This window comes from Flavobacterium sp. UMI-01 (assembly GCF_019656315.1).
Lineage (GTDB): Bacteria > Bacteroidota > Bacteroidia > Flavobacteriales > Flavobacteriaceae > Flavobacterium.
Genome location: NZ_BPLU01000010.1, coordinates 1 through 51545, shown reverse-complemented (window position 1 = coordinate 51545; position 51545 = coordinate 1). Strand labels below are relative to the sequence as shown.

The 51545-nt window shown below is 34.6% G+C and carries 38 protein-coding genes, 1 rRNA gene and 1 pseudogene; 27 read left to right on the top strand and 13 right to left on the bottom strand.

Annotated elements, in window-relative coordinates:
- Window positions 1-822: 822 nt before the first annotated feature.
- Complete coding sequence (locus tag K5R64_RS06860) at window positions 823-1497, bottom strand: DUF4294 domain-containing protein (RefSeq protein ID WP_220762115.1); 675 nt, start codon at window positions 1495-1497, stop codon at window positions 823-825.
- 84 nt (window positions 1498-1581) lie between these two features.
- Here K5R64_RS06860 and K5R64_RS06855 point away from each other — a divergent pair, with 84 nt between their 5' ends.
- The 4 genes from K5R64_RS06855 (at window position 1582) to K5R64_RS06840 (ending at window position 5876) form a co-directional block, all read left to right on the top strand.
- Window positions 1582-2670: a M42 family metallopeptidase gene (locus K5R64_RS06855; protein WP_220762113.1), complete on the top strand. Its 1089-nt coding sequence runs from the start codon at window positions 1582-1584 to the stop codon at window positions 2668-2670.
- 469 nt (window positions 2671-3139) lie between these two features.
- Window positions 3140-3877, top strand: a complete 738-nt coding sequence (locus K5R64_RS06850; protein ID WP_220762112.1) for a (Fe-S)-binding protein — start codon at window positions 3140-3142, stop codon at window positions 3875-3877.
- Between the two features lie 34 nt (window positions 3878-3911).
- Entirely contained in the window at window positions 3912-5285 is a 1374-nt protein-coding gene (locus K5R64_RS06845) for a lactate utilization protein B (RefSeq protein WP_220762111.1), read from the top strand.
- A 3-nt stretch (window positions 5286-5288) separates the two neighbouring features.
- Window positions 5289-5876, top strand: a complete 588-nt coding sequence (locus tag K5R64_RS06840; RefSeq protein WP_220762110.1) for an LUD domain-containing protein — start codon at window positions 5289-5291, stop codon at window positions 5874-5876.
- 292 nt (window positions 5877-6168) lie between these two features.
- Here K5R64_RS06840 and K5R64_RS06835 read toward each other — a convergent pair whose 3' ends face one another.
- The 4 genes from K5R64_RS06835 to K5R64_RS06820 all read right to left on the bottom strand — a co-directional run bounded on the left by K5R64_RS06835 (window position 6169) and on the right by K5R64_RS06820 (window position 13523).
- On the bottom strand, window positions 6169-7767 hold the full coding sequence (locus tag K5R64_RS06835) for a RagB/SusD family nutrient uptake outer membrane protein (RefSeq protein ID WP_220762109.1): 1599 nt from the start codon (window positions 7765-7767) through the stop codon (window positions 6169-6171).
- Window positions 7768-7837: 70 nt separating this feature from the next.
- On the bottom strand, window positions 7838-11011 hold the full coding sequence (locus K5R64_RS06830; protein ID WP_220762108.1) for a TonB-dependent receptor: 3174 nt from the start codon (window positions 11009-11011) through the stop codon (window positions 7838-7840).
- Window positions 11012-11560: 549 nt separating this feature from the next.
- On the bottom strand, window positions 11561-13141 hold the full coding sequence (locus tag K5R64_RS06825) for an NADP-dependent glyceraldehyde-3-phosphate dehydrogenase (protein ID WP_220762107.1): 1581 nt from the start codon (window positions 13139-13141) through the stop codon (window positions 11561-11563).
- A gap of 76 nt (window positions 13142-13217) precedes the next feature.
- Window positions 13218-13523 (bottom strand): rhodanese-like domain-containing protein, encoded by a 306-nt coding sequence (locus K5R64_RS06820; protein WP_220762106.1) that lies wholly within the window; start codon window positions 13521-13523, stop codon window positions 13218-13220.
- 277 nt (window positions 13524-13800) lie between these two features.
- Between K5R64_RS06820 and K5R64_RS06815 the strand changes: the two genes are divergently transcribed.
- Window positions 13801-14430 carry a Crp/Fnr family transcriptional regulator gene (locus K5R64_RS06815; RefSeq protein WP_220762105.1) on the top strand — a complete coding sequence of 210 codons (630 nt, stop codon included), beginning with the start codon at window positions 13801-13803 and terminating at the stop codon, window positions 14428-14430.
- 271 nt (window positions 14431-14701) lie between these two features.
- The gene (locus tag K5R64_RS06810) at window positions 14702-15487 is read left to right on the top strand and encodes a sulfite exporter TauE/SafE family protein (protein WP_220762103.1); all 786 of its coding nucleotides are present in this window, start codon (window positions 14702-14704) and stop codon (window positions 15485-15487) included.
- 84 nt (window positions 15488-15571) lie between these two features.
- On the opposite strand, the gene cydB is transcribed toward K5R64_RS06810, so the two are convergent.
- Both cydB and K5R64_RS06800 read right to left on the bottom strand, forming a co-directional pair.
- Window positions 15572-16648, bottom strand: coding sequence for a cytochrome d ubiquinol oxidase subunit II (gene cydB / locus K5R64_RS06805; protein WP_220762102.1), 1077 nt, complete (start codon window positions 16646-16648; stop codon window positions 15572-15574).
- 94 nt (window positions 16649-16742) lie between these two features.
- Entirely contained in the window at window positions 16743-18074 is a 1332-nt protein-coding gene (locus K5R64_RS06800) for a cytochrome ubiquinol oxidase subunit I (protein WP_220762101.1), read from the bottom strand.
- A gap of 183 nt (window positions 18075-18257) precedes the next feature.
- Between K5R64_RS06800 and K5R64_RS06795 the strand changes: the two genes are divergently transcribed.
- The 3 genes from K5R64_RS06795 to trxA are packed head-to-tail and all read left to right on the top strand — an operon-like array spanning window position 18258 to window position 20469.
- Window positions 18258-19679, top strand: a complete 1422-nt coding sequence (locus K5R64_RS06795) for a rhodanese-like domain-containing protein (RefSeq protein WP_220762100.1) — start codon at window positions 18258-18260, stop codon at window positions 19677-19679.
- Window positions 19680-19721: 42 nt separating this feature from the next.
- Window positions 19722-20111 carry a DUF202 domain-containing protein gene (locus tag K5R64_RS06790; protein ID WP_255580318.1) on the top strand — a complete coding sequence of 130 codons (390 nt, stop codon included), beginning with the start codon at window positions 19722-19724 and terminating at the stop codon, window positions 20109-20111.
- A gap of 52 nt (window positions 20112-20163) precedes the next feature.
- On the top strand, window positions 20164-20469 hold the full coding sequence (trxA, locus tag K5R64_RS06785; protein WP_220762099.1) for a thioredoxin: 306 nt from the start codon (window positions 20164-20166) through the stop codon (window positions 20467-20469).
- Here trxA and K5R64_RS06780 read toward each other — a convergent pair whose 3' ends face one another.
- Window positions 20470-24963, bottom strand: coding sequence for a PAS domain S-box protein (locus K5R64_RS06780; RefSeq protein WP_220762098.1), 4494 nt, complete (start codon window positions 24961-24963; stop codon window positions 20470-20472).
- A gap of 209 nt (window positions 24964-25172) precedes the next feature.
- Between K5R64_RS06780 and K5R64_RS06775 the strand changes: the two genes are divergently transcribed.
- The 15 genes from K5R64_RS06775 (at window position 25173) to K5R64_RS06705 (ending at window position 41750) form a co-directional block, all read left to right on the top strand.
- Window positions 25173-25628, top strand: a complete 456-nt coding sequence (locus K5R64_RS06775; RefSeq protein WP_220762097.1) for a MarR family winged helix-turn-helix transcriptional regulator — start codon at window positions 25173-25175, stop codon at window positions 25626-25628.
- A 12-nt stretch (window positions 25629-25640) separates the two neighbouring features.
- Complete coding sequence (locus tag K5R64_RS06770) at window positions 25641-26273, top strand: NAD(P)H-dependent oxidoreductase (protein ID WP_220762095.1); 633 nt, start codon at window positions 25641-25643, stop codon at window positions 26271-26273.
- A 29-nt stretch (window positions 26274-26302) separates the two neighbouring features.
- Window positions 26303-26866: a YceI family protein gene (locus K5R64_RS06765; protein ID WP_220762093.1), complete on the top strand. Its 564-nt coding sequence runs from the start codon at window positions 26303-26305 to the stop codon at window positions 26864-26866.
- A 219-nt stretch (window positions 26867-27085) separates the two neighbouring features.
- Window positions 27086-27652, top strand: coding sequence for a YceI family protein (locus K5R64_RS06760; protein ID WP_220762092.1), 567 nt, complete (start codon window positions 27086-27088; stop codon window positions 27650-27652).
- Window positions 27653-27934: 282 nt separating this feature from the next.
- A complete protein-coding gene (locus tag K5R64_RS06755) occupies window positions 27935-29335 on the top strand; it encodes an anthranilate synthase component I family protein (RefSeq protein ID WP_220762091.1) in 1401 nt (466 codons plus the stop codon).
- A gap of 73 nt (window positions 29336-29408) precedes the next feature.
- Window positions 29409-29975, top strand: coding sequence for an aminodeoxychorismate/anthranilate synthase component II (locus K5R64_RS06750; RefSeq protein ID WP_220762090.1), 567 nt, complete (start codon window positions 29409-29411; stop codon window positions 29973-29975).
- Between the two features lie 83 nt (window positions 29976-30058).
- Window positions 30059-31051, top strand: a complete 993-nt coding sequence (trpD, locus tag K5R64_RS06745; protein ID WP_220762089.1) for an anthranilate phosphoribosyltransferase — start codon at window positions 30059-30061, stop codon at window positions 31049-31051.
- A 99-nt stretch (window positions 31052-31150) separates the two neighbouring features.
- Window positions 31151-31930 (top strand): indole-3-glycerol phosphate synthase TrpC, encoded by a 780-nt coding sequence (gene trpC, locus K5R64_RS06740; protein ID WP_220762088.1) that lies wholly within the window; start codon window positions 31151-31153, stop codon window positions 31928-31930.
- 88 nt (window positions 31931-32018) lie between these two features.
- Window positions 32019-32642, top strand: a complete 624-nt coding sequence (locus tag K5R64_RS06735) for a phosphoribosylanthranilate isomerase (RefSeq protein WP_220762087.1) — start codon at window positions 32019-32021, stop codon at window positions 32640-32642.
- A 14-nt stretch (window positions 32643-32656) separates the two neighbouring features.
- Entirely contained in the window at window positions 32657-33841 is a 1185-nt protein-coding gene (gene trpB, locus K5R64_RS06730) for a tryptophan synthase subunit beta (RefSeq protein WP_220762086.1), read from the top strand.
- A gap of 74 nt (window positions 33842-33915) precedes the next feature.
- Window positions 33916-34236 (top strand): gamma-glutamylcyclotransferase family protein, encoded by a 321-nt coding sequence (locus K5R64_RS06725; protein WP_220762085.1) that lies wholly within the window; start codon window positions 33916-33918, stop codon window positions 34234-34236.
- Window positions 34237-34290: 54 nt separating this feature from the next.
- Complete coding sequence (trpA, locus tag K5R64_RS06720) at window positions 34291-35052, top strand: tryptophan synthase subunit alpha (protein WP_220762084.1); 762 nt, start codon at window positions 34291-34293, stop codon at window positions 35050-35052.
- A 397-nt stretch (window positions 35053-35449) separates the two neighbouring features.
- Window positions 35450-36178, top strand: a complete 729-nt coding sequence (locus K5R64_RS06715) for a TIGR00730 family Rossman fold protein (RefSeq protein ID WP_220762082.1) — start codon at window positions 35450-35452, stop codon at window positions 36176-36178.
- 151 nt (window positions 36179-36329) lie between these two features.
- Entirely contained in the window at window positions 36330-39149 is a 2820-nt protein-coding gene (locus K5R64_RS06710; RefSeq protein WP_308443155.1) for an aminopeptidase, read from the top strand.
- A 192-nt stretch (window positions 39150-39341) separates the two neighbouring features.
- Window positions 39342-41750 carry a thiamine pyrophosphate-dependent enzyme gene (locus K5R64_RS06705; protein ID WP_220762080.1) on the top strand — a complete coding sequence of 803 codons (2409 nt, stop codon included), beginning with the start codon at window positions 39342-39344 and terminating at the stop codon, window positions 41748-41750.
- A gap of 185 nt (window positions 41751-41935) precedes the next feature.
- Here the strand turns inward: K5R64_RS06705 and ccsA are convergent, their stop codons facing one another.
- On the bottom strand, window positions 41936-45136 hold the full coding sequence (gene ccsA / locus K5R64_RS06700) for a cytochrome c biogenesis protein (RefSeq protein ID WP_220762078.1): 3201 nt from the start codon (window positions 45134-45136) through the stop codon (window positions 41936-41938).
- A 354-nt stretch (window positions 45137-45490) separates the two neighbouring features.
- A complete protein-coding gene (locus K5R64_RS06695) occupies window positions 45491-45655 on the bottom strand; it encodes a hypothetical protein (RefSeq protein ID WP_220762076.1) in 165 nt (54 codons plus the stop codon).
- 177 nt (window positions 45656-45832) lie between these two features.
- Here K5R64_RS06695 and fumC point away from each other — a divergent pair, with 177 nt between their 5' ends.
- Window positions 45833-47218 (top strand): class II fumarate hydratase, encoded by a 1386-nt coding sequence (gene fumC / locus K5R64_RS06690; RefSeq protein WP_220762074.1) that lies wholly within the window; start codon window positions 45833-45835, stop codon window positions 47216-47218.
- A gap of 287 nt (window positions 47219-47505) precedes the next feature.
- On the opposite strand, the gene K5R64_RS06685 is transcribed toward fumC, so the two are convergent.
- Together K5R64_RS06685 and glyA are read right to left on the bottom strand one after the other, a co-directional pair.
- On the bottom strand, window positions 47506-48099 hold the full coding sequence (locus tag K5R64_RS06685; RefSeq protein WP_220762073.1) for a tRNA-(ms[2]io[6]A)-hydroxylase: 594 nt from the start codon (window positions 48097-48099) through the stop codon (window positions 47506-47508).
- A gap of 156 nt (window positions 48100-48255) precedes the next feature.
- Window positions 48256-49530, bottom strand: coding sequence for a serine hydroxymethyltransferase (glyA, locus tag K5R64_RS06680; protein WP_220762072.1), 1275 nt, complete (start codon window positions 49528-49530; stop codon window positions 48256-48258).
- Between the two features lie 105 nt (window positions 49531-49635).
- On the opposite strand from glyA, the gene fahA reads away from it, so the two are divergent.
- Window positions 49636-50922 carry a fumarylacetoacetase gene (gene fahA / locus K5R64_RS06675; RefSeq protein WP_220762071.1) on the top strand — a complete coding sequence of 429 codons (1287 nt, stop codon included), beginning with the start codon at window positions 49636-49638 and terminating at the stop codon, window positions 50920-50922.
- A gap of 101 nt (window positions 50923-51023) precedes the next feature.
- A pseudogene (locus K5R64_RS06670) lies at window positions 51024-51128 on the top strand (transposase); the annotation flags it as partial.
- A 114-nt stretch (window positions 51129-51242) separates the two neighbouring features.
- Here the strand turns inward: K5R64_RS06670 and rrf are convergent.
- Window positions 51243-51351 (bottom strand): 5S ribosomal RNA (rrf, locus tag K5R64_RS06665).
- Between the last annotated feature and the right edge of the window lie 194 nt (window positions 51352-51545).

Below are 51545 nucleotides of genomic sequence, written 5' to 3'. Positions count from 1 at the left end.
TTCTTCTCGAATCTCTCGATTCTATTACTCTTATTCTTTTGTCCCGATAAATCGGGACGGCTGTCAATTCAATATGTCTAGGAACGTGTTCTTATTGTTTAAACTGATTTTATTTCAGTCTCTTTTCCTCTTCTATTCTCACAGGTTAACCGTGTTTCTCGAAGCGGGTGCAAAAGTACAACTTCTTTTTAATCTCACAAGAAAAATTTAAAGTTTTTTTTATTCTTCTTTCAAAAAACTAAAAACCATTTCTCCTGTCAGTATTTCAAATAACTTGCGCTAATTGCGGGGTGCAAATGTAAAACGTAAATTCTTTTCTCACAAGCTTTTTTTGATATTTTTTTTCAGAGATTTAACCCCCTTCTCTATCCTTATTGCTTGCCAGTATATCAGTGAACGTCTTGCTGATTGCGGGTGCAAAAGTAACACCTTTATTCGTTTTTACAATACCTTTTGCTATTTTTATTTCTGCCTTTTTTTTAACAACCTGAAAATATGTTTCTTACATTTTTGTCTTTTTTGAAATTGTAGGAGTTTGGAGAGTATAAAAGCGAAATCTATGCAGCCAACTAATAGTTTTTGATGGTTTATCCACTAAGACAGCTTAAAAATATAGCAATTAAGAGCCCTATAATAAACACATAATAACTCGTTCTCACGGTTCAACCCAACAAATTCTTGAACAAATAATAACCAACAAGAACTACACCTTATGTATTATAAGCACAAAATGCCAAAATACACACTCCTAACACTCCGTTTAAAACACATAATATAATTAGGAAGAAAAAGTAAAATCTCAATCATCGAGAAGAGCTGTTGCTATTTTTCTTTTTGAGCTTTTGCTAACCAATGTTCGCTCAAATCATCAATATCGACAGCTTTAGCTGGTGGTTGATATTGCAACCTACCCGAATTAAAAGCTCTAAACAATATTGTTTCGATAAGAAAATCTTCGTTCACATCGTACGGCTGGTATTTTGACTTTAAGTCAATATCAAACATACTCGCAGCTGTATTTGACCAAAAAGCTTTCCAACCACTCTTTAATTCTTTTACCAACTCATAGGTTGTTGCCCCAGTTTGACGGTGAATGAGTTTTACCAAAATGCGACCCTGGCTGCGGGATAACTTTTTTAACCTCGCTTCAAATTCGTTGGTCAAATAATCTTCTACAATTTTAAAATATTTTTTCTTTTCTCTCGCATTAGAAAGCCTATCCATTCCTTTATTTAATGACACTAAGCGATCAGCTGCTAATTTAGCATACGGATACGTTACCAAAACTCTATTTTGTAAAATCAAAAACTGCTTTCTGTCAATTTCGTTTAATTTTTGTTTAGAAATTATAATTTCTTCTAATTGAATCGTGTCTTTCTCTATATCATAAGACTCGTCTATTTCAGAAACTCTAATTTTTGGATTAGAAGGAATGATTTGCGCAACACCATTCGATGATAAAAGAAAGCAACCTATTAGTGTAATAAAAAACTTCATTGAGATACAATTTACTAGGTAAAATTATACATTAAATATACAATTCTAGTACCAAATTTATAAATTAGCCAAAAAATATTATTTATGAGTACAGAATCTATATTAAAACCAACATCCTTAGCATTTTTAGAGCACTATTTAAACAACGCATCTCCAACGGGGTATGAAGCTGAAGGTCAAAAAATTTGGATGAATTATCTAAAACCTTATGTTGATACATTTATAACCGACACTTATGGAACCGCAGTAGGCGTAATTAATCCTGATGCTCCTTATAAGGTAGTCATTGAAGGTCATGCCGATGAAATTGCATGGTATGTGAATTATATTACGGAAGACGGATTGATTTACGTCATTCGAAATGGAGGTTCAGACCATCAAATAGCCCCTTCAAAAAGGGTCAATATTCATACTAAAAAAGGGATTGTCAAAGGGGTTTTTGGTTGGCCAGCTATCCATACCCGCAGTAGAGGCAAAGAAGAAGTAGCCAAAACAGACAATATTTTTATTGATTTAGGATGCGAAACCAAAGAAGAAGTAGAAAAACTTGGCGTACACGTAGGTTGCGTGATTACTTATCCAGATGAGTTCATGATTTTAAATGAAAACAAATTTGTTTGTCGCGCCATAGACAATCGCATGGGTGGTTTTATGATTGCCGAAGTTGCTAGATTATTACACGAAAACCAAATTAAGCTTCCTTTTGGTTTATACATAACTAATGCCGTACAAGAAGAAGTAGGCTTACGTGGTGCCGAAATGATTACACAAACCATCAAACCAAACGTAGCCATAATTACTGATGTATGCCACGATTCTACGACCCCCATGATTGAAAAGAAAATTGAAGGTGAAACAAAAATCGGAAAGGGACCTGTAATCACTTATGCTCCTGCTGTACAAAACAATTTAAGAGATTTAATCGTGGACACGGCTGAAGAAAAAAATATTCCCTTCCAACGCCTAGCTTCATCAAGAGTAACAGGAACTGACACCGATGCTTTTGCATATAGCAATGGCGGAGTGGCTTCAGCTTTAATTTCGCTTCCCTTGCGTTATATGCATACCACAGTTGAAATGGTTCATCGAGAGGATGTAGAAAACGTTATTAAATTGATTTACGAAACGATTTTAAAATTAGAAAACAACGAAACTTTTTCTTATTTCAAATAAATCATTCGATATAAATTTGTTCAAGGTTGCGTTAGAAAAAAACCTTGAACAAATTTACCTATTATACTTCCTACTACTATTACACATTCTTTACCTTCCACAGCCACTCCTTTTTCATTAAAGCTTAAATTTAACTCTTAAAAAATAGCTTTGTCTATTCATAAATACCCACTGGTCTTTATTTTTTTGTAAAAATCACATCCAAGTTAGCACAACGCACCCTTAGTAGCGCCATCAAATTTGTATTTTTTCATTTCCAAAAACAATAAAAAAAACTTCCCCTTAACTATAAATAGCTCTTATATCCTTATTTACATCAAAAACAGCAAATATAATATCACCTTTAATCAAATATTAGGAAGTTTTGCGTTGCTATTCCCACTAATATTGTAATCTGTTTTATTCCTTGATTAGGACATTATAACCTCGAATTTTAGGAATACTATAATATTATACAAATCAAAAGAATATGAAAGTAGGTTTATTTATCCCTTGTTATATCAATCAATTATACCCTCAAGTAGGAAAAGCAACAATTGAAGTTTTAGAAAAATTAAATGTAGAAGTCGTTTATCCATCAGGACAAACATGTTGCGGACAACCTATGGCTAATTCAGGCTACGAATACGAATCTGTGGGTGCATGCAATAATTTTGTAAACAACTTTAAGGATTTTGATTATATCGTTACTCCCTCTGGAAGCTGTGCATATCATGTTAAAAAGCATTATAACATCATACCACAAACAGAAGAAGTAATTAAAGTACGCCAAAATGTATATGAACTATGCGACTTTATAGTAAATGTCTTAAAAATTAAAAATCTAGGTGCATCGTTCCCCTACAAAGTAGGTATCCATAAAAGCTGTCATGGATTAAGAGGATTACGATTAGGCTCATGTTCTGAAGTTGTAGGAGCCTCTTTTTCTTCTTTGGAAGATTTACTAAAAGAAGTTAAAGGAACTGAGATAATGTCCTTAAGAAGAAGTGATGAATGTTGTGGTTTTGGGGGAACATTTGCTGTTACAGAAGAAGCCGTATCTGTAAAAATGGGTAAAGATAAAATTCAAGATCACCTAGAAAATGGTGTTGAAGTGATTACAGCAACTGACACATCTTGTTTAATGCACTTAGAGGGACTAATCACTCGCAACAAGCAACCTCTAAAAGTTTTGCATATCGCCGAAATTTTAAACAGCTCTTTATAATTATTTCTTATAACGACTACCAAAAATTAAAAATATGAGTCATTCAAAATTAGCTTCAATATTTAACAAAGACGAAAAACGTGTCGATTGGCACGATAAAGCCTTATGGTTTGTTCGTCATAAAAGAGATAAATCTGTACACAGTGTGAAAGGATGGGAAGAGTTACGCAACCTAGGTCATGGCATCAAGTCTCACATGCTTTCCAACTTAGACCATTACCTACTCCAATTTGAAGAAAACGCTAAAAAAAATGGTGTTGAAGTACATTGGGCGGCAGATGCTGCTGAACATAATCGCATCATTCATCAAATTATAAAAGACAATAAGGGTACCAAAGTAGTCAAAAGTAAATCCATGTTGACTGAAGAATGCCATCTTAATCCGTATTTAGAAGCCGATGGAATTGAAGTTATTGACACCGATTTAGGTGAGCGAATTGTACAATTAGCCCAAGAGCCACCTAGCCATATTGTATTGCCAGCTATTCATAAAAACAAACATGAAGTTGACAAATTATTTCAAGAACATTTAGGTACACAGCCATGTGATGGTGACCCTCAATATTTGACTAACGAGGCTCGAAAACATTTACGCGAAAAATTTATCGAAGCTGATATTGCCATCACTGGAGTAAATTTTGCAGTTGCCGAAACCGGAGCTTTAGTGGTTTGTACCAATGAAGGAAATGCAGACATGGGGGTACACCTCGCTCCAGTACACATTGCTTGTATGGGATTTGAGAAACTTATCCCTAAGGAGGAACATTTGGGTGTCTTTTTACGATTATTGGCTCGCAGTGCAACAGGTCAACCCATCACAACTTATTCATCACAATTTAAAAAACCTCGAAAAGGAACCAAAATGCACATTGTAATTGTGGACAATGGAAGAAGCGAACAATTGAGTCGTTCAGATTTTAGAGCTTCTTTACACTGTATTCGTTGTGGTGCTTGTATGAATACTTGTCCAATATATAGACGTAGTGGAGGTCATAGTTATAATGCTACTATTCCAGGACCTATAGGTTCAATTTTGTCACCCGGACTCGATCTAAAGAAACACAGTACACTTCCCTTTGCCTCAACTCTTTGCGGTTCATGCTCCGATGTATGTCCTGTGAAGATTGATATACATTCTCAGTTGTATAAATGGCGCCAAATCATCACTAAAGAAACCCCACAACCTTTCGTAAAAAAACAAGCAATGAAAGCGATGGGTAGCTTATTTGCTAACCCTAAAAAATTTGAAAAAGTAGGCATTATAGCACGATGGTCTTTACGAAATTTACCTAAATCCGTCATCAACTCTAAACCTAATGCTTGGGGCAAAGCTCGAGATTTACCACTTGGTCCTGAACAAAGTTTTGACGAATGGTATTTAGAAAGAGAAAAAAATAAAAAAAAGTAACTCATGAACAGCAGAGAAAAAATATTAGCTAAAATTGCTGCCAACAAACCTGAATTAATTGAGCTTCCAAATATCAATATTTCATTGTTTGAAGAAGAAATAAATCTTATTCAAGAATTCACAAAAAAAGTTGAAGTAGTAGGAGGTCAAGTGTATCATGCTACATCCAATCAAGATGTTGTCAATCAAATTCTCGCAATGATTCCAAATACTCCAAATAATTATTCAACCTTGGAAGGAATTGAGAATTTTAATACTATTGATTTGCAAAATATTAATAGACCACAAGATTTAGAAGACCTAGATATTTTAATTCTAGAAAGTGATCTTGCGGTAGCAGAAAATGGCGCTGTATGGATTGAGGATGACAAACTCCCTATTAGAGTTCTTCCTTTTATTACCAACCATTTGGTACTTGTAATATCTAAAAACAATTTAGTTCCCTTTATGCATCATGCCTATCAAAAAATCACTAAAAAACCTACTGGTTTTGGTGTTTTCATTGCAGGCCCATCCAAAACAGCCGACATTGAACAGTCTCTCGTAATTGGTGCCCACGGTGCATTAAGCCTTTCCGTTTTTATTAAATAAGGCACTCGTTAAAAACAATTGACAAAAATGCTTTGAAGTTTTAAAAGATACCATATTCTAGAAAGTTTATTGAAATTCGTTTCAATAAACTTTTTTTTATTCAACACTAACGATATAGAAAACCTGAACCTACGTCAAACAAAAAAGCAAATTTACCCCCGAATTTTTCGCCTTAAAAAAGTATCAACTATTTTACCAATTATACCATAAAAAAAACACCCAATAACTCTTGTGATTAACAAGTGGCATTGGGTGTCAAAAAAAAAAAAATTAAATTATATCAATCTAAAAATTAATAGCCCTCATTTTGAGGTATTTTATTTTTAGTATTTGTAACAATTTCAATATTAGGAATTGGTAATAATTTGAATTTTGGGTCTGCAGTATGAGCTTGTAATTGTAATAACGTAAAAGGATTGTCGTACTGAGCATAAAATGCAGTCATTAAACTGAAATGATTATCCATTACTCCTTTAGCGGTGATGGTTGTCATTGTAGTATTGAAACGTAATAAGTCAAACCAACGTTGATTTTCTAATGCAAATTCCCATCTTCTTTCATTAGCAACTGCTGATTCATAAGCTGCAGTTGAAGCAAGATTAGTCAATGTATAGGCAGTTAACCCTGCTCTAGTGTGTACTCTATTCAAATAGTCCAAAGTAGTAGTATTAGCAGTACCTACTGCTTCACAATACATCAACAATACATCACTAAATCTCAATACTGGCCAGTCCAATTCAGAATCATTAGCAACTCCAACAGTTGTAATATGCTTAGAAGCCCAATAAGTCCATGTAGTAGATACAGAAGTCGGAGTAGGTTTATAAACTTTAATATTGTAATTTCTTCTCACATCAGACGCACTGTAAGAATTGTACAATTCTTCAGTTGGATTATTATACGCCCCTCTTGTCCCTGCTGGAACAGGTAATCCTGTTTGAGTGGTAACCGCATTTGTGTTACTTGAGAATAAATTTGCTAAAGAACTTCCATATCCTAGACCACCTGATTTAAAACGAATCGCAAATAATATTTCAGCATTTAATTCATTTGTAGAAGCAAATACATTAGCATATGCTCCCGTACCAGTCAATATTGAATAACCACTATTAGCAATAACATCAGTCAACAATGGCAATGCATCTGATTTTTGTCCACGAGTAAGGTAAACCTTAGCCAATAAAGCTTTTGCTGCCCAAGCAGTAGCTCTTCCTTTATTTGCTGCAGTAGTTCCTGCAAACGTTGTTGATATACAATTTGCAGAAGCATTTTTCAAATCTGCAATAATAAATTTATAGATATCATCAACACTTGCTCTTGATAAATTTAGAGCTTCTTCTGAAGTGATAGGCCTATCTAACAAATATACTCCTCCATATAGCCTAACTAAATTAAAATAATGATAAGCTCTCATAAAAGAAGCTTCACCCGCAGTTGTTTTTCTAATCGCATCTGAAACAGCTACAGAACCATTGTAATCAATAGTTCCAGTAGATGCATTATAAGACGTTTTCAATCCCTGCAAAAGGGCATTTATACTACGAATACTAGTATAAGTTGTCGCCCAATAACTTTCAATAAATAAATCAAAAGAAGGAGCTTGAAAGATATCATTACTATATACTTGCAAATTTTGAGCGTTAGTTGTACCTGTGTTGTTCATAAAAGTATTATCACTTCTTATTTCTGACAACATCCATTCGAAGGCTATAGGTGCTCTCAACGTATTGTAACATCCATTTACAGCCAAACTTAATTCCGTTTCATCTCTATAAAAATTTTCACTACTGATTTGATTGAAGTTTTCAACATCAATATAATCTGAACAACTTGATAGAGATAAAATTGAAAATAAAATTAACAACTTATTTTTATTGATAATATTTTTCATATTTATGTTTTTTAAAATTTTTTAATTTCACAAAACCTATTTTATTTTAGATTTATGTAAATCTTATTTATTATAATCCTACTTCAATTCCTGCAAGAATTGTTCTTTGAATTGGATAAGCACCTCTCTGATATCCATCATGTAGCGCATCAGATTGTGAAGTTCTTGCTTCAATATTTATACCTCTATAACTTTTATTTGCCAAAAAGAATAAATTTTGACCAGATAAAAAGAATCTAAAATTAGCTAAACCTAACTTATTTAATGTCTCTTTTCCTAAATTATAACCTAATGAAACTTCTCTCAAAGTCATATAAGTAGCATCTTCAATCGCATTATCAGTAAATAACCAGTTAAAACCGTTAGTGGTATAAGGCGTTTTACCATCCCCTGGATTACTTGGACTAACCCATCTATTGGCCATGTAATTTAAATTTCTTTCTTTCGCTTCATTGTAGTTAACATCACCATTAATTAATTGTCCCCCTTTAACTCCCTGTAATGTAAAATTTAAATCAAAGTTTTTATAATTCAATTTATTTGTTAATCCCCAAGTAAAATCTGGATACGGATTACCTAAAATTGTTCTATCATTAGTATCGATTTTCTTGTCACCATTTATATCCACAATTTTCAAACCACCTTCTTTCAAACCATTTGTTAAAGTAGTTGTATATCCTGAAGCTGCTATTTGCTCTTGACTAATCCAAACACCGTCTGTTTTATAACCATAATAACTTACTAATGGCTGACCTATAATTGCATAATTATTTAAACCGTTTCTACCATCAATCGTAGATGAAATTATTTGTGAATTAGAACCTAAATTTTTAATCTTATTTTTAACATGTGAAATATTAAAATCAGTACTCCAGCTAAAATCTTTTGTTTTGATGTTTACTGTTGATAATTCTAATTCTATACCTTTATTATTTAGACTTCCAGCGTTAACAATAGTAGAACTAGAACCTGTGATTAACATACTTGCTTGATTTAATAATAACTTTTCTGTTTCAGAATTATATACATCAACACTCATACTGATTCTATTTCTAAACATAGACAAATCCAACCCTAAATTCGTTTGAAAAGTTCTTTCCCAAGTGATGTCTTTATTAAAGTTAACCAGGTTTGTATTAGCTAATCCACCTTGAACATTTCCTGTTCCTGAACCACTCAAATAATTGGCACTATTAAAAGTGTTTTCATATAAAAAAGGACTAATATTGTTATTTCCAGTAGCACCATAACTTGCTCTAAAAGCTAATCTATTAATTGCTTCAACATTATTTAAGAAGTTTTCTTTTGAAAGTACCCAACCTAATGAAACCGCTGGAAATCCTCCCCATTTATTTCCATCAGCAAATTTTGAACTACCATCAGTTCTATAACTCGCCATTACTAAATATTTATCCTTATAGGCGTAATTAACCCTACCTAAAACAGAAATTAAACCCGTAGTAATATCAGACTGAATTGGTTGAGCAATCGTAGTAGCAAAATTTAAATTTTGGACAAAATCACTAGGGAAATTTGTTCCCGCTGTCACTAAGAATTTTTCTCTAGTTGATTGCAACGTAAAACCAGCTAAACCTGTAAAATCATGATTTCCAATTGACTTTTTATAATTCAAAGTATTTTCAGTCAAAAAGTCAAAATAATTAGTAGTAGTATAAGTTGCATAATTTGGATTACCAAATCTTGAAGCATTAGCTGCTCCAGATTGTAATCTTTCTGAATTTTTATAATATATATTTTGGGTAGTTCTTAAATCTAATCCTTTTGCGATTTCAAAACTTAAACCTACACTTCCTTGAAAACGAAATTGATTATTATTATCATCTTGCATTAATAATGCACGCATTGGGTTCGTATTGGATGTTGTAAATGGAATTGCATTAGCAGCTGTTGTATAAGCTACTCCGTTTGGATCAATACCACTATAAACTAGATTAGCAAAGTCATCATCTTCTGCAAAATCACCAACTTTAATATTTCTACTTGGTTGTTGTCCATTAATGAAATTTGCTGTTGCTTGAGTATGATATACTGGAAGGAAACTAGGAAATCTTGTGAAATCAATAAAATTAACAGCTGGTCTCTCTGTTTTTGTATTCGAAGGATTTAAGTTAATGTTTAATTTAATTTTATCTGTCAAAGCGGCGTCATATTTCACTCTAAAGTTTAACTTTTGGAATTCACTCTTTAACATTAATCCTTGGTCATATTGATAACCTGTAGAAATAAAAAACTTACTTTTTTTACTACCCCCAGACACATTAAATTGCACATCTTGATAATAAGCCGTTCTTAAAGCTTCATCTTGATAATCCGTTGCATTTCCTCCTAATAAATCTTTTTCAATAGAATACTGCGCTTGCCATTTACTTAATGAAGATAATGTTGACCCATAAGCTGATGTCCATAATGGATCAGCTACTCTTAATGCTTGTTCAGCATACAATCTCTCAACATAAGCTTGAGAGGTCATGATATCATAGGTTTCATAAGCTTGCTTAACTCCTGAAGTATTTCTGAAAGTAAATTTTGTTTTTCCTTCTTTACCGCTTTTAGTCGTCACCAAGATTACACCATTTGCACCTCGAGAACCATAAATAGCAGCCGATGCAGCATCTTTTAATACCTCAACAGACTCTACATCCGCATTATTCAATGCTCCAAATCCATCAGGCATTGGTTGTCCATCCACTACTAATAAAGGACCTGTTCCTGAACCAATAGAACTCACACCTCTAATATTTACTTGTGTATCAGCACCGGCTTCTGAGGAAATATTTTGAATTCTAACTCCAGCAATTTTACCTTGTAAAGCATTATCTAATCTCGATACTGGTGCTGTTTCAATTTTTTCACTCTTAACTTTAGCTACTGACCCAGTGACGCTTGATCGCTTTTGGGTACCATAACCTACTACAACAATTTCATTTAATTGATTATTTGCTTCCGCTAAGGTTACGTTTATTGTTGTGTTCTTTCCTACTACAACACTTTTAGTTTCAAACCCTAAGTAAGAAAATTTTAGGACTGATTTAGCACTATTTGCTAAAATCACATATTTCCCATCAAAATCAGTAATCACACTATTACCATCTACAGTAACAGTAGCATTAGGTATTGTCTGACCGGTATTATCAAGTACTTTTCCTGACACCTTAATCTTGTCAGTTTGTGCATTGATAATCGATGAGAAAACTAAGAGAAACATTAAAATACTTCTTTTCATAATTTAATCCGTTTGTTAATTAATTTGTTTTTTTGAATTTGAAAGTTGAAAAAGTCTTTCCCTTTTAATACTATATCGATTGAAACACTCAAAAATAAATTATCGCTTTCTTATTTAAAAAATTAAACAACCAATTTGGTTAACCAATCAACAAAACAAACTTAATTTTTTTTTAACCAATAAAAAAAAGAAAGTGTACAAAAAAATGAAAAATGAAAATAAAAACACAAAACATTATTTTTAATTAAAAAAATTAAAATATTAGTAACAAAAAACCAATTTTAACAATAAAAAATCAAGAAACAACCCTTAAAATTTAACTCAATTTTCACGGAAAATACTTAAAAAAAAAGAATTTACTTACTAAAAAAACACAGCTATCCAAATAAAAAGCTAAAAACAGCCAATCTGGTAAACCAGTTGAAAAAAATAGCTATTACAGTTTAAGAATTAGACGCCAATAAAGTATCTCATCTACTCCTTCTTATAACAAAAAAAGCCTTCTTAAAAATTTAAGAAGGCCTTCTATTTTTACTAGAACTTACGTCTTTATAAAATGTAATCCGTATTAATGAAGTTAGATTCTTTACTATTCAACAATTCTTGCAAAATGGCATTGTTATACTCATTGTCTTTTGACGCAACAAAAGTTCTAATTGAAAACGAACGTAACGCATCGTGAATACTCAATGTACCAACTGCTGAGTCTTTACGACCAGTAAATGGAAAAACATCAGGCCCTCTCTGACATGAAGAATTTAAATTTACTCTACTCACTAAATTCACTAATGAATCAATTAGTGGTGCAATTGTCTTAACATTTTGCCCAAACAAACTCACTTGCTGACCATAATTAGACTCTGCCATATCCTGAAGAGGCTCTTGAATGTCTTTGAATGTCAAAATTGGCACAACAGGACCAAATTGCTCTTCTTTATACACTCTCATTTCTTTATTAACAGGATATAAAACTGCAGGATAAATATAATTCTCTGAATGCTGTCCTCCTTTAGCATTAATAATTTTAGCTCCTTTGGCTAAAGCATCATCAATTAACCCTTGGATATATGCTGGTTTTTCTTTTTCTGGTAGTGGAGTTAAGGACACTCCTTTCTCCCAAGGATTTCCAAAAATGAGATTATCTACTTTTTCAGAAAAACGTTTGTTGAATTCAGCTGCAATTGATTCATGTACATATAATACTTTCAATGCAGTACAACGCTGGCCGTTGAATGATAAGGTTCCCGTGATACATTCATTAATAGCCAAATCCAAATCGGCTTCTGGTAAAATAATTGCTGGATTTTTAGCTTCCAATCCTAATACTAATCGCAAACGGTTTTTATTAGGGTGTTGGTCTTGTAATGCAATTGCAGATTTACTATTTCCAATCAAGGCCAAAATATCCACTTTTCCTGATTGCATAACTGGAGCAGCCACTTCTCTACCTCTACCGTAAAGAATATTAATAACGCCTTTAGGAAAGCTACTTCTGAACGCTTCTAACATTGGCGAAATTAATAACACACCATGCTTTGCAGGTTTGAAAATAACAGGATTCCCCATAATAATCGCTGGAATCAACAACGAAAAAGTTTCATTCAAAGGATAATTATATGGACCTAAACACAATACAACACCTAACGGACTTCTCCTTACCATTGCATTTACTCCTTGTACTTTTGAAAAATGAGCACTACGAGCATTGAGTTCCTTATAACTCTCAATGGTATCATAGATGTACTCAACTGTTCTGTCAAATTCTTTTTCAGAATCTCCTAACGATTTTCCTATTTCCCACATTAAGAATTTCACAACCTCAGCACGGGTTTCTTTCATTTGTTGCACAAAATTCTCCATACACTTGATACGATCTACTACTTTCATAGTAGGCCATAATCCTTGTCCATTGTCAAATGCAGCTGAAGCTGAATGTACAGCATCTAAAGCTTCTTTTTCCCCCATAAAAGGGATTGAACCTAATAATGTAGGCGCATAATTTTCGGTTGAAGAAATAGTGGAATACACGGGCGTAGTTTCCCCTGTCCATTTTTTTAATTCTCCATCGATTAAGTAAGTGTCTTGATGTAAGACCTCCTTAATTTGGTACTCTTGTGGAATTGAATTCATGTTTTTTTTGTAGTATTGGTTTGATTATTGTTTTTTAAAATGAAAAAAAGAGGTTTTTACCCTCTTTTCTTTAGTGTTATTCTACTTCACCTTCCCATTCCAGCATACCGCCCAATAGGTTATAAGTGTGTTCGAATCCTAGTTCATTCATTATTTCGCATGCTTTAGCACTTCTTGCTCCAGAACGGCAATACACATAGTATTTTTTGTTTCTGTCCAAAGCATCAATTTCTGAAATAAATTCTTGTCCTTTATGTATATCTATGTTAATGGCGTTTGGAATCATACCCTCATTAACTTCGCTCTCTGTTCTTACATCTAGAATTACAACATTCTCGTCTGCTTCTAACTGAGCAACCCATTCTTCTTGTGATAAATTCATAATTCGTTATTTTTTTATCAAAAATACAAGGTTTTTATTAATTATAAAACATAAATTTTGAATTATTCTTTGTCACGAAAACGTATTAGTAATTCTAACCAATTGTATTACAGCTATATAAGAAAATAAAAAGAGAGCTAGAAATATAAGAAAAAACTTCAACATAAATCTTTTTAAAATCACATCTGATTCACCACTACTAATTAGTATTGAATGTTGTGCTATCCACTTGCTTTCTCAAAAAAGGTAGTATATTTGAATAAATCCTATTTAAGTTATGTCTGACACAATCAAAAACATTTTTTCCACTTTTTCTTCTGAACTGATTCAAGCAGTAGAACAAAATGCTACTTTCAAGGAAGTCCCAGCTGGTGAAATCATTATGAGAACAGGACAATACATTAAAAACACCGTATTGATTACCAAAGGCAGAGTAAAAGTATTTAGAGAAGGAGAAAATGGCGGTGAATTTTTCATGTACTACCTACAACCAGGACAGGCTTGTGCCATTTCTATGATTTGTGCAACCAAAAATGAAAAAAGCCAAATCATGGCCAAAGTAGTCGAGGATGCTGAACTGATGATGATTCCGCTATCGCTAATGGACCAATGGATGATGCAACATCGTACTTGGTACGAATTTGTCATCGAAACTTATCGAAGTCGTTTTGAAGAAGTTCTTGAAGTAGTAGATAGCATTGCTTTTCGAGCTATGGATGAACGCTTGGAATTTTACCTTAAACGACACCGTGATGCTTGTGGATGCAACGTACTTAAATTATCCCATCAAGAAATAGGTAACGAACTCAATACCTCACGAGAGGTAATTTCTCGCTTGCTAAAAAAGATGGAACAACGGGGATTAGTCAAATTACACCGCAACAACATTGAATTAATTGATTTATAATTTAACCCAAATGACAGTAGAAATCTACTCAACTTTATTTTTCTTCAAATTCAGGCACTTACTCAATTTTTTATCATTGACCTGAGAGCTTTGCTCGAACTGGCGAAGCAAATAGTTTACTATTCCTTCTTCAAAAAATCTCCGTGAGCACCTGAATTTATTCAAAATTTCGCTTCCATACGAGGTGTACTGCGTAATTTGGGTTTAAGTCTGTGATAAATGTTACTGTGTAACGCTACAGAAACTTCCACCTTTGTATAAAAATTACAAAATGGAATATTTAGGTTATTTTGCTTCAATTATTATAGGACTTTCTTTGGGTTTAATTGGCGGTGGAGGCTCCATCTTGACCATACCCATATTAGTATATTTATTCAAAGTTGACCCTGAACTCGCTACAAGCTATTCGTTATTTATTGTAGGTAGTACAGCTCTGTTTGGTGGCTATAGTCATTTCAAACTTGGTAACCTAAATATAAAAACGGCATTGTACTTTGCCGTACCTTCAATAGTGTCGATTTTAATTATCCGAGAAGTGATTTTCCCTCACATAGCATCTACTCTTTTTACAATAGCCTCTTATGCTGTTTCAAAAGACTTACTTATCATGTTAGTATTCTCCATTCTAATGATAACTGCATCCCTTTCCATGATTTTGGATAAAAAAACAATAGTAAAATATCCCAAAACCAATTTTATCCAACTAGGATTTATTGGTTTTCTTGTTGGAATAGTCACTGGATTTTTAGGCGCAGGTGGAGGCTTTTTGATTATCCCAGCCTTACTATTCTTTGCTAATTTACCAATGAAACAAGCTGTAGGCACATCATTATTGATTATTTTCATCAACTCTGCCATTGGATTTTTGGGCGACTTATATATTGGAACTCCCATCGATTATACATTACTGTTTACCATCTCCGGAATGGCATTTATAGGAATGTTAATAGGCATTCAATTTTCAAAAAGAATAGACGGAAATAAACTCAAACCGCTCTTTGGATGGTTTGTATTCGTTATGGGCATTTATATCATTGTAAAAGAAATGTTTTATTAAAGGTTACTAATAGAGCACCTCAACAATAACTTAATAAAACCAATTGTGAACTCCAATTATTAAATTCTTGTTTTATGTTAAAAATCAATGCTCGCCATACCCTACATCATCCATCTTACCACTAAAAACTTTGTACTGAATCACAAAATAACCTATTACTAATACGAGCGCAATCGCAAACCAATATACCCCCACTGATAGTGCATACGCTTCATTGGCAACATTATAAATAGTTAGCGAAGGATTAACTCGATTCGTAGAAGGCAAAACTTCAGGAAAAATAGAAGCCGTCGTAGAAGTAAAGCCTCCAACCAAAAACAAAGTAGAAAATAAAAACCCCGTTCCATCCTTCTTGAACGTTTTGATTTTGAAAAGCCCAAAAAGCCCTATAAAAGTGATTAAGGGAAACACAAAAAGAAGCGGATGTGCTATAAAATTATGAAAGGGGTCTTCTTCGATAATATGCCAAACCGAGATCGATACGATAACGAGAACTAGAAGCACAAAATTTAGTTTATAAATAACCTCTTTTAATTTGGGATTTAAGTCTGAATTGGTTTTATAAATAATCCAATTAGCACCATGAATCATCAACGCAACAACACTTACCACACCTAAAAACAAAGTAAACCAGTCGATAATTCCTAACTCAGCTGCTTTAGGACTAAAGGTAGCATTCCATAGTGGCAAGAAAAAATAATGCGGTTCTTGAGTTGAAACACCATTGATTACCATTCCTAAATTAACTCCACGGACTACATTCCCTAAGGCCATTCCAAAAAACAAGGCCAATAACAAACTGGCAATTCCAAATGCCTTGTCCCAAACAGCTTCCCACATAGGGTGATGAAATTGCCCACGCAATTCTAAACCTACTGCTCTAAATATAAGCAACCATAAAATCATAATTAAAGGCAAATAAAACCCACTGAAAGAAGCGGCATACAATGTAGGAAAAGCATAAAACAACACCCCTCCTCCCGCAATTAACCAAACTTCATTCGCATCCCAAAAAGGACCAATAGCATTGGTAATGGCTTTTTTATCTTTTTCTTTTTTGGCAAAAAACAAATGGATAATTCCTGCACCAAAATCATATCCATCCAAGACCAAATAAGTCCCTAATATGAAGATTAAAACGATATACCAAAAAAATTCCATAAGCAAATTATTTTATTTTGTGATGAACGAAAAACATATTTTAGTTATGTTATTTATGAAAATCCTAAATTGATTTTAGATCTCCTTTTTTTAATTAATGCGCTGTGGGGTCAGGACCTTTATAAATAATTTTCCCAACCAAAATAGCGAACAACATCCCCAAAAGCGCATACAGCCCTACAAATCCCATCAAGGTAAACAGGGTATTCCCAGAGGAAACCGTTGGTGAAGCACCATCGGCGGTCCGCAATAAATTATATACTAACCACGGTTGACGCCCTAATTCAGCAGTGTACCAGCCTGTTGTATTCGCAATGTAAGGAAAGGGCATCATGAATAGAAACGACCACAACAACCATTTAGTTTGAAACAATTTATTTCGACTCAATTGAAATGCCGCTAACACCGTCATCCCGATGAATAAGGTTCCTAATCCTACCATAATATGATAGGCATAATATAAACCCGAAATATTCGTAGGATGCGTGTTTTCTGGAAACTGATCAAGGCCTTTGATCTCAGTATCCCAATTCCCATAAGTCAAGAAACTCAACACATTTGGAACAGCAATTTTATTGTCTAATTTTTTGTCTTTTACGTCTGGTTGCCCTATAAGTACAATCTCAGCTCCCTTTTCTTCGGTATGAAAAATACCCTCCATAGCTGCAAAAGTAACGGGTTGGTATTTTGCCATATTTTTAGCCAATAAATCTCCTGTAGGCATTGCAACTACCAAACTGGAAATCAACCCAAAAACTACTCCGGTTTTTAAAAACAATTTCCCATAAGATACATTGCGATTGTTTAAAATATAAAAGGCTCCTATACCCGCTACAACAAACGAACTGGTCACTAACGAAGCCGCTTGATTGTGTAAATACGAAGGCCAAAGCCATAAATTAGTAAAGAGTACTTTAAAATTAGTTAGTACAAATTTGCCATTCTCTAGCACCTCATACCCTACTGGATGTTGCATCCAAGAATGTGTAGCGATAATCAAATAACCGCTTGCCCACGACCCTAAACAAATCAATAAGCCGGTTACAAAATGCCAACGATGTCCTATGATTTTCTCCCCAAAAAGAAACATCCCCAAAAAGGAAGATTCAAGAAAAAAAGAAAACATCCCTTCCATAGCTAATGTTTGCCCAATAATACCCCCTGTGAGCTCTGAAAATTTGGCCCAATTGGTACCAAATTGAAACTCCATAGGGATACCCGTCACAACCCCCATGGCAAAATTAAGAGCAAAAATACGCATCCAAAAATGCGTGGCTTTATTATAATGTGGGTCGTTTGTTTGTAAAAATTTCCATTTAAAATAAACCACAATCAAAGAAAGGCCCATAGTCAATTGCGGAAACAAATAATGAAAAGTGATGGTGAATGCAAACTGCATTCGGTCGTAAAAGAGCATTTCTTCCATCGAAAAGGAGTTTTATTACTATGCCACAAATTTAACCTAAACGATTTAGAAAACCCACTTGAATCCTTTTTAAAATTGGAATTATTTTAGGGTTTCATACCATTTTAAGATTATGTAACTTTAGTCACTATATAACACCAAATACTACCCTACCTTTGTTTATATAAATTAAAATATAAAATCATGCAAATCGAACAAATATACACCGGTTGCCTAGCCCAAGGCGCATATTACATCACATCAAATGGCGAAGCGGCCATCATTGACCCTTTACGAGAAACAGCTCCTTACTTGAAAAGATTAAAGCGCGATAAAGTAAAATTAAAGTACGTTTTTGAAACCCACTTCCATGCTGATTTTGTTTCAGGACACATTGATTTAAGCAAAAAAACGGAGGCTCCAATTGTGTACGGTCCCAATGCCAATCCTGAATTTGAAGCCATAATTGCCCAAGACGGTCAGGAATTCAAAATTGGAGACATCTCCATCCAAGCGCTTCATACACCTGGTCACACTATGGAAAGTACTACTTACCTACTCCTCGATTCGTCAGGAAAAAAACACGCTATCTTTTCAGGCGATACACTATTCATAGGTGATGTAGGAAGACCCGATTTAGCTCAAAAAGCAGCTTCTATGACTCAAGAAGAATTGGCTGGAATTTTGTACCATTCCCTTCGTGATAAGATTATGACATTACCTGATGATGTGATTGTCTATCCTGCACACGGAGCAGGAAGTGCTTGTGGTAAAAACATGAGTAAGGAAACCGTATCTACCATTGGAAACCAAAAAGAAACCAATTATGCTTTGAGAGCCAATATGACTGAAGCTGAATTCATCAAGGAGGTTACTGATGGCTTAGCACCTCCACCTGCTTACTTTGGCATGAATGTCGCCATGAACAAACAAGGTTATGAAAGTTTTGAGAGTGTGTTAAACCACGGAATGAAAGCCATACACGTTTCTGATTTTGAAACTATTACAGAAAACACAGGAGCTTTAATTTTAGACAGTAGAGAAAGCCAAGAATTTGCTGATGGTCATATCCCTCAATCAATAAATATCGGTATTGATGGAAGTTTTGCGTTATGGGTTGGCGAACTTATTGAAGATGTAAAACAACCTATAATTCTTGTCACAGCTCCAGGAAAAGAAGAAGAAACTGTAACCCGATTGAGTCGCGTAGGATTTGACAATATTGTTGGCCATTTAGAAGGTGGCTTCGAATCTTGGCAAAAAGCAAATAAAGAAATAGATAGTGTACATCGAATTACTGCCACAACTTTTGAAAAAGAATTTGAATTAGGAAAAAGCAAAGTGATTGATGTACGTAAAGAGAACGAATACAATGCTGAACACATCAATGATGCCTACCTACGACCTCTCGCATACATCAACGACTGGATTGAAGAAATCAACCCAAAAGAGCACTTTTATATGCATTGTGGTGGCGGATATCGTTCCATGATTGCAGCTTCTATTTTACAAGCCAGAGGCTTTCGAAATTTTACAGAAATTGAAGGCGGATTTGCTGCAATAGCCAAGACCAACATACCTAAAACTGATTTTGTTTGCCAAAGTAAAGTTTTGAAATCGAATTAAAAAATCGTATTTTTAGTATTCCAAAATTAAAAATTGAAACCTATGATTTTTTTATCAAAACTCAATTTTGCTAAGCTCATGAAATTTAGGCGAAGATCAAAAGCCAGCGAACCTCTTGTAAGACCAAACAAAGTGATTGAGACTTTAAAAAAAGACTTAATACTCAGAGAACAACTAGCTTTACAGCGTACGATACTAGCCAATCAAAGTACTTTTTTGGCTTTTTTACGCACCGCCATGTATTTTTCTATAGTAGCTTTAAGCGCGCGAAATTTACTCCAAATAGAAAATAGCTTACTTGTAGAAATTATCTTTTTTGTAATTTCTGGGTTTATTTTATTTTTTGGAATACTAAATTATTTCCGTCACAAACGAATGATTCAAGACAACCGAAAACACATTGGAGATTATCAACTCCAATACCAAGAATAGAAGTCTCTCATGGACTTCTATATCCATTATTCCCAACCTAAAAACCTCGATTATGCATAGCAATTTTAATACCATTATCAACAGTGAAAAACCTGTTCTTATTGACTTTTTTGCCACTTGGTGCGGCCCTTGTAAAACACTAAGCCCAATACTAAAAGAAGTGAAAGACAGTTTAGGAGACCAAATCTCTATAATCAAAATTGACATTGACAAGAACCCTTCCATCGCAGGAAAATATCAAGTTCGAAGCGTACCTACCTTACTTTTATTTCAAAATGGAGAACCCTTATGGAAACAATCAGGAGTATTAGACAAAAATGAAATTATCAATACTATTGTACATAAGGCTAAAATATAATTAATTGGCACACCATTTACTTAGTACTTGTTCTAAATCAGAAAAAATGATAGGTTTTGACAAATAATCATTCATACCAAATTCAAAACACTTTTCTTTTTCACCCACCAAAATTCCTGCTGTCAAAGCAATAATGGGGACGTTTGAAAAATTTTCATCTTTTCTAATTTCGTATGAAGCTTCATACCCATTTTTAACAGGCATTTGGATATCCATAAAAATGACATCAATTTTCTCTCTTTTGCATACCTCAATGGCCTGTAAACCATTGTAGGCTTCATGTATAATACAATTGGGCATTATTTTCTTAATCAAAGTTTTGGCCAACACCATATTGATTTTATTGTCTTCAACTAATAAAATGGTTTTTGAACTCACTATTTTTAATACCGACGGAAAAACGTTAATGGTATCCTCTTTTGCAGTGCTCTTTTTATCCAAAACTTTTTCAAATTCAACTGTAAAATAAAAAGTACTCCCCACGCCCAATTTTGATTTCAAATGCAATTTACTACTCATCAAGTGTAATAATTGATTCGAAATGGACAAGCCCAAACCAGTCCCTCCAAATCTCCTACTTGTAGAAGTATCTTCTTGAATAAATGAATTAAAAATCTTTTTATTATTGGATGACTTAATACCAATTCCAGTATCCTTAACAGAAAAGTAAATTCTTGCCTTAGAGTCAGCATCTTTTTCTAAAGAAACGGCCAATCTAACTTCACCAATTTCAGTAAATTTCAATGCATTCCCTACCAAATTCACTAATATTTGCTTTAATCGAACAGCGTCAGCTAAAATAATTTCGGGTATGTTTTTATCGAAATCCAATACCAAATCAATCGCTTTTTGGCTGGCTTGATGTTTAAATAAAGAAATGGTTTGATTGCATAGTTGCCCCAAATTAACCTCCTCTAACTCTAATTCAAGATTACCCGATTCAATTTTAGAAAAATCTAGTACATCATTGACAATTTGCATTAATGTCGTCGCCGATTCATTAATAGTTCTTAAGTAATCCCGCTGGTTTTCGATTGAATTGGATTCAGATAACAAATGGGAAAAACCAATAATCCCATTCAAAGGAGTCCTGATTTCATGGCTCATATTAGCCAAAAAGTCCGTTTTTGCTTTATTAGCCGCTTCGGCTTGTTCTTTAGCTTTTTTAATTTCATATTCCATCACTTTTTGTTCCGTAATATCAATGAAACTAATAACAATTTCGTCTATTTCACCCTTTTCATTCCATAACGGAAATCCATTTACCAAAACCCAAACAACTTTTTTAATAGTAGGATTTTTAATAGCAATAGTGACATTTTTTATGGATTTATTGGTTCGTATGATTCTATTTAATGGATAATTAGCAAAAGATAATTCATTTTGTTTTTCGTCTAGAAAAATTAATTGCTCAAAAAGTTCCTTTAAGGCTACTTTATTCTCTAAATTAATACTGAATAACTCTGCCGCTTTATTGTTACTCATGAGAATGGATGTATCTGGTGCAAATACAATAATAGCAGCATCTAAATTCCCTAATAAGCCTCTGTACCTTCTTTTACTTTTTACTAAAGAGTCTTCTATTTTTTTTGTTGAAGTTATATTACGAGAAAGAATTATAAAAAGGGAGTCCGTATCCCCTTTACTTTCTAATTTAGACACCGACAATTCAAACCAATGTTTTCCTATAGGCAAATCCAACCAATAACGTTTTCCTGTTGAATATCCTTTATCATCGGCTTCCTTTAAGGCAATTCCACATATTTTAGCCGCTTCTGGCGGCAAAATTTCATTGTATTTTCTACCCAAAAACTGTTCTGCTGGCATTGTCAAAAGTTCATCACGATGCGAATGATAATTTTTGATTGTTCCATTTCCCGCAACTTCAAATAACATATCGGGTAGTGCATCAAAAACGCCTTCTAACCTGCGATAGAGCACTCTAAGTTCTTCCTCTGCTTTTTTTATTTCAGAGACATCCATCATGGAGCCTATTAATTTTTCAACCCTTCCCTTTTCGTCTCTAATGATAATTATACGCTCATAAAAAGTCCCGTATTGCCCATCTTTCTTTAAAAACCTAAACTCTGATGACCAAGTTGTAGCATCACTTTCATAGGTTTCTTTAAGCGAAGTCAATACACGCTCTTTATCCTCTGGATGCAATCGTGTTCTCCACAATTCTCGATTTTCTTCCGTTGACAATCTTTCATCAAATGAATCCAATATTTCATCATGAATTTTATTATGCCAGCTTTTATTATTCTTAAAATCCAATTCAAAAATAACATCATTAGAAGCCGAAGAAATCATTTCGAAACGTTCGTTGGCCTTGCTTATTTCTTCTTCAGCTATTTTTTGACTGGTAATATCAGTCAACGTACCTATAAAACCAACTGTACGATTTGAAGCATCTTTTTGAGGGATGGCATTACCCAACAACCAGATAAGAGTACCATCTGGTCGAACAAAACGAAATTCAGCTGATTTTTCTTCTTTTTCACGTATTAATTGCACCCATAAATCAGCAATATTTTCTCTATCTTCCCTATGAATAGCTTTTATCCAATCACATTCTTCATAATCTTCAAAGGTGAGCCCTGACATCAATTGCATATTTGAACTCACATACGAAATCATACCGTCCAAATCTGTTCTAAAAATACCTACCGGAGAAACCTCGGTCAAGGTATGGTATCGTTTTTCACTTTCGATAAGTTCTTTTTCGGCTTTTTTACGCAAGGCTTCTTTGTCAAATAACTCTAAAGCAAATGAAACATCTCCTGTAGCCTCTTCTAATAAACCTTCTTCTTCTTTATCAAAAAAATCAACCTCATCCGCACAAAAGACAAATACTCCTTCTACTTTTCCAAACTTTTTTATTGGCAAAGCCATCATGGATTTTACACCACTTTCCGCTAGTGTTGCTAACCCAGTTTCTTTCTCTAAATCATTATAAACAATGCTTTTCCCATTTGACAAGATAACTGCCGCAAGTTGTCGGTTTAACGAATTCTGCTCCCAAATACGCTTTATATCAAAGTCACTATCTAATTTTGCTATTTCTACAGGGACAAAAATTTGGCTTGGTTTATCCAACATGCCAATACATGCCATTTTAAACTTCCCAAAATCCACTGCTATTTGACAAGCTTTGTTAAATAAAACTTCTTGCTTAGTCGTTTGGACAATCATTTGATTAATCTGACTGATAAACAAATAAAGCCGATTGGATTTGAGTAATTTTTGCTCTCCATAAACCCTTTCGGTAATGTCTGTAATGATGCCATGACACACCACTGCACCATCGGGTTCCACTACTGGCAAAGAGTTCACTTCATGCCATAACCATCCTTTTGTAGGATGAAGATATCGGTACTCACAATGCAATGGAACCAAGTCGTTTTTCGTTTTCTTTATTTTTTTTAAAACCTCATTTACATCATCCGGATGAATATTTTCAAAAATGGTTTCGGGATGCTGAACGATTTGGTCATGATTCAAGCCAAATATAGAACCGAGCGCTTCACTAGTATAAGGAAAACTAATAGCTCCGTCAGTATCTTGTTTCATAGAATAGATTAACCCGGGTGAAGTAGCAGCAATCTTTAAAAACTTATCCCTCTCCTCTGTTAAAGAATGAGTTATATTGATTTTTTCAGTAACATCACGGATATTAAAAATAATACCTTTTACAGCTGCATCTTCTAACTTATTATTTAGCGTACCTTCTAACCAAAGATAATGTCCCTTTTTATGTTTTACTTGTAACAATATAGGTACCAAAACATCTGGTTGCTCAATGGACTCTTGAATTTTAATTTTTAAATAATCCAAATAATCAGGATGAATAAACTCTGTTACTGCTAAATTGCCTCGCTCTTGGGTAGTCCAACCTGTAATTTTTTCAATTGATTTACTGCGATAAACAGGTTGCATGTTTTGGTCTATAACCGAGATGATCTCTTCATTATGTTCGACTAATGCACGAAACCTTTTCTCACTTAATTCTAATAAATCAATATTTTTTCGCTTTAAGGTAATATCCTTAAAAAATACAGAAATACCATCGGGTGAAGGATAAATGTGATTCTCAAACCATAAATCATAAGAAGGATAATAGGCTTCGATATAAGTGTACGATTGTGTTGCATACGCTGCATGATACGCCTCGTAAAAAGGAAGTTCTTTGGCTTTAGGGAAAACCTCCCATATACATTTGCCTATCATATCATTTGGATTGCGATCCAAATATTCTCCCGCTTTTTGGTTCATATAAGTATAACACCAATTAGCATCTAATGCGATAAAAGCATCTGTTATTCTTTCGAAAAATGAGATGTGTTTCCTTTGCTCAGCAACTTCTCTATTTTGAGTAATTGCGGTATTAGAATCCAACTTACTGCCTTCTTCGTTTTTTAATTTTTCAATAACCAATTCCAAATTAGCTATCTTAAATTCTAATTCTTCAATAGTAGGTTTATTTTGTTTCATACGCTCCAACTTACCTGTAGTCCATACCCTATGTTCGTAACCCCTAAATTTAGTACTTTTTTTTAACACTTTGTAATTATTTAGTATTAAAAAACTGTATATAAAGCTTCTAACCGTATTTTATCAAAATAAAATGTTAAAACAACAAAAACTTGTATATACAAATAAAATAAATACTATATTTGTACCTACAAATAAACAACTACATTATGAGAATTGAAGAAATAACCAAAACAACGGGCACATTAAATGATGCGACCAAAGTTATTTTGAATATAATGTACACTGAAAAAATGATTTCAGAACAGTTCAGCGAAATATTAAAACCTTATGACCTTTCAAGTGAACAATATAATGTGCTTCGTATTTTAAGAGGTCAAAAAGGAAATCCTGCCAACATGTGCTTGATTCAAGAACGAATGATTGCTAAAACAAGTAATACCACTCGTTTAGTGGACAAACTATTATTAAAAGAACTCGTAACACGAAAAGTATGTCCCGATAACCGAAGAAAAATTGAAGTTTTAATTACCCAAAAAGGGTTAGATACCTTAGCCGAATTAGAACCGAAAGTAAAAGATCACGAAAATTACTTTTCAAAGAAACTCACTCCTGTTGAACTGCAACAACTGAACGAATTATTAGAAAAATACCGAAACAATTAAGATAAAATCCTTATGAACACATTTATAGAAAAACAAAATTGGAGATATGCTACCAAAAAATTTGATGCTAGTAAAAAAATCACAACTGAAGATTTGAATTTCCTAAAAGAAGCCATCCGATTAAGTTCCTCTTCTTATGGTTTACAACCCTATCAAGTTATCATCATTGAAAACCCTGAATTAAGAGCAAAAATTCAACCCGTGGCTTGGGGACAATCACAAATAGTAGATGCCTCACACCTTATTGTTTTTGCTAATTTCACTGATATCAACGAAACGACCATTGATGCGTATTTCGACAATATTAGTAAAACGCGTAATTTGCCTTTGGAAGCGCTACAGGGGTATGCTGATTTCATGAAATCCAAAATTTTAACATTAAGTTCAGAAGAAAAAAATATTTGGACTTCTAAACAAACGTATCTTGCCATGGGCAATTTATTAAACGCCGCTGCCGAAAAACAGATAGACGTTACCCCAATGGAAGGTTTTGACCCAAAAGCAGTGAATGAAATTTTAGGACTGAATGCTTTAGGATTAAATGCTTCTTTAATAGCAACTATTGGATACCGTCATACAGAAGATGATACCCAACATTATAAAAAAGTTAGAAAATCACAAGAAGAACTGTTTATCACACTTTAATTAAATAATCAATTTTACACTTAAAAACAATGAAAAATCTAAAAACACTTGCTTTAGCATTCGTAATCGCTTTTACCGCATCAGTAAATGCACAAACCAAAAAAATCGATGTTTCAAAAAGTACCATCAACTGGGTTGGTAAAAAAGTAACTGGAAAACACAATGGTACAGTTGACTTCAAAGAAGGTCAATTATTTTTTAAGAATGAAAAATTAGTAGGCGGAAATTTTACCGTAGATATGCCTACCATGACGGCAACTGACTTATCCGGTGAACACCAACAAAAATTAGATGGCCACTTGAAATCAGATGATTTCTTTGGTACGGATAAATACCCAACATCTACATTGGTATTTAAAAAAATTGCTACAAAAGCCAAAGATGTGTATATCGTTACTGGTGATTTAACAATCAAAGGAAAAACAAATCCAATCACGTTCACCTTAACCGTTAAAGGAAATACTGCTTCTACAACTTTTAATGTAAATAGAACAAAATACGATATTAAATATGGTTCTGGTAGCTTTTTTGACAACTTAGGAAACAAAGCTATTTCGGATGAATTTGAACTGACAGTAGATTTAAAATTCTAAATCACATAAAATTATTACAAAACACCTCTATTATTTCAAATGTAGAGGTGTTTTTAGTTTTATAAAAGAGCAACAAAAAGAATACGACCTGTTGATTTACATTTGTTTACTGTTTTTTAATCTTAATTTGTGAATTTATTGTAACTTTGAGTAAGAACACCAGTATTATGCAATAATTAAACGCACAAGTCATTATTTATTAACCAAAACCGTCTTACAATGAAAAATCTAAAACCCCTACTCCTCGCATTCTTTGTTCTTTTCAGTTTTTCAAGCACAAAAGCACAAATCAAAAAAATAGATGTCTCAAAAAGCCTAATTACTTGGACTGGTAAAAAAATAACAGGACAACATGAAGGAACCATTAAATTCAAAGAAGGCCGACTCGAGTTTAAAAACAATAAAGTCATAGGAGGTAATTTTGTTGCCGATATGACTACACTCAACAATACTGATCAAACTGGAAGCTCTAAAGCCAAACTGGAAGGACACTTGAAATCGGATGATTTTTTTGGAATCTATAACTTTGATACTTCATTATTGACCTTTAAAACCATTACGGACAAAGGAAATAATGTTTATACAATAATTGCTTCGTTAACGATTAAAGGAAAATCAAATCCAATTATTTTTGATTTAATTGTCAAAGGAAACACAGCTACAGCAAACCTAAGTGTGGATCGTACAAAATACGACATCAAATATGGCTCAGGCAGCTTTTTTGATGATTTAGGAGACAAAACGATTTACGATCAATTTGACCTAAAAGTAAATCTAGTCTTTTAAACACTGGAACCACGATGCTTTTTTTAACACCAAATGGGGTTATCTAAAATAAATTCAAACTAATTTGCAATTTAATATTTGAATAATCAAATTTCATTTATATATTTGCGTTATGAAATTTACAAATAAAAATACTTGGTGGTGGAACAATTTACGTCAATAGTCGTGAACTAAGCTCCTATGGTATTATTTCTATAAAAATATATAAAAAGGCTTGTCATCACGACAAGCCTTTTTTCAATTAAAAAAATCTGAGTCAACTAATTTTAAAATCAAAAGAAATTGAAACCCTTTATACTCAAAACCCATTATAAACAAATATTGGCTGATACCATTACTCCTGTAAGCGTGTATCTGAAAATAAGAGATAAATTCCCGAATAGTTTATTACTGGAAAGTAGCGACTATCACGGTAGCGACAACAGTTTCTCTTATATTTGTTGCAACCCAATTGCTTCGTTCAAAATTGAAAACGAAACGATTTATAAAAATTTCCCTGATGGAACTTCAGAGACTATCGCAATTGATTCTTCTACTGATATCCCACAAATCATACAAGAATTTTCAGGTCAATTTCAATCAGAGAAAAACGATTTTAAGTTCATCAACAATGGGTTGTTTGGTTACATTTCGTATGATGCAGTTCGGTATTTCGAAAAAGTAACAATTGCCAAGAAAGAGAATAGCAATACCATTCCCGATGTTTATTATGCCATCTATCAAAACATCATTGCTATTAATCACTTTAAAAATCAAGCCTATATTTTCTGTCATAGCTTAGACGGTCAAAACAACATAGCTGAATTAGAGCAGTTATTACAATCACGAAATTTGGCGACCTACAGTTTCACCAAAGTAGGAGATGGATTTTCTAATCTAACCGATGAAGAATTCAAACAAAATGTAGCCTTGGCTAAAAAACACTGTTACCGTGGTGATGTTTTCCAACTAGTACTATCCAGACGTTTTACTCAAGGCTTCAAAGGAGATGAATTCAATGTTTATAGAGCATTACGTAGTATCAACCCATCGCCATATCTTTTCTTTTTTGACTATGGTGACTTCAAGATCTTTGGTTCTTCCCCAGAAGCCCAAATCATCGTAAAAAACAGAAAAGCCGAAATCCATCCAATTGCAGGAACTTTTAAACGTACTGGAGATGATGAAAAGGATGCCATTCTAGCCAAACAACTATCAGAAGATAAAAAAGAAAACAGCGAACATGTGATGCTGGTCGATTTGGCTCGAAACGATTTGAGTCGTCACGGACACCATGTGAATGTAGAGCGCTATAGAGAAGTACAATTCTTTTCGCATGTAATCCATTTGGTTTCCAAGGTAACAGGTCACCTTCATCAAGATGCTACCACTTTACAAGTTGTTGCCGACACTTTCCCTGCAGGCACCCTAAGTGGCGCTCCTAAACACCGAGCCATGCAATTGATTGAAGATTACGAAAAAACCAATCGTAATTTTTATGGTGGCGCAATAGGATTCATGGATTTTGAAGGTAATTTTAACCATGCCATCATGATTAGGACTTTCTTAAGCAAAAACCACCAATTGCATTCACAAGCGGGTGCCGGAATCGTTGCAAGTTCTGACGAAGAGAGCGAAATGCAAGAAGTATATAATAAATTGAGAGCTTTAAACACCGCATTGGATTTAGCCGAAACTATTTAGAAAAAAGTTAAGAGTGAGAAAGTAAGCAACAAAAATGCATACCTCTTTTCTCTTATAAAACAACTTTAAAAAAATGAAAAAAATATTAGTTATTGACAACTACGACAGTTTCACCTACAATTTGGTCCATTATTTAGAAGACTTAAATTGTGAAGTGACTGTCTATCGAAATGACGAATTTGATTTAGATGAAATTGGACATTTTGATAAAATCCTCCTTTCACCAGGCCCTGGAATTCCTGATGAAGCGGGACTTTTAAAACCAGTGATTGCAAAATATGGCGCTACCAAAAGTATTTTTGGTGTTTGCTTAGGACAACAAGCTATTGGCGAGGTATATGGCGGTACGCTTTCAAATTTAGATAATGTTTATCATGGAGTGGCTACAAATGTAAAAACCGTTGTTGATGATGAAATTTTATTTAAAGGTTTAGCCCGTGAATTTGAAGTTGGACGTTACCATTCATGGGTAGTTGACGCTACTTTACCAGAAGTATTAGAAGCTACTTCAGTTGATGAAAATGGTCAAATCATGTCTCTACGCCACAAAACTTATGATGTACGAGGCGTACAATTTCATCCTGAAAGCGTTTTAACTCCAAATGGAAAGAAAATGCTAGAAAATTGGGTAAACAGCTAGTAAGCAATATTCAGTCTATAGTATTCAGTTAATAAAAACTTAGAACCTTAGCTACATAGATTCTTAGTAACTATTTTAAAAAAATGAAAAACATATTAAACAGATTAATCAATAACGAACTGCTATCTAAAAAAGAGGCCAAAGAAGTCTTGGTTAACATTTCTAACGGAAGTTACAACCCTAGCCAAATTGCTTCCTTCTTAACCGTGTACATGATGCGAAGCATTAGCATTGATGAATTGTCCGGATTTAGAGAGGCGCTTCAAGAATTGTGTGTGCGTATTGATTTATCTGATTACAATACCATTGATTTAGTAGGAACAGGAGGAGATGGCAAAGACACTTTTAACATCTCTACATTGGCCTCATTCGTAACAGCTGGTGCTGGTATAAAAGTGACCAAACACGGAAATTACGGCGTTTCATCCATAACAGGTTCGAGTAACGTAATGGAAAGTTTGGGGGTTAAATTCAGTAATGACCAAGATTTTTTAAAAAAATGTGTTGATCAAGCGGGAATTTGCATTCTTCACGCTCCCCTTTTTCATCCTGCCATGAAAAACGTAGGACCTATCCGAAAAGAATTAGGAGTGCGAACCATTTTCAATATTTTAGGCCCTATGATTAACCCATCGTTCCCTAAAAACCAATTATTAGGGGTTTTCAATCTAGAACTAGCCAGAATGTATGGGTATTTATACCAAAATACAGACAGTAATTTTACTATTGTTCATGCACTAGACGGGTATGATGAAATATCCCTAACAGGACCTACAAAAATCATTACAAATACCAAAGAAGGAATGCTCAACCCTGAAGATTTTGGTGTTCAAATGATACAACAAAAGGATATTGAAGGAGGCACTACGGTCGAAGAATCGGCTCAAATGTTCTTAAATATTATTTCCGGAAAAGGTACTGAAGCGCAAAACAATGTGGTTTGTGCAAATGCAGGTATAGCCATTGCTACAGTAACAGGCTGTATACCATTAGAAGGTTTTGCACAAGCTAAGGAGAGTCTTTTATCTGGTAAAGGATTAACCGCTTTGAAAAAGCTTCAAGATTTAAGTAAGTAAATAGTTTAAAAGTTTAGCGCTTGAGGTTCAAAAAACAGTAAGCCGATGGTACGTTAACGTAAACTTTAAACAATTTAATCTTTAAATAAAAAATGTATAATGAACATACTAGATAGAATCATCGTTGACAAAAAGAGAGAAGTCATTCTTAAGAAATCAATCATTCCGGTTTCCCAATTGGAAGCTTCGGTTTTCTTTGAAAAAAAAACAATTTCGTTAAGTAATGCATTACGAAATAGCAATTCAGGTATTATTGCTGAACACAAACGTCGTTCGCCTTCTAAAGCCGTTATCAATCATGGTTTTTCTGTTGAAGAAGTAGTGAAAGGTTATGAAGAGGCGGGAGCTTGTGGAATATCTGTTTTGACCGATGGAAAATATTTTGGAGGTTCTTTAGACGATTTACTATTGGCTAGAGCCTCTGTAAATATTTCGCTTTTACGGAAAGAATTTATCGTTGACGAATACCAAATCCTTGAAGCGAAAGCCCATGGAGCCGATTTGATTCTGCTAATTGCAGCCGTTTTAACACGTGACGAAATCAAATCCTTATCCGAGTTTGCTAAAAATTTAGGTTTAGAAGTTTTACTGGAGGTCCACAACCAAGAAGAATTAGAAAAATCAATCATGCCTAGTTTAGACATGATTGGAGTAAACAACCGAAATTTAAAAACATTCGAAGTCAGTTTGGATTTCAGCAAACAGTTAGCCGACATGATTCCGAATGACTTTGTCAAAGTTTCCGAAAGTGGGATTTCATCAGTTGAAGCCATTACCGAACTAAAACCTTATGGTTACAAAGGATTTTTAATTGGTGAAAACTTCATGAAAACAGATAATGCGGGTATAGCGGCAAAGGATTTTATTAGTCAGTTGTAGTTTTTATTACTTAGTGATTATGCACTAATAATTAACAAAAAGATATAAGTTAAAAAAATTGCGCCTTAGCGCCTTAGCGGTAAAAGAAATGAAACTGAAAATCTGCGGAATGAAATATCCTGACAATATAATCGAAGTAGGCGCTGTCCTTCCCGATTATATGGGATTTATATTTTGGGAAAAATCGGCTCGTTTTTTTGACGGTGTTATTCCACCAATACCTGAATCAATAAAAAAAACAGGTGTTTTTGTCGATGAAACTATCGATACTATTGTAGCCAAAGTTCAAAAGCACAAGCTGCAAGCAGTACAATTACACGGTAAAGAAACAGTCGCTTTTTGTACTGAATTAAAAAGCAAATTACAAAACAGGATAGAACTAATTAAAGTTTTTTCTATCTTAGACGACTTTAATTTTGATGTACTAAAACCCTATGAATCAGTGTGTGATTATTTCCTTTTTGACACCAAAGGGAAACTACCTGGCGGTAATGGAACCACATTTGATTGGAAAGTACTCCAAAATTACCCCTCTAGCAAACCATTTTTCCTAAGTGGAGGCATTGGTTTAAATGAAATGGAGGCTGTAAACGAAATTATAAAAACGAATTTACCCATTTATGCCATAGACGTAAATAGTAAATTTGAAATAGAACCAGGATTAAAAAATAGCAACGATTTAAGGAGAATTCGCGAATTGTCCCTTCAATAATTAAAACATAAAAAATGACTTCATATAACGTAGACGAAAATGGGTATTATGGTGAATTTGGAGGTGCATACATTCCTGAAATGCTTTACCCCAATGTTGAAGAATTACGTCAAAACTACCTAAAAATTACGGCTGAACCAGATTTTAAAGCTGAGTTTGACCAATTATTAAGAGATTATGTAGGACGTCCTAGTCCGTTGTATTTTGCCAAGCGGTTATCTGAAAAATACAACACTAAAATCTATCTCAAAAGAGAAGACCTTAACCATACCGGAGCTCATAAAATCAACAACACAATTGGTCAGATTTTAGTTGCAAAAAAATTAGGAAAAAACCGCATTATTGCAGAAACTGGAGCAGGACAGCATGGAGTAGCTACAGCAACAGTGTGTGCACTTATGGGACTGCAATGCATTGTCTATATGGGCGAAATCGACATTCAACGTCAAGCTCCAAATGTGGCTCGAATGAAAATGTTAGGCGCCGAAGTACGTCCTGCAAAATCAGGAAGCCGTACACTCAAAGACGCAACAAACGAAGCTATTAGAGATTGGATTAACAATCCCGTTGACACGCATTACATCATTGGATCAGCCATTGGACCACATCCTTACCCAGATATGGTAACGCGTTTTCAAAGCATCGTTTCAGAAGAAATAAAATGGCAATTAAAAGAAAAAGAAGGCCGAGAAAACCCTGATTATGTTGTAGCTTGTATCGGAGGAGGTAGTAATGCCGCAGGTACTTTTTATCATTTTTTACACGAACCTCAAGTAGGCATTGTAGCCGTAGAAGCAGCAGGTAAAGGGGTAAACAGTGGGCATAGTGCCGCCACTAGTAAATTAGGAAAAGTAGGAATCATTCATGGTTGCAAAACCTTATTGATGCAAACTCCTGACGGCCAAATCACTGAACCATATTCTATTTCTGCTGGATTAGATTATCCTGGTGTAGGGCCTATGCATGCTCATTTAGCGACTTCAGGTCGTGGCGAATTTTATTCTATGACAGATGATGATGCCATGCAAGCAGGTTTTGAATTATCACAACTTGAGGGCATCATTCCTGCAATTGAATCATCACACGCTTTGGCGGTATTAAAAGAAAAAAAATTCAAACCTGAAGACATCGTTGTAATTTGTCTTTCTGGTCGTGGGGACAAAGACTTACAAACCTATATTGATTATTTCAAATTATAACTATTATACTAAAAAACAACCATTTACTACAGAAGTAGAAATAAAAAATTAGGTCACACATTAAAAAAATAAAAATGGCAAAATTATTCGCATACGGAACATTAAAAGACACTGAAATTCAACAAAATATATTCGGTCGCATTTTAAAAGGCTCTCCTGATTCATTAATTGGCTATTCTCTAACCCATATCCAAATTGAAGAAGAATTTGGAATGGCAACTTATCCTATTATTGTCGAAACAGGAAATCCTGATGACATTATCAATGGTTTGCTTTATGAAATCACAGACGAGGACGTTCAACTTGCTGATACGTATGAAGGGTTACATTACAAACGTATTGAAGTAAATTTAGAATCAAAACAAACAGCTTGGGCATATATTGTAACCAACTAAATAAGCCTTTACATTAAAAGTAGAATTCTTTCTGCCCAAAACTTAGCGATTACAATGAATAGAATCGAACAAAAATTACAAGAAGACAAAAAAATAGCATCCATCTATTTCTCTGCTGGATATCCAAACCTTACTGATACGGTCAAAATCATTCAAGATTTAGAAAATAATGGTGTTGATTTAATCGAAATTGGCTTGCCTTTTAGCGACCCTTTGGCCGATGGACCTACCATTCAAGAAAGCTCTACCAAGGCATTGCACAATGGTATGACGACTGAAATTTTATTCAATCAATTAAAAGACATTCGTAAAACAGTATCCATCCCTTTGATTATCATGGGATACTTTAATCCTATGATGCAATATGGTGTAGAAGCTTTTTGTGCCAAATGCGCTGAAATAGGAATCGATGGATTGATTATCCCGGATTTACCTGTTGCTGTTTATGCCCATGAATACCAAGCTATCTTTGAAAAATTTGGCTTAATCAACATATTCTTAATAACACCTCAAACTTCCGAAGAACGCATTCGTTACATCGACAGCGTTTCTAAAGGATTTATTTACATGGTAAGTTCTGCTAGTGTTACGGGTTCACAAACAGGTTTTGGCAGTATTCAAGAAGATTACTTTAAGCGCATTGCAAACATGAATCTAAAAAACCCTCAAATTGTAGGTTTTGGAATCAACAATTCCGAAACCTTCAACCAAGCTACACAGTATGCCAAAGGTGCCATTATTGGTAGCGCCTTTATCAAACATTTAACCGAAGAAGGAACTGGTAAAATAGCCGAATTCATAAAAACAATCCGATAAGGAGTATGACTAATAAGCCTAAAGCGTTTATTCTTTTAACCAAAAAGAGTAAACGCTTTTTTTGTATTCCAAATTTTAAAAACCTGATAACTACATCACTAAAAAAACACTACAATTCATTTTAGATAACATCTCAGGTTAAAGCCTCTTCTGCCTGAAAAAAAAGTATAAAAAACCATTTAGTTTTTAGGTTAATTCTATTCTTTCTATTGGATTTTTCCTTAAAAAAAGTTATATTCGTTAACATACACCATAGCAATAAATACAATACTTAGCATCCTAAAACAAACCAACAAAAACACTTTTGATAGGACAAATTACAAACGGAATATTCTCTAAAAAAATGTTTGTTTTATTCCAAGAAAAAACTAGTACTAAACCAATTAATTTATTATTTATGAGACTCGAAGATTTTGATAATGATGAAGAAAAAGTAATCCAAGATAGTTTAAAACAAAAAACTTGGAACGAAATACGAACCAATGACAGTTGGGCAATTTTCAAAATTATGTCTGAATTTGTCAATGGTTATGAAACCATGGGACGAATTGGACCTTGTGTGACCATATTTGGATCAGCAAGAACTTTACCCCAAGACCCGTATTACCAACTCGCCGAAAACATTGCTTTCAAAATTGGAAAAGCAGGTTATGGTGTTATCACCGGAGGTGGGCCCGGTATTATGGAAGCGGGTAACAAAGGAGCACATTTAGGGGGCGGTCCATCGGTGGGACTCAATATTGTTTTGCCATTCGAGCAACATTTCAATCCCTATATCGATTCTGATAAAAACTTAAATTTTGATTACTTTTTTGTACGCAAAGTAATGTTTGTAAAATATTCGCAAGGCTTTGTAGTCATGCCTGGTGGCTTTGGAACTATGGATGAACTCTTTGAAGCCCTTACCTTAATTCAAACAAAAAAAATCGCCAAATTCCCCATTATTCTAGTAGGCTCTTCCTTTTGGTCAGGATTAGTCGATTGGATAAAAACGGTACTCATCGAAGGGGAAAAAACAGTAAGCCCCGAAGATTTAAATTTAATTAAAATCGTGGATTCAGCAGATGAAGTGGTTCATGTATTGGATTCATTCTACAAAAAATACAATTTGAAACCCAACTTTTAAATCTAAAGCTACTCTCAGAGTAGCTTTAGTAAGTTTAAAACTAAAAATCCCATTTATTATTGGCTTTCAAAAAACCATAACCATTCATTAATACGTATCTTTTTATAGCACTGTTATTTAATGTAATTTAGTCCTAATCAAAAAGCCCCATTTGAAAGTATTTGTCCAAATAGTCTTCTTATTATTGTTATCATTGAAACAATACGCTCAACATCATTCAAAAATGGTTGTTGAAGTGAATCATACGGACAAAACTTTACATATTCAACAGGAACTTACTTATTACAACCAATCTTCGGATACTTTAAATATTATTGTTCTAAACGATTGGAATCAGGCTTATTCCAATGTGCATTCCCCTCTAGCTAGACGATTTTCGGATGAATTTTATCGTGGATTTCATTTGGCCAATGAAGAAGAACGAGGAAGCACACAAAACATAACCATAATTGATTCAAACAAATTATTTCTTAGTTGGAACCGAAACACCACCGTTCCTGATGTCATTCATGTGCGATTGCGAAATCCATTGTTGCCTGACGAAAAAATAAAAATACAACTAACCTATACCGTCAAAGTGCCTAGCGACGCTTTCACCAAATATGGCTATCATCCAGCAAGGGGATTTAATCTAAAAAACTGGTTTCTAACCCCCGCACGCTACACACAACATGACTTTATCAAATACAATAATGAAAATCTTGATGATATTGTTAATGCTGTTTCTGATTTTGAAATCGAATTTAAAACGGCCGTAACCGATTTTCTTACAACCGATTTGGATACATTCAACACTCAACTCCATACAGACTATACGCTTACCAAAGTGTCGGGCAAATCAAGAACCGATTTTAATGTTTTCATAGAACCCCAACTTACTTTTGAAAGTTATGTGTCCAATGGATTGACTGTAGTTACCAATCTCAAAGACAACAAAATTTCGCCCCTTCAAAAATCACAAATAATTGATTGCATCGTTCCTTTTGCCATCGCTAAAATTGGTCCCTATCCCTTTCAAAAAATTATTGTCTCTGAAACAGATTATGAACGCAACCCATTTTATGGCTTAAACCAACTCCCCTCTTTTATTAGCCCATTCTCAGATAATTTCACTTATGAAATCAAGTTTTTAAAAACTTTTTTAAATGCTTATCTCAAAAATAGTTTGTTTATCGACCAGCGAAAAGAAGCTTGGATTCACGATGCTATCCAAGTTTATACCATGATGAAATACATCGAATTGAACCATCCCGGTAGCAAGATGTTAGGGAGTGCTTCTAGTTTCAAACTCCTCAAAAGCTTTAACCTAACCAATCTAGACTTTAATGAGCAATACAGCTATTTCTACATGCTGATGGCTCGAAAAAATTTAGACCAACCTTTGAATACTCCTAAAGATGCATTGATAAAATTCAACGAGCAAATTGCTAGTAAATACCGTGCAGGTCTAAGTTTGCGATTCTTAGACAATTATCTTGAAAAAAACATCGTTGCTCAAAGCATTTACGAATTATATACTCGCAAACAAGGGGAGGTAATTGAAACAAATGAGTTTGAAAATATTTTAAAGAAAAATTCAGAAAAAGACATCAATTGGTTTTTCAACACCATTATCAACTCCCGAAAAGCTATTGATTATAAATTTTCTAATGTTACCAAAACCAATGACAGCCTTTCTTTTACTATAAAAAACAAAACTGGCGTTGCTGTTCCTGTTCCTGTTTACGGTATCAAAAATGGGGAAATAATTTTTAAAAAATGGCTTACTCCCCACAAAAAAGACAGCCTTTATACAATGCCTAGGAATGAAGTGGACAAAATTGTTTTGAATTACAAAAACGAAGTGCCAGAATACAATTTAAGGAACAACTGGAAATCCTTAAAAGGCTTTTTCCCAAATAACCGCCCAGTGAAGTTTGTATTTATGAAGGACCTAGAAGACCCTTATTACAATCAAGTTTTATATGTACCAACAGTAGAGTTTAATTTGTACGATGGGTTTATTTTAGGGATGCGTTTGCATAACAAAACCATTTTAGACAAGCCTTTTGTTTTTGATATCACTCCTGCTTATTCTACCAATGCCCAATCATTCTCTGGTTCGGGGTCTCTAGCAGTAAACCAAAATTACCGTAACAGTACCTTGTTTAATGCCCGATATGCTCTTTCGGCCTCTTACTTTCATTATGCCCCTGACGCCACCTATTTTAAATTCAATCCTTCGATTCAGTTACGAATCAGAGATGAAGATTTTAGAGATAACAGAAAAGAATTAATTTATCTACGCCAATTGCTCGTCAATCGTCAAGAAAGTCAAATTGTCAAATCTGATTTCAATGAAAATTATTCCATTTTTAACGCTCGCTATTATAATACTAAAACAGAAGTAACCAATCATTTTAGTTTTATGACGGAAATACAACTTGCCAACAACTTTAATAAAGCAATTGCCGAAGTTTCTTATCGAAAATTATTCGAAAACAACCGCCAAATGAACCTACGCTGGTACGCTGGAACCTTTATTAACAATAATACGAACAGCAATTTCTTTAATTTTTCACTTGATCGTCCTTCGGATTATATGTTTGATTATAATTATTATGGAAGATCCGAAAACACTGGATTTTTTAGCCAACAATTGATTATTGCCGAAGGAGGTTTTAAATCAAAACTCCAAACACCCTTTGCCAATCAATGGATGACCACAATTAATGGAGGTTATGCCATTTGGAATTGGATAGAAGTGTACGGCGATATTGGATTGTTGAAAAACAAATTCCAAAAAGAACGCTTTGTATATGATAGTGGCATCCGTCTCAATCTCGTTACCGATTATTTCGAAGTCTATTTACCTGTTTATTCGTCAAATGGATGGGAAATAAATGACAATAAATACAACGAAAAAATACGTTTTATCATCACCTTATCACCCAAAATCTTCTTAAACCTATTCAACAGAAAATGGTTTTAAAAAATTCTGATTTTAAATTTATTAAATTATACAAAAAGTAATTTTTACATTTTAAAAAGAGAAATCACCAACAAAACACTTAAAAAAATAAATAATCCGCAAGGCGTTTCTATCCATATTTTTTTTATTCTATTATGAAAATAGCCAGTTTTTAAGTAAATTTGCGCCTCATAAGTTATACCTTCATAGAGAATGATAAAAGAAAAAAACAACGCTGCATTAACATTTGAAGATTTCAAAACCGAAGTATTGAACGATTATACCGTAGCAATCACCAGTAGGGAATGCAGTTTGTTAGGAAGAAAAGAGGTGTTAACAGGAAAGGCTAAGTTTGGTATTTTCAGCGACGGAAAAGAACTGCCACAAATCACCATGGCAAAATTTTTCAAGAATGGAGATTTTCGTTCGGGCTATTATCGCGACCAAACCTTCATGATGGCTATAGGAGAACTTACTCCTGAACAATTATTTGCTGGATTATATGGTAACACGGACATCAATGAAGAACCCATGTCTGCAGGCAGGCAAATGGGAGGTCATTTTGTTACTCATAGTTTAAATGAGGATGGGAGTTGGAAAAATCTTGTGCAACAAAAAAACTCTAGCTCAGATATTTCCCCTACTGCAGCTCAAATGCCTCGACTGCTGGGTTTAGCGCAGGCTTCAAAAATATACCGACACAGCACCAACATCCCGAATCAGGAAAATTTTTCAAATCAAGGAAACGAAATTGCTTGGGGAACGATTGGGAATGCAAGCACGTCCGAAGGTGTGTTTTTTGAAACCATAAATGCTGCAGGAGTCCTTCAGGTTCCTATGGTAATCAGTATTTGGGATGATGAATATGGCATTTCAGTCCATGCCAAACACCAAACCACTAAGGAAGACATATCAGAAATACTAAAAGGCTTCCAAATTGAAGCTGACACTAACGGCCTTGAGCTAATTAAGGTAAAAGGTTGGGATTATTCCGACTTGGTTACTGCTTATCAAAAAGCCGAAACCATCGCTCGTGAAAAACACATTCCTGTAGTTATACATGTAGAACAATTAACACAACCACAAGGACATTCGAGTTCAGGCTCACACGAACGCTATAAAAGCAAAGAGCGATTGGATTGGGAAAAAGAATTTGACTGTATCCGTCAAATGCGACTATGGATGATTGCTATCAATATCGCCTCTCCAGAAGAGCTAGATGCAATTGAAGCCAAAGCCAAAAAGGAAGTTTTAGAAGCCAAGAAAAAAGCCTGGATCACTTTCATCACTCCCATCATTAACGAACAAAAAGAGCTTGTTAATTTGTTAGAACAAATAGCTCCCGCGTCATTAAACCCCGAAATTGTTTTGGCTCACGCCAAAAAATTGCGAGGTATTAAAGAACCACTGAAAAAAGAAATTATGGTAGCTGCACGTAAATCGCTACGTCAATTTACCTCAGGACAAGAAAAAACAGCCTTAGTTAGTTGGTTAACTACTTTTTCAAAAAAATACCAATACGCCTTTAACTCAAAACTCTATTCAGAATCTGCTCACAATGTATTGGCGGTTAAAGAAGTTGCTCCTCAATACTTAGAAGAAGCAACTCCAGATACCGATGGTCGCATGATTATCAGAGACAATTTTGATGCTATTTTTTCTAAATACCCAGAAGCATTAATTTTTGGAGAAGATTCAGGAAAAATTGGCGATGTAAACCAAGGATTAGAAGGACTACAAGAAAAATATGGTGAAATGCGTGTTGCCGATGCTGGCATACGTGAAGCCACCATCATCGGCCAAGGTATCGGAATGGCTTTAAGAGGTTTAAGACCCATCGCTGAAATCCAATATTTAGATTACATGCTTTATGCCATTCAAATATTGAGCGATGATTTAGCTTCATTGCAATACCGTACTTTTGGAAAACAAAAAGCACCTCTTATTATCCGCACACGCGGACATCGACTGGAAGGAATTTGGCACTCTGGCTCCCCGATGGGAATGATTATAAATGCCATCAGAGGCATACATGTTTTAGTACCTAGAAACATGACAAAAGCCGCAGGATTTTACAATGCATTGATGGAAAGTGACGAACCCGCTATCGTAATTGAATGCTTGAACGGATACCGCCTGAAAGAAAAAACACCTACAAATTATGGCGAGTTTAAAACCCCAATTGGCGTTGTAGAAACCATCAAAAAAGGTAGTGACATCACCTTAGTTTCTTACGGCTCAACACTCCGTTTAGTCATGGAGGCAGCGCAAGAACTATCAGAAATAGGCATTGAATGTGAAGTAATCGATATTCAATCCCTAATTCCTTTTGATGTGAAACACGATATTGTAAAAAGCATCATGAAAACAAACCGTCTTTTAATCATAGACGAAGATGTCCCTGGTGGGGCGTCTGCTTATATTTTACAACAAATCATTGAAGACCAAAACGCTTATCAGTATTTAGACAGCAAACCTCAAACCTTATCAGCCAAGGCGCACCGCCCTGCTTACGGTACGGATGGAGATTATTTCTCTAAACCCTCTATCGAAGACGTTTATGAAAAAGCTTACGCTATGATGCACGAAGCAAATCCCTCTAAATATCCGAGTTTATATTAACCGATTTTCTAGCAAAATAACACAAAAGGTCAGCGTAAAAACGTTGGCCTTTTTTTGGCCACAAAAAAGCCAATAGCAAATTGAAGTGCTATTGGCTTTTTAAATTCACTCATTTTGACACTTCAGGTATGCTATAAAAACTATGCTCCCCTTTCCATTGTGTTTCACCCTACACTTAGTCAAAACTATTTTTTATAATACTTGCTATATTTTGGATAAGTCAACGCACCAATTACGGAAATACCTCCCAAAGTGTACCAAATCCAATCCAATGATTTAGCCTCACCACTCGCATAAGAATGCAAGCCTACTAAATGGAAATTTACCCCATAATACGTAAACAAAATAGACAAAAAGGCGTACATACTCATCAAATTAAAAACCCATTTTCCTCGTAAAGAAGGAACAAAACGAGCATGAATTACAAAAGCATATACCATAATACTAATTAAAGCCCATGTTTCTTTAGGGTCCCAACCCCAATAACGTCCCCAACTCTCATTAGCCCATTGCCCTCCTAAAAAGTTACCAATAGTCAATAAAATCAATCCTATAGTCAAAGACATTTCATTAATATAGGTAATCTCCTGGATATTTAAATCCATCTTGGTTTTATTTTTTTCATTGGTAAAAAAGATCAACAACAACGACACAAAACCTAAAATCATACCTAGTGCAAATGGACCGTAACTTGCTACAATAACTGCTACGTGAATCATCAACCAATACGAATTCAATACAGGTTGTAAATTTGCAATTTCTGGATCAATCCAATTCATATAAGCAGCCATCAAAATCATTGCTGTTACAAAAGCCGATGAAGCCACTGTCAATTTGGATTTTCTATCAAAAGCCAATCCAAAAAACATAGTTGCCCAAGCAATATAAATGATTGATTCATAAGCATTACTCCATGGAGCATGTCCCGATATGTACCAGCGAGCAATCAATCCCAACGTGTGCAATCCAAACAACAACCCAATGACAACATGCATGGTATTGACCGCTATGTGCAAAAATTTTCGTTCTTTAAAAATTTGCATAATGGTAAAAAACAACATCAAAATTGCAGCATAAATATACCAGTAAGATAGTTTTTGGAACACATCGTATTGGTTATACAAAATCTCCGCCGTTACTTTGTCTTCTGAAGGCATCACTTTCTCTCCAAACTTACGTTGGAAACCATGTAAACTTTCCAGCAACTCATCTGCATTTTTATAATCATTTGTCTGAGTAGCATTACCAAGTGTCCCAAAATACAAAGGCAAAACATTTTTGGTGTACGTAGAATCCATGCCTTTCAACCCAGACGCCCCAACTTCCATATACGAAATCCACTTGTTGTTGCTATCATTAGGAATTGGGAAAATTTTCATAATAGCGCCGCTCAATGCCGACTCCATCAAATTTACCTTCTTATCCGTTTCGACAAAATCTTTTTGAAACTGGTTCGGATTAGCTGCTTTATACGCCTCATCGAGATAAGGCGAAAGTTTATAATTCCCATTTTCATCAAAAAATTTGATAAAAGGGGCATATTTTGCTTTGGCATCCACACCAATAATTTTACGAATACTATCGTTTCCTGATTTGATATAAATAATCGGGACCTGTATCCATAAATTTGCATATTGCGACATCGATAAAAATACCTGATCAGGGTTCATCCCTTTATACTCATTAGAGTGGCTTACTTTACGTAATAATTCTGATGAAAACGTATTGATAGGCTTCATCCTACCACCTGCATCTTGCACAATCAAACGACCAAATTTAGCCGCATGCCCCTCTGAAACTTTAAACTTGAGAATCAAAGAATCAGCTTCTTTCGAGGTCAACATTTTGCGAATGGGCGCCGTTTGTGCTTCTTCCTGTGAATGCTCGTGATCATGATCGTGATCATGATCGTGGTCGTGGTCATGAATTTGCGCAAAACCATTAAAACTTAACATTAAAACAACGAGAGTAAGGAGTTTTGATTTTTTTTCTTTTACCACCTCTAATTTTCGTTTTAAATCAGCAAAACGAGAATGCTTTGTAAACATTATAGCCATCATTGAAAAGAACAACAAGAAATACCCCAGATAAGTGATATTAGTTCCCCAAAAATCATGATTTACAGATAAAACAGTTCCTTTTTCATCAGGAGAAAAAGAAGACTGAAAAAAACGATACCCTTTATGATCCAATACATTGTTCATATAAATTCTCGCATCAAATGGTTCCGTATCTTGTACCGTTACCTTACTCTCAAACGAAGAATAACTTTTTTCTGTACCTGGATATTTTTCAGCAATAAAATCATTTAATTTGATTTTGAATGGCAATTCATACGCTTTACTACCGTAAAAAAGACTGTACTCTTTATCCCCTATTTTTACCGTTTCAGGCTCCCCTATTTTGCCTTTGGAGCCCACAAGTGTCACTACTTTTTCTTGCCCTTCGGCTTTTATTTTAACAATCAAAGCGTTATCAACTCCTTTAGCTTTAAAATCATTATTAGATTCATAAGCAATCACACCTTTAGTAGGTGGATCAGGAAACACAAAACGCATTTCACCTATACTATACAACGAACGCATCATCAAGGGTTGCACCACATCCTTTTCCACTCTCCCTTGCAATTTATCAGCCATGCGCATAAATCCTCCTTCAAAAGGGGTTTGAATCGTGTATTCTTTCCCGGTTGTCGTAATATTAATAGCACCATCAGTAGGTTTATTCAAAGCAAATAGTACATTATGAATATTTTGAACCTCACCTTCTTTCAGGAAATGCTCTTCACGACCACCACTACCAGCTTCTACCAATTTTATATATAAATGGCCGTTTTTATCCTCTTTCACATACTCCTTAGCCCCCATAATGAAATCCTGATACTCAACCACAAAAGGTGTTTTATCAAAATCTCCCGAGAGAGTAAAATAATTTTCGGTTACTGGCGAAAGCAATAGGTCTTTATCAAACTTTCTACGCTTCATCTCCCCCTTATATTCCCCATCAACCAAAACCGTTAAAAACGTTTTATCAGAATAAAACTGATTCTCAGCTTCCCCTTCACGTATAGGCATCATGCCCTCATAACTTATATAACGCGTTACAAATGCCCCCAGCAAAATAAACACAAAAGCCAAATGCAATAACAAAGTAGCCCATTTTTCTTTCTTCCATAACTGGTAACGCTTAATGTTTCCAAAAAAATTAAGCATAAAAATCACCATTATACCCTCAAACCACCAAGCATTGTACACTAAAATTCGCGCCGTATCAGTGTTGTATTTACTTTCGATAAAAGTTCCTGTAGCCATGGCAATCGCAAAAGTTAAAAAAAGCACTGCCATTAATCGGGTCGAAAACAAAAATGAAACTATTTTTTTATCCATTATATAAGGAAAATTATAAATTTTAAAGTGCGACAAAAGTACTCAAAAATGTTCAGTCCCTTTGATGTCAAGTTGTTAATTTAATCCAAAATTAAGTCCGAAACCCGCTTTTTCATTCATTTTTTTTGGGCGTGCCACCATTCTTAAAATGAGCCTAATTGTGGGTGCATAAAAGCTCATTTTAAGAATGCTGTCGGGCTATCCGCTACAAGTCCTCAACAAGTTCTGCTAGCGCTCCACTTGTTTGTGGGCTTTCCACTTCTATCCCTCACGCATAACCCAACACGCTTAGATACAAAAAGACCGTCCCAAAACATTGGAACGGTCTTTTTTGTGTGTTAAATCAAATTAATCTTAAAGTGATTCTTGTTTCTTTGCTTTCTTTGCTTTATATCTTTCCCACAAAGCTCCTCCAACCCAATATTGAAGAAAACCTACTAAGAAAAACATTAACCAAAATCCTATAGTTAAAATGGTTAAGAAAAGCAAAAAGCCTAAATACTGTGAAAATTCAAACATGTTTTCCGGAATTTTTGAATGTAGCCACAAATATAGACTTTAAATCTTTTTGTAACAATAAAAACCAAATCAATTTATATAAAAAATAATAATCCGTATTTTTGATAAGTAACTTTAGACCTTAACCTTCAATTTTTTCATCCAACAAAACAACTAACAACCTCAAATCCCAATAGTATGAAATTTAGAATCGAAAAAGACACACTAGGCGAAATCGCTGTCCCATTTGAAAAGTACTGGGGTGCACAAACAGAACGGTCAAGAAGCAATTTCAAAATAGGAAATCCAGCTTCAATGCCCAAAGAAATCATTATGGGATTTGCTTACTTAAAAAAAGCAGCCGCCTATACCAATTGCGACTTAGGCATCCTAACTCCTGAAAAAAGAGAGGTAATAGCTCTAGTATGTGATGAAATTTTATCAGGAAAACTCAATGATCATTTTCCGTTAGTTATTTGGCAAACTGGTTCTGGAACACAAACCAATATGAACATAAATGAAGTAATTGCAAATAGAGCACAAATTCTAAAAGGCTTTAAGATTGGAGAAGATGCTCCTTACATTAAGGTTAATGACGATGTAAACCAATCACAATCATCCAACGATACCTTCCCAACAGCCATGCATATCGCCGCTTATAAAAAAGTTACTGAACATACCATCCCAGCAATCGAACAACTAAAAAACACCCTCAACAACAAAGCTACTGAATTCAAAGATGTTGTAAAAATAGGGCGCACACACCTCATGGACGCAACGCCACTTACATTAGGTCAAGAAATTTCAGGCTATGTTTCTCAACTCAATCATGGATTAAAAGCGTTAAAAAACACACTCCCTCATTTATCTGAAATTGCCTTAGGAGGCACCGCTGTAGGGACTGGCTTAAATACCCCTAAAGGCTATGATGTAAAAGTAGCACAATACATCGCACAGTTCACGGGACTGCCTTTTATTACCGCCCCAAATAAATTTGAAGCGCTTGCGTCTCATGACGCCATGGTAGAAACACACAGTGCCTTAAAACAACTAGCCGTTGCTCTCAACAAAATTGGTAATGACATCCGAATGTTAGCCTCTGGTCCACGTTCAGGAATTGGCGAATTAGTAATTCCTGAGAACGAGCCCGGTTCCTCTATCATGCCGGGAAAAGTAAACCCCACTCAATGTGAAGCTCTGACTATGGTTTGCGCTCAAGTGATAGGAAATGATACAGCAATTAGTATTGGAGGTATGCAAGGACATTACGAATTAAATGTTTTCAAACCGATGATTGCTGCCAACTTTCTGCAATCAGCACAACTTTTAGGTGATGCCTGTGTATCATTTGATATTCATTGTGCTCAAGGCATAGCTCCAAATTACGCTCGCATCAAAGAATTAGTTGACAATTCACTCATGTTAGTTACAGCATTAAATCCTAAAATTGGTTATTACAAAGCCGCTGAAATTGCTCAAACCGCTCACAAAAACGGAACCACTCTTAAAGAAGAAGCCATTCGTTTAGGGTATCTTACTGCGGAAGAATTTGATGCTTGGGTTCGACCAGAAAACATGGTTTAAAAACGACATTTACATTCAACAAAATAGCATACTTTTTAAACTATTTAAGAAATTAAAAAGCATATTAGTTATAGTGCAATAAATAAAGCGACGTAGTTTTTTAAACATGAATGATTATTTAATGTAGTTGAGACTTTCTTTGCAGATTAACTTCAAACCAAAACATTTAATTTTTTTTAACCCCTCTAATTGTGTCAAAAAAACCATAATACATTAACTATAAAAACACATAGAACTTGCATTTATAGCGTATTAAAAACAAAAACTATCTACCCTATTTTAAAAAACTATCCGTGAATCGTTTCCCCTTTTCCATAATTGGTAATGATAGATTCCTCAAAAGCCAACCATTCTCTCCAACGCTTTTCAACATCAATCCCTTCTCCGTATTTTCGAGCATAAGTGATAAAAGTCGTATAATGACCCGCTTCACTTTCCATTAATTCTCTATAAAATACAGCCAATTCTTCATCTTGAATATTTTCAGACAACACTTTAAAACGTTCACAACTACGAGCTTCAATCATCGCAGAAAACAGCAATCTTTCTACCAATCCCGAAACCCTACTCCCATCACTACTGCGTTTCATATATTGGTACAATTCATTTACATAATCATCTTTGCGCTCACGACCTAACTTCAATCCTCTTTTAATAATTAAATTATGAACTTGTTCAAAATGATCAATTTCCTCTTTGGCTAAAGCCAACAGGTCTTTAACTAAATCTTGATACTCAGAATTATTTGTGATAATTGTAATTGCATTTGTTGCCGCTTTTTGCTCACACCAAGCATGGTCCGTCAAGATTTCTTCAATATTTTTCTCTACTATATTTACCCATCTTGGATCGGTTGGCAATTGTAATCGTAATACGCCCATATTTTAATGTTTTGAAAAGTTTAATGTAGTTTTATTTTGTTTAAAGCTAATTCTATAAAAAGAAAAGGCTTAAAGTTCAAATTCTTTGTGACAACTTTATGTTTGCACAAACCTTTAAACTTTAAACCTTAAACAATTTAAACTTTTAAACTAAATTTAAAATACGAAAATCGCTCTTTCGCTCATCATTTCGTTTACTTGCTCAGCTACTTCTTCAATAACATCCTCATTGGTATGATTGGTCAATACTTTATCAATCATAGCAACAATTGTTTCCATATCTTCTTCAACCAAACCACGTGTTGTAATTGCAGCTGTTCCTACACGGATACCAGAAGTAACAAATGGCGATTTGTCATCAAATGGCACCATGTTTTTATTAACTGTTATTTCAGCTTTTACCAAGGCATTTTCGGCGTCTTTCCCTGAAATACCTTTGTTTCTTAAGTCAATCAACATCATGTGATTGTCTGTACCTCCTGAAATAATATCGTAACCTCTTTTTACAAAAGCATCTGCCATTGCATTAGCATTTTTTTGCAATTGTCTAGCATAAGTAAAGAATTCATCTTGTAAAGCTTCTCCAAAAGCTACCGCTTTAGCAGCAATAATATGCATTAATGGTCCACCTTGATTTCCAGGAAAAACAGCTAAGTCTAATAACGAAGACATCATTCTGATTTCCCCTTTTGGAGTTTTCAATCCCCATGGGTTTTCAAAATCTTTACCCATCAATATCAAACCACCTCTTGGGCCACGTAAGGTTTTATGTGTCGTAGTGGTCACAATATGACAATGAGGAATTGGATCGTTTAATAACCCTTTAGCGATTAATCCCGCTGGGTGTGAGATATCAGCCATCAAGATAGCACCTACACTATCAGCAATTTCTCTGAAACGAGCAAAATCCATATCACGTGAATAAGCCGAAGCTCCTGCAATGATTAACTTTGGTTGCTCTTTAATTGCAATTTCTTGAATTTTATCATAATTCAAACGTCCTGTTTCTTTATCAACACCATAAAATACTGGATTGTATATTTTACCAGAAAAATTTACAGGCGAACCGTGAGTCAAGTGCCCACCGTGTGACAAATCAAAACCTAAAATTTTATCTCCAGCTTGTAAACAAGCATGAAATACAGACGCATTAGCCTGAGATCCTGAATGTGGTTGTACGTTTGCATAAGCCGCTCCAAATAATTCTTTTGCTCTATCAATAGCAATTTGTTCCACGACATCAACCACTTCGCAACCACCATAATATCTTTTTCCTGGATACCCTTCAGCATATTTGTTAGTCAAAACAGAACCCGCTGCTTCAATTACTTCGTCACTAACAAAGTTTTCAGAGGCAATAAGTTCTAATCCGTGTATTTGTCTATCTTGTTCTTCAAGAATAAGGTCAAAAATTTGTTTGTCGCGTTGCATTTCTATCAATTTAGTTAATTTGAGGCAAAAATACAAAAAAACGTTTGTGAAATAGCTAGATTATGATATATTTGATATAATAATTTTCAACAAAAAATCCTCAATATGCCAATATCTGCTAACGACACCAAAAGAAAATCTTGGCTCTCAGTACCTGAAAACAGCGATTTCCCTATTCAAAACATCCCTTTTGGTGTGTTTTTGACAAAAGAAAACGTAGTAACGGTAGGTACCCGAATAGGCGATTATGCTATTGATTTAGGAGCGCTACAACAAATGAATTATTTTTCAGGTATTGAATTGACTGACGATATGTTTATGCAAGATACGCTCAATGATTTCATATCTGATGGAAAAAAAACATGGCGTTTGGTACGAAATCGAATTGCACATATTTTTGACGAAAATAATCCTGAACTTAGAGATAACAAAAAACACATCGATATTGTCATTTTTAACATTGATGATGTCGAAATGCAACTTCCTGTTTTAATTGGTGACTATACTGATTTTTATTCAAGTAAAGAACATGCTACTAATATGGGAAAAATGGTAAGAGATGCTGAAAACGCTTTATTACCTAATTGGCTACACATGCCTATTGGGTACCATGGCAGAAGTTCGACCATCATTCCCTCAGGAATCCCCGTACACAGACCTATTGGACAAACGCTCCCTCATGGAGAAAACACCCCTGTCTTTGGTTCTTCTCGTTGTGTAGATTTTGAACTCGAAACCGCATTTATCACTACCGATGCTAACATAATGGGTGAAATGATACCTATCAATGAAGCCGAGGATTATATTTTTGGAATGGTCTTATTAAATGATTGGAGTACCCGAGATATTTTAAAATGGGAATACATGCCATTAGGCCCTTTTCTATCTAAAAATTTTGCTACTTCAATTTCACCTTGGATTGTAACAATGGATGCATTGGAACCTTTTAGAACTTCTAGTCCTAAACAAAATCCAAGCCCATTGCCATATTTACAACAAAAAGGCAAACATACCTTTGATATCCAATTAGAAGTTGCTATTCAACCTGAAAATTGCGAAATTCCAACCGTGGTAACTAAATCCAATTTTAAATATTTATATTGGACAATGAACCAACAACTAACACATCATACTTCAAATGGATGCAGAGTAAACTCAGGAGACATGATGGGTTCCGGCACTATCTCAGGCCCTACATCTGACAGTTACGGTTCAATGCTAGAATTAACTTGGGGTGGAAAAAATCCGATCACATTAAACGATGGAACAGAGCGCAAGTTTATTAACGATAATGACACCGTTATCATGAAAGGGTTTTGTAAAAACAGCCAAGTAAGAATTGGTTTTGGAGAAGTCTCATCACAATTACTCCCTCCCTTTGTAAGAAAATAAACAACTACATTATACAGATATGCTTTAATCCATTGTTACTAAACTATTACAATAGTAGGTAAAATACTGTGAATTATTGAAAAATATACAATTAAAAATGAATTACCAATCATAGTAACTACTTTGATAATAGAAGTACGAATGCTTCAGCGGAGTCTTTCAATGCAAAAATCAAAACTTTTAGAGGGCAATTTAGAGGAGTTAGAAAAATTGATTTTTCCCTGTTTAGATTATCCAATCTTTTTGCCAAATCCCCAACTTTTGAAGTTGATTCGTATAAAAACAAAAAAACCCTATCCGATTGGATAGGGTTTTCAAAAGAAAGGCGGCGACATACTCTCCCACAAAATGCAGTACCATCTGCGCTGGCGGGCTTAACTACTCTGTTCGGGATGGGAAGAGGTGAGCCCCGCCGCAATAACCACCTTAAGGTCGCTTTGCAATGGGTCCCGATAACTATCGGGAACAATTACACAATATCTTAACATACTGAGATAAAGAAAATTTATTATTGTCATTCGCCTAGGCGAATCTAGAAAGTTTCTTGCTCCCGATTGCTCGGGAGCAGGATTTGTACATAAGCTTACAGGTTATTAGTACTACTCGACTATGACATTACTGCC

Coding starts and splice junctions, on each gene's coding strand:
- K5R64_RS06860 (WP_220762115.1), bottom strand. CDS start 1,497: ATGAAGTTTTTTATTACACTAATAGGTTGCTTTCTTTTATCATCGAAT.
- K5R64_RS06855 (WP_220762113.1), top strand. CDS start 1,582: ATGAGTACAGAATCTATATTAAAACCAACATCCTTAGCATTTTTAGAG.
- K5R64_RS06850 (WP_220762112.1), top strand. CDS start 3,140: ATGAAAGTAGGTTTATTTATCCCTTGTTATATCAATCAATTATACCCT.
- K5R64_RS06845 (WP_220762111.1), top strand. CDS start 3,912: ATGAGTCATTCAAAATTAGCTTCAATATTTAACAAAGACGAAAAACGT.
- K5R64_RS06840 (WP_220762110.1), top strand. CDS start 5,289: ATGAACAGCAGAGAAAAAATATTAGCTAAAATTGCTGCCAACAAACCT.
- K5R64_RS06835 (WP_220762109.1), bottom strand. CDS start 7,767: ATGAAAAATATTATCAATAAAAATAAGTTGTTAATTTTATTTTCAATT.
- K5R64_RS06830 (WP_220762108.1), bottom strand. CDS start 11,011: ATGAAAAGAAGTATTTTAATGTTTCTCTTAGTTTTCTCATCGATTATC.
- K5R64_RS06825 (WP_220762107.1), bottom strand. CDS start 13,141: ATGAATTCAATTCCACAAGAGTACCAAATTAAGGAGGTCTTACATCAA.
- K5R64_RS06820 (WP_220762106.1), bottom strand. CDS start 13,523: ATGAATTTATCACAAGAAGAATGGGTTGCTCAGTTAGAAGCAGACGAG.
- K5R64_RS06815 (WP_220762105.1), top strand. CDS start 13,801: ATGTCTGACACAATCAAAAACATTTTTTCCACTTTTTCTTCTGAACTG.
- K5R64_RS06810 (WP_220762103.1), top strand. CDS start 14,702: ATGGAATATTTAGGTTATTTTGCTTCAATTATTATAGGACTTTCTTTG.
- cydB (WP_220762102.1), bottom strand. CDS start 16,648: ATGGAATTTTTTTGGTATATCGTTTTAATCTTCATATTAGGGACTTAT.
- K5R64_RS06800 (WP_220762101.1), bottom strand. CDS start 18,074: ATGGAAGAAATGCTCTTTTACGACCGAATGCAGTTTGCATTCACCATC.
- K5R64_RS06795 (WP_220762100.1), top strand. CDS start 18,258: ATGCAAATCGAACAAATATACACCGGTTGCCTAGCCCAAGGCGCATAT.
- K5R64_RS06790 (WP_255580318.1), top strand. CDS start 19,722: ATGATTTTTTTATCAAAACTCAATTTTGCTAAGCTCATGAAATTTAGG.
- trxA (WP_220762099.1), top strand. CDS start 20,164: ATGCATAGCAATTTTAATACCATTATCAACAGTGAAAAACCTGTTCTT.
- K5R64_RS06780 (WP_220762098.1), bottom strand. CDS start 24,963: ATGAAACAAAATAAACCTACTATTGAAGAATTAGAATTTAAGATAGCT.
- K5R64_RS06775 (WP_220762097.1), top strand. CDS start 25,173: ATGAGAATTGAAGAAATAACCAAAACAACGGGCACATTAAATGATGCG.
- K5R64_RS06770 (WP_220762095.1), top strand. CDS start 25,641: ATGAACACATTTATAGAAAAACAAAATTGGAGATATGCTACCAAAAAA.
- K5R64_RS06765 (WP_220762093.1), top strand. CDS start 26,303: ATGAAAAATCTAAAAACACTTGCTTTAGCATTCGTAATCGCTTTTACC.
- K5R64_RS06760 (WP_220762092.1), top strand. CDS start 27,086: ATGAAAAATCTAAAACCCCTACTCCTCGCATTCTTTGTTCTTTTCAGT.
- K5R64_RS06750 (WP_220762090.1), top strand. CDS start 29,409: ATGAAAAAAATATTAGTTATTGACAACTACGACAGTTTCACCTACAAT.
- trpD (WP_220762089.1), top strand. CDS start 30,059: ATGAAAAACATATTAAACAGATTAATCAATAACGAACTGCTATCTAAA.
- trpC (WP_220762088.1), top strand. CDS start 31,151: ATGAACATACTAGATAGAATCATCGTTGACAAAAAGAGAGAAGTCATT.
- K5R64_RS06735 (WP_220762087.1), top strand. CDS start 32,019: ATGAAACTGAAAATCTGCGGAATGAAATATCCTGACAATATAATCGAA.
- trpB (WP_220762086.1), top strand. CDS start 32,657: ATGACTTCATATAACGTAGACGAAAATGGGTATTATGGTGAATTTGGA.
- K5R64_RS06725 (WP_220762085.1), top strand. CDS start 33,916: ATGGCAAAATTATTCGCATACGGAACATTAAAAGACACTGAAATTCAA.
- trpA (WP_220762084.1), top strand. CDS start 34,291: ATGAATAGAATCGAACAAAAATTACAAGAAGACAAAAAAATAGCATCC.
- K5R64_RS06715 (WP_220762082.1), top strand. CDS start 35,450: ATGAGACTCGAAGATTTTGATAATGATGAAGAAAAAGTAATCCAAGAT.
- K5R64_RS06705 (WP_220762080.1), top strand. CDS start 39,342: ATGATAAAAGAAAAAAACAACGCTGCATTAACATTTGAAGATTTCAAA.
- ccsA (WP_220762078.1), bottom strand. CDS start 45,136: ATGGATAAAAAAATAGTTTCATTTTTGTTTTCGACCCGATTAATGGCA.
- K5R64_RS06695 (WP_220762076.1), bottom strand. CDS start 45,655: ATGTTTGAATTTTCACAGTATTTAGGCTTTTTGCTTTTCTTAACCATT.
- fumC (WP_220762074.1), top strand. CDS start 45,833: ATGAAATTTAGAATCGAAAAAGACACACTAGGCGAAATCGCTGTCCCA.
- K5R64_RS06685 (WP_220762073.1), bottom strand. CDS start 48,099: ATGGGCGTATTACGATTACAATTGCCAACCGATCCAAGATGGGTAAAT.
- glyA (WP_220762072.1), bottom strand. CDS start 49,530: ATGCAACGCGACAAACAAATTTTTGACCTTATTCTTGAAGAACAAGAT.
- fahA (WP_220762071.1), top strand. CDS start 49,636: ATGCCAATATCTGCTAACGACACCAAAAGAAAATCTTGGCTCTCAGTA.